This is a genomic window from Chryseobacterium sp. FR054 (assembly GCF_056844565.1).
Genome location: NZ_JBXDSA010000002.1, coordinates 145,451 through 203,121 on the forward strand (window position 1 = coordinate 145,451; position 57,671 = coordinate 203,121).

57 protein-coding genes and 5 tRNA genes (1 of these 62 cut by a window edge) are annotated in these 57,671 nt (G+C 39.3%); 44 read left to right on the forward strand and 18 right to left on the reverse strand.

The features are described from left to right. Window positions 1-20 precede the first annotated feature (20 nt). The 13 genes from AC106S_RS07975 (at window position 21) to AC106S_RS08035 (ending at window position 6,904) form a co-directional block, all read left to right on the forward strand. Window positions 21-94: transfer RNA gene (locus AC106S_RS07975), tRNA-Leu, on the forward strand. A gap of 91 nt (window positions 95-185) precedes the next feature. Next, window positions 186-258 (forward strand) — tRNA-Phe (locus AC106S_RS07980). 16 nt (window positions 259-274) lie between these two features. Further along, window positions 275-346, forward strand: a tRNA-Gln gene (locus tag AC106S_RS07985). A 7-nt stretch (window positions 347-353) separates the two neighbouring features. Then, a tRNA-Trp gene (locus AC106S_RS07990) sits at window positions 354-424 on the forward strand. Between the two features lie 76 nt (window positions 425-500). Further along, window positions 501-986, forward strand: coding sequence for a ribonuclease H-like YkuK family protein (locus AC106S_RS07995; protein ID WP_153398198.1), 486 nt, complete (start codon window positions 501-503; stop codon window positions 984-986). Between the two features lie 101 nt (window positions 987-1,087). Then, window positions 1,088-1,864: an ATP-grasp domain-containing protein gene (locus AC106S_RS08000; RefSeq protein WP_482438553.1), complete on the forward strand. Its 777-nt coding sequence runs from the start codon at window positions 1,088-1,090 to the stop codon at window positions 1,862-1,864. Between the two features lie 11 nt (window positions 1,865-1,875). Further along, on the forward strand, window positions 1,876-2,421 hold the full coding sequence (locus AC106S_RS08005) for a 3'-5' exonuclease (protein ID WP_482438554.1): 546 nt from the start codon (window positions 1,876-1,878) through the stop codon (window positions 2,419-2,421). A 4-nt stretch (window positions 2,422-2,425) separates the two neighbouring features. After that, a complete protein-coding gene (locus AC106S_RS08010) occupies window positions 2,426-2,797 on the forward strand; it encodes a cyclic-phosphate processing receiver domain-containing protein (RefSeq protein WP_482438555.1) in 372 nt (123 codons plus the stop codon). After that, on the forward strand, window positions 2,797-3,360 hold the full coding sequence (locus AC106S_RS08015; RefSeq protein WP_482438556.1) for a DinB family protein: 564 nt from the start codon (window positions 2,797-2,799) through the stop codon (window positions 3,358-3,360). The genes AC106S_RS08010 and AC106S_RS08015 overlap by 1 nt, the downstream gene beginning before the upstream one ends. Before the next feature lie 12 nt (window positions 3,361-3,372). Next, a complete protein-coding gene (locus AC106S_RS08020) occupies window positions 3,373-4,389 on the forward strand; it encodes an RNA ligase, Rnl2 family (RefSeq protein WP_482438557.1) in 1,017 nt (338 codons plus the stop codon). Window positions 4,390-4,490: 101 nt separating this feature from the next. Next, window positions 4,491-5,444: an MBL fold metallo-hydrolase gene (locus tag AC106S_RS08025; protein ID WP_482438558.1), complete on the forward strand. Its 954-nt coding sequence runs from the start codon at window positions 4,491-4,493 to the stop codon at window positions 5,442-5,444. 72 nt (window positions 5,445-5,516) lie between these two features. Continuing rightward, window positions 5,517-6,080: a metallophosphoesterase family protein gene (locus tag AC106S_RS08030; protein ID WP_482438559.1), complete on the forward strand. Its 564-nt coding sequence runs from the start codon at window positions 5,517-5,519 to the stop codon at window positions 6,078-6,080. Window positions 6,081-6,352: 272 nt separating this feature from the next. Beyond that, a complete protein-coding gene (locus AC106S_RS08035) occupies window positions 6,353-6,904 on the forward strand; it encodes a 3'-5' exonuclease (RefSeq protein ID WP_482438560.1) in 552 nt (183 codons plus the stop codon). Window positions 6,905-7,290: 386 nt separating this feature from the next. Here AC106S_RS08035 and AC106S_RS08040 read toward each other — a convergent pair whose 3' ends face one another. The 8 genes from AC106S_RS08040 to AC106S_RS08075 form a co-directional block, all read right to left on the reverse strand. Continuing rightward, window positions 7,291-8,199 carry an alpha/beta fold hydrolase gene (locus tag AC106S_RS08040; protein WP_482438561.1) on the reverse strand — a complete coding sequence of 303 codons (909 nt, stop codon included), beginning with the start codon at window positions 8,197-8,199 and terminating at the stop codon, window positions 7,291-7,293. A gap of 9 nt (window positions 8,200-8,208) precedes the next feature. Further along, window positions 8,209-8,547, reverse strand: coding sequence for a GIY-YIG nuclease family protein (locus AC106S_RS08045; protein WP_482438562.1), 339 nt, complete (start codon window positions 8,545-8,547; stop codon window positions 8,209-8,211). A gap of 21 nt (window positions 8,548-8,568) precedes the next feature. After that, window positions 8,569-8,973, reverse strand: a complete 405-nt coding sequence (locus AC106S_RS08050; RefSeq protein WP_482438563.1) for a MarR family winged helix-turn-helix transcriptional regulator — start codon at window positions 8,971-8,973, stop codon at window positions 8,569-8,571. Window positions 8,974-9,308: 335 nt separating this feature from the next. Further along, entirely contained in the window at window positions 9,309-9,995 is a 687-nt protein-coding gene (locus tag AC106S_RS08055) for a hypothetical protein (protein WP_482438564.1), read from the reverse strand. A 116-nt stretch (window positions 9,996-10,111) separates the two neighbouring features. Then, the gene (locus AC106S_RS08060; protein WP_482438565.1) at window positions 10,112-10,849 is read right to left on the reverse strand and encodes a hypothetical protein; all 738 of its coding nucleotides are present in this window, start codon (window positions 10,847-10,849) and stop codon (window positions 10,112-10,114) included. 42 nt (window positions 10,850-10,891) lie between these two features. Beyond that, window positions 10,892-11,476, reverse strand: coding sequence for a hypothetical protein (locus AC106S_RS08065; RefSeq protein WP_482438566.1), 585 nt, complete (start codon window positions 11,474-11,476; stop codon window positions 10,892-10,894). A gap of 34 nt (window positions 11,477-11,510) precedes the next feature. Further along, complete coding sequence (locus tag AC106S_RS08070; RefSeq protein WP_482438567.1) at window positions 11,511-12,230, reverse strand: hypothetical protein; 720 nt, start codon at window positions 12,228-12,230, stop codon at window positions 11,511-11,513. A gap of 104 nt (window positions 12,231-12,334) precedes the next feature. Continuing rightward, entirely contained in the window at window positions 12,335-13,006 is a 672-nt protein-coding gene (locus tag AC106S_RS08075; RefSeq protein ID WP_482438568.1) for an AraC family transcriptional regulator, read from the reverse strand. Between the two features lie 910 nt (window positions 13,007-13,916). On the opposite strand from AC106S_RS08075, the gene AC106S_RS08080 reads away from it, so the two are divergent. The 6 genes from AC106S_RS08080 to AC106S_RS08105 all read left to right on the forward strand — a co-directional run bounded on the left by AC106S_RS08080 (window position 13,917) and on the right by AC106S_RS08105 (window position 22,975). Continuing rightward, a tRNA-OTHER gene (locus AC106S_RS08080) sits at window positions 13,917-13,977 on the forward strand. A gap of 430 nt (window positions 13,978-14,407) precedes the next feature. Beyond that, the gene (locus tag AC106S_RS08085; RefSeq protein ID WP_482438569.1) at window positions 14,408-15,505 is read left to right on the forward strand and encodes a slipin family protein; all 1,098 of its coding nucleotides are present in this window, start codon (window positions 14,408-14,410) and stop codon (window positions 15,503-15,505) included. A 70-nt stretch (window positions 15,506-15,575) separates the two neighbouring features. Then, a complete protein-coding gene (locus AC106S_RS08090) occupies window positions 15,576-16,157 on the forward strand; it encodes a hypothetical protein (protein ID WP_482438570.1) in 582 nt (193 codons plus the stop codon). 244 nt (window positions 16,158-16,401) lie between these two features. Further along, window positions 16,402-18,948, forward strand: a complete 2,547-nt coding sequence (locus AC106S_RS08095) for a DUF6493 family protein (RefSeq protein ID WP_482438571.1) — start codon at window positions 16,402-16,404, stop codon at window positions 18,946-18,948. After that, a complete protein-coding gene (locus tag AC106S_RS08100; RefSeq protein ID WP_482438572.1) occupies window positions 18,929-21,625 on the forward strand; it encodes a DUF6493 family protein in 2,697 nt (898 codons plus the stop codon). The genes AC106S_RS08095 and AC106S_RS08100 overlap by 20 nt, the downstream gene beginning before the upstream one ends. A gap of 3 nt (window positions 21,626-21,628) precedes the next feature. Further along, window positions 21,629-22,975 carry an SWIM zinc finger family protein gene (locus AC106S_RS08105; RefSeq protein WP_482438573.1) on the forward strand — a complete coding sequence of 449 codons (1,347 nt, stop codon included), beginning with the start codon at window positions 21,629-21,631 and terminating at the stop codon, window positions 22,973-22,975. An 81-nt stretch (window positions 22,976-23,056) separates the two neighbouring features. On the opposite strand, the gene AC106S_RS08110 is transcribed toward AC106S_RS08105, so the two are convergent. Next, the gene (locus AC106S_RS08110; RefSeq protein WP_482438574.1) at window positions 23,057-23,506 is read right to left on the reverse strand and encodes a VOC family protein; all 450 of its coding nucleotides are present in this window, start codon (window positions 23,504-23,506) and stop codon (window positions 23,057-23,059) included. A gap of 714 nt (window positions 23,507-24,220) precedes the next feature. On the opposite strand from AC106S_RS08110, the gene AC106S_RS08115 reads away from it, so the two are divergent. The 4 genes from AC106S_RS08115 (at window position 24,221) to AC106S_RS08130 (ending at window position 27,559) form a co-directional block, all read left to right on the forward strand. Next, window positions 24,221-25,738, forward strand: coding sequence for a TROVE domain-containing protein (locus tag AC106S_RS08115; RefSeq protein WP_482438575.1), 1,518 nt, complete (start codon window positions 24,221-24,223; stop codon window positions 25,736-25,738). Between the two features lie 75 nt (window positions 25,739-25,813). Next, window positions 25,814-26,275 carry a hypothetical protein gene (locus tag AC106S_RS08120; protein WP_482438576.1) on the forward strand — a complete coding sequence of 154 codons (462 nt, stop codon included), beginning with the start codon at window positions 25,814-25,816 and terminating at the stop codon, window positions 26,273-26,275. 139 nt (window positions 26,276-26,414) lie between these two features. Next, on the forward strand, window positions 26,415-26,651 hold the full coding sequence (locus AC106S_RS08125; RefSeq protein ID WP_482438577.1) for a phosphate ABC transporter substrate-binding protein: 237 nt from the start codon (window positions 26,415-26,417) through the stop codon (window positions 26,649-26,651). Window positions 26,652-27,421: 770 nt separating this feature from the next. Beyond that, window positions 27,422-27,559: a hypothetical protein gene (locus AC106S_RS08130; RefSeq protein ID WP_482438578.1), complete on the forward strand. Its 138-nt coding sequence runs from the start codon at window positions 27,422-27,424 to the stop codon at window positions 27,557-27,559. Between the two features lie 197 nt (window positions 27,560-27,756). On the opposite strand, the gene AC106S_RS08135 is transcribed toward AC106S_RS08130, so the two are convergent. Both AC106S_RS08135 and AC106S_RS08140 read right to left on the reverse strand, forming a co-directional pair. After that, entirely contained in the window at window positions 27,757-28,104 is a 348-nt protein-coding gene (locus AC106S_RS08135) for a helix-turn-helix domain-containing protein (protein WP_482438579.1), read from the reverse strand. A gap of 12 nt (window positions 28,105-28,116) precedes the next feature. Next, on the reverse strand, window positions 28,117-28,548 hold the full coding sequence (locus tag AC106S_RS08140; RefSeq protein WP_482438580.1) for a helix-turn-helix domain-containing protein: 432 nt from the start codon (window positions 28,546-28,548) through the stop codon (window positions 28,117-28,119). Between the two features lie 585 nt (window positions 28,549-29,133). On the opposite strand from AC106S_RS08140, the gene AC106S_RS08145 reads away from it, so the two are divergent. Further along, entirely contained in the window at window positions 29,134-30,672 is a 1,539-nt protein-coding gene (locus AC106S_RS08145) for a SulP family inorganic anion transporter (protein ID WP_482438581.1), read from the forward strand. Between the two features lie 237 nt (window positions 30,673-30,909). On the opposite strand, the gene fusA is transcribed toward AC106S_RS08145, so the two are convergent. Next, on the reverse strand, window positions 30,910-32,976 hold the full coding sequence (gene fusA / locus AC106S_RS08150) for an elongation factor G (RefSeq protein ID WP_482438582.1): 2,067 nt from the start codon (window positions 32,974-32,976) through the stop codon (window positions 30,910-30,912). Between the two features lie 697 nt (window positions 32,977-33,673). Between fusA and AC106S_RS08155 the strand changes: the two genes are divergently transcribed. From AC106S_RS08155 to AC106S_RS08195, 9 genes are all read left to right on the forward strand, one after another. Then, the gene (locus tag AC106S_RS08155; protein WP_482438583.1) at window positions 33,674-34,342 is read left to right on the forward strand and encodes an HAD family hydrolase; all 669 of its coding nucleotides are present in this window, start codon (window positions 33,674-33,676) and stop codon (window positions 34,340-34,342) included. Window positions 34,343-34,348: 6 nt separating this feature from the next. Beyond that, window positions 34,349-35,173, forward strand: a complete 825-nt coding sequence (locus AC106S_RS08160; protein WP_482438584.1) for a phosphoribosyltransferase family protein — start codon at window positions 34,349-34,351, stop codon at window positions 35,171-35,173. After that, on the forward strand, window positions 35,163-35,720 hold the full coding sequence (locus tag AC106S_RS08165) for a TerD family protein (RefSeq protein WP_482438585.1): 558 nt from the start codon (window positions 35,163-35,165) through the stop codon (window positions 35,718-35,720). The genes AC106S_RS08160 and AC106S_RS08165 overlap by 11 nt, the downstream gene beginning before the upstream one ends. A 2-nt stretch (window positions 35,721-35,722) precedes the next feature. Further along, window positions 35,723-36,892: a toxic anion resistance protein gene (locus tag AC106S_RS08170; RefSeq protein WP_482438586.1), complete on the forward strand. Its 1,170-nt coding sequence runs from the start codon at window positions 35,723-35,725 to the stop codon at window positions 36,890-36,892. 41 nt (window positions 36,893-36,933) lie between these two features. After that, window positions 36,934-37,857: a hypothetical protein gene (locus AC106S_RS08175; protein ID WP_482438587.1), complete on the forward strand. Its 924-nt coding sequence runs from the start codon at window positions 36,934-36,936 to the stop codon at window positions 37,855-37,857. Window positions 37,858-37,925: 68 nt separating this feature from the next. Continuing rightward, the gene (locus tag AC106S_RS08180) at window positions 37,926-38,534 is read left to right on the forward strand and encodes a TerD family protein (protein WP_482438588.1); all 609 of its coding nucleotides are present in this window, start codon (window positions 37,926-37,928) and stop codon (window positions 38,532-38,534) included. An 88-nt stretch (window positions 38,535-38,622) separates the two neighbouring features. Continuing rightward, entirely contained in the window at window positions 38,623-39,681 is a 1,059-nt protein-coding gene (locus AC106S_RS08185; protein WP_482438589.1) for a TerC/Alx family metal homeostasis membrane protein, read from the forward strand. A gap of 238 nt (window positions 39,682-39,919) precedes the next feature. Further along, on the forward strand, window positions 39,920-40,447 hold the full coding sequence (locus AC106S_RS08190) for a TetR/AcrR family transcriptional regulator (protein WP_482438590.1): 528 nt from the start codon (window positions 39,920-39,922) through the stop codon (window positions 40,445-40,447). 2 nt (window positions 40,448-40,449) lie between these two features. Next, window positions 40,450-40,863 (forward strand): nuclear transport factor 2 family protein, encoded by a 414-nt coding sequence (locus tag AC106S_RS08195; protein ID WP_482438591.1) that lies wholly within the window; start codon window positions 40,450-40,452, stop codon window positions 40,861-40,863. A 394-nt stretch (window positions 40,864-41,257) separates the two neighbouring features. Here AC106S_RS08195 and AC106S_RS08200 read toward each other — a convergent pair whose 3' ends face one another. Beyond that, entirely contained in the window at window positions 41,258-42,259 is a 1,002-nt protein-coding gene (locus AC106S_RS08200) for a catalase family protein (RefSeq protein WP_482438592.1), read from the reverse strand. A 136-nt stretch (window positions 42,260-42,395) separates the two neighbouring features. Between AC106S_RS08200 and bamJ the strand changes: the two genes are divergently transcribed. The 5 genes from bamJ (at window position 42,396) to AC106S_RS08225 (ending at window position 46,336) form a co-directional block, all read left to right on the forward strand. Then, a complete protein-coding gene (gene bamJ, locus AC106S_RS08205; RefSeq protein WP_482438593.1) occupies window positions 42,396-42,830 on the forward strand; it encodes a BamJ family beta-barrel-assembly machinery protein in 435 nt (144 codons plus the stop codon). Window positions 42,831-43,003: 173 nt separating this feature from the next. Then, entirely contained in the window at window positions 43,004-43,954 is a 951-nt protein-coding gene (locus AC106S_RS08210; RefSeq protein WP_482438594.1) for a hypothetical protein, read from the forward strand. 66 nt (window positions 43,955-44,020) lie between these two features. Beyond that, entirely contained in the window at window positions 44,021-44,431 is a 411-nt protein-coding gene (locus AC106S_RS08215; RefSeq protein ID WP_482438595.1) for an Rrf2 family transcriptional regulator, read from the forward strand. Window positions 44,432-44,467: 36 nt separating this feature from the next. Continuing rightward, window positions 44,468-45,142 carry an NAD(P)-dependent oxidoreductase gene (locus AC106S_RS08220; RefSeq protein WP_482439564.1) on the forward strand — a complete coding sequence of 225 codons (675 nt, stop codon included), beginning with the start codon at window positions 44,468-44,470 and terminating at the stop codon, window positions 45,140-45,142. A gap of 18 nt (window positions 45,143-45,160) precedes the next feature. Beyond that, entirely contained in the window at window positions 45,161-46,336 is a 1,176-nt protein-coding gene (locus tag AC106S_RS08225; RefSeq protein ID WP_482438596.1) for a MoaF-related domain-containing protein, read from the forward strand. Window positions 46,337-46,688: 352 nt separating this feature from the next. Here AC106S_RS08225 and AC106S_RS08230 read toward each other — a convergent pair whose 3' ends face one another. Continuing rightward, window positions 46,689-47,717: a M23 family metallopeptidase gene (locus tag AC106S_RS08230; protein ID WP_482438597.1), complete on the reverse strand. Its 1,029-nt coding sequence runs from the start codon at window positions 47,715-47,717 to the stop codon at window positions 46,689-46,691. Between the two features lie 224 nt (window positions 47,718-47,941). On the opposite strand from AC106S_RS08230, the gene AC106S_RS08235 reads away from it, so the two are divergent. Beyond that, complete coding sequence (locus tag AC106S_RS08235; protein WP_482438598.1) at window positions 47,942-48,982, forward strand: NAD(P)H-dependent glycerol-3-phosphate dehydrogenase; 1,041 nt, start codon at window positions 47,942-47,944, stop codon at window positions 48,980-48,982. 74 nt (window positions 48,983-49,056) lie between these two features. On the opposite strand, the gene AC106S_RS08240 is transcribed toward AC106S_RS08235, so the two are convergent. The 3 genes from AC106S_RS08240 to AC106S_RS08250 are packed head-to-tail and all read right to left on the reverse strand — an operon-like array spanning window position 49,057 to window position 51,782. Further along, on the reverse strand, window positions 49,057-49,830 hold the full coding sequence (locus AC106S_RS08240) for a hypothetical protein (RefSeq protein WP_482438599.1): 774 nt from the start codon (window positions 49,828-49,830) through the stop codon (window positions 49,057-49,059). A gap of 12 nt (window positions 49,831-49,842) precedes the next feature. Beyond that, entirely contained in the window at window positions 49,843-50,664 is an 822-nt protein-coding gene (locus AC106S_RS08245; protein WP_482438600.1) for a hypothetical protein, read from the reverse strand. A gap of 11 nt (window positions 50,665-50,675) precedes the next feature. Further along, window positions 50,676-51,782 carry a hypothetical protein gene (locus tag AC106S_RS08250; RefSeq protein WP_482438601.1) on the reverse strand — a complete coding sequence of 369 codons (1,107 nt, stop codon included), beginning with the start codon at window positions 51,780-51,782 and terminating at the stop codon, window positions 50,676-50,678. 533 nt (window positions 51,783-52,315) lie between these two features. Here AC106S_RS08250 and mqo point away from each other — a divergent pair. From mqo to AC106S_RS08265, 3 genes are all read left to right on the forward strand, one after another. Further along, window positions 52,316-53,821 (forward strand): malate dehydrogenase (quinone), encoded by a 1,506-nt coding sequence (mqo, locus tag AC106S_RS08255; protein ID WP_482438602.1) that lies wholly within the window; start codon window positions 52,316-52,318, stop codon window positions 53,819-53,821. An 82-nt stretch (window positions 53,822-53,903) separates the two neighbouring features. Continuing rightward, a complete protein-coding gene (locus AC106S_RS08260) occupies window positions 53,904-54,305 on the forward strand; it encodes a hypothetical protein (RefSeq protein WP_482438603.1) in 402 nt (133 codons plus the stop codon). A 4-nt stretch (window positions 54,306-54,309) separates the two neighbouring features. Beyond that, window positions 54,310-55,176: an AadS family aminoglycoside 6-adenylyltransferase gene (locus AC106S_RS08265; RefSeq protein ID WP_482438604.1), complete on the forward strand. Its 867-nt coding sequence runs from the start codon at window positions 54,310-54,312 to the stop codon at window positions 55,174-55,176. Window positions 55,177-55,179: 3 nt separating this feature from the next. Here AC106S_RS08265 and AC106S_RS08270 read toward each other — a convergent pair whose 3' ends face one another. Further along, window positions 55,180-56,754 carry a GMC family oxidoreductase N-terminal domain-containing protein gene (locus AC106S_RS08270; RefSeq protein ID WP_482438605.1) on the reverse strand — a complete coding sequence of 525 codons (1,575 nt, stop codon included), beginning with the start codon at window positions 56,752-56,754 and terminating at the stop codon, window positions 55,180-55,182. Between the two features lie 134 nt (window positions 56,755-56,888). Here AC106S_RS08270 and AC106S_RS08275 point away from each other — a divergent pair, with 134 nt between their 5' ends. After that, window positions 56,889-57,506: a DUF1684 domain-containing protein gene (locus AC106S_RS08275; protein WP_482438606.1), complete on the forward strand. Its 618-nt coding sequence runs from the start codon at window positions 56,889-56,891 to the stop codon at window positions 57,504-57,506. A gap of 2 nt (window positions 57,507-57,508) precedes the next feature. Beyond that, on the forward strand, window positions 57,509-57,671 hold the 5' end (the start) of the coding sequence (locus AC106S_RS08280; RefSeq protein ID WP_482438607.1) for a GNAT family N-acetyltransferase. Its footprint extends 311 nt past the window's final position; the window shows 163 of its 474 coding nt (coding positions 1-163); it begins with the start codon at window positions 57,509-57,511; its stop codon lies off the right edge, out of view.

Consider the following 57,671-nt stretch of genomic DNA (forward strand, 5'->3'; position numbering starts at 1 on the left):
ATTACCCATCATATAATTACGCGGGAATGGCGGAACTGGCAGACGCACTTGATTTAGGCTCAAGGTATTGGGGGTTCGACTCCCTCTTCCCGTACAGAATGATCAGTAATGAGCAATGAGTAATAAGTAATGAGTACTTTCAAACATTACCAATTACTCATTACCAATTACCCATCAAAAAACCCGGAAGAGTGGTGTACAGGGTGTGCACGTTAGTCTGAAAAACTAAAGGTACAGGTTCAATTCCTGTCTGTTCCGCAAAACATCATAACACTGATCCATAGTGTAACTGGCAGCACCCAAGATTCTGGCTCTTGGAGTTCAGGTTCGAATCCTGATGGATTAACAGAAATACTCCGATAGTGTAATGGCAGCATCCCGGTCTCCAAAACCGTTGGTACTGGTTCGAATCCGGTTCGGAGTGCAAAAAGAATGATTAACAGCATTCAAAAAAAATTATGAACTGTAAAATTGAAACGTAGAATTTAAAATGTAAAAAAATGGAAACGCAACACGAAACATGGCAGAACATGAATGGAAAAATTTTCCGTAACTCTATCACACAGCTGGTAGAAGAAGCCATCATCCGCGAACTGGCAGCCGGACACCGTCTGAAAGTATGTGTAGGATCTGATTCCCACGTATACGGAGAAGCCATCAATTATGCTACGGCAGTAGTATTCGTTCGTGAAGGAAAAGGAGCGTTTACCTTTATCAGAAAAGAAAGAGAAATACAGACAATCAGCATCAAAGAAAGAATGCTGAATGAGGTGAACAGATCCGTAGCGACCGCTTACGCCATCTGTGCCGTTCTGGATGCTTATGGTGTAGAAATGGAGGTACACGCAGACATCAATACCGACCCGGAATTCAAATCCAATACGGCATTAAAAGATGCGATGGGATACATTCTCGGAATGGGGTATGTCTTTAAAGCAAAACCCTTTGCCTTTGCAAGCTCCAACTGTGCCGATATGATGGTTTAATCTTTTGATCTGAAATAAAAATAACAGTACAGGAAAAGCAAGACTGGAACTGTCAGAAACCGTGAAAAACAAATAAAAGAGAACCTTAAAAACTGGTAACCATGTATTTTTTAATTCAGGCTAATGTCTATTTAGATCCCGATCATTACAAAATTTTTGATGCCCTGGAAGAACTGGATATTGATTATGAAGTAATTAATATTCCCCCAACAGCAGAAAAAATCGATTTCAAAACGGACAGAAAGGACGTCTTTGTGTACGGTTCGGTTACGATTGCAAGACTGGCCAGACAAAATCCAGACTGGTATCCCGGTTCTTTTTACGGAGGAAATCATTTATACGGGGTTTATTCCCGATATTATGGTGAAAATCTCCTGAATCATACCATTTCCGTACATAAAATCTCAGAAGCTTTACTCTGGAAAAAGGATGAAATGAAATTCATTAAACCTTACACGGAAGCGAAGATTTTTACAGGAAAAGTATTCACAGAAGCAGAATGGAACGATTTCGTTTTTGAATCGCTGGAAAACCCATCCAACAGGATTACCGAAAATTCTCTGGTACAGGTTTCCGAAGCTAAGCGGACGGTAAAAGAAGCAAGACTTTGGATTGTGGGCGGGCAGATTATTGATGGAGGCTATTATAAATTCAATGATCATGCTCCTTTTGAAGAAAAAGTTTCAGAAGACGGATTAGCTTTTGCCCGTGACATGATTCAGCTTTTCAATCTTGAAGAAGCCTTTGTGATGGATATTTGTTGTACAGATGAAGGATGGAAAATTGTAGAGATCAACTGCATCAACAGTTCCGGATTTTATCCCAATACCAACGTGAAAAGTGTTATCAAAGCTTTGAATATTTACTTTTCCCAATAAAAAATACAGAAATGTTTTTATATGATAAAGTCATAGTCATTGATATTGAAGCAGCCTGCTGGGCAAAAGGAGAAGCTCCCGGGAATTCAAAAACAGAAATCATTGAAATCGGAGTCTGCAAACTGAATATGTCAGATGGAAGCATAGAAGATAAAAGAAGCTATCTGATCAGACCTTTATACTCAGAAATAAGCGAATACTGTACAAACCTTACTGGAATTACCGCTGAAAAACTGGAAAAAGAAGGAATGACCTTTAAGGAAGCCTGCGCCAATATCAAAAACAGATACAGTTCCCTGCACAGAACCTACGCCGGCTACGGTGGATTCGACAAATCGATCATGGAAAGCCAGTGCAGCGAAATGGGAGTGAAATTTCCTTTCAGTGAAACCTATCTCGATCTGAAAGTGATGATAAGTTTAATGAGCGGTGAAAAACCGGCCGGACTTCTGAAAGAACTGCAAGCAAGAAATATCAGTTTTGAAGGAAGTGCGCACAGTGGTGCAGACGATGCCTTTAATACGGCAAAACTCCTGTATCATGTTTTAAAAAAATAAAGCAATGCAAAGAACCAAAAGACTACTGTTTCTGGATGATGTAAGATACCCGGTTGAAGCATATCATTATACGAAACAGGACATTTTCCTCAGAAGAGACTGGCATATCGTCCGGAATTACGAACAGTTTGTCAGCAGGATTCTGGAAAAAGGACTTCCGGAAATGATTTCTTTTGACCACGACCTTGCTGATGAACATTATTTAAAAGCTGATGCACGGGATTTTGTTGAAAAAACAGGCTACGATTGTGCGAAATGGCTCATAGAATACTGTATGGATAACTATTTAGACCTGCCGGAATTCTACTGCCACTCCATGAATCCCGTAGGAAAAGAGAATATTGAAAGCCTTTTAAAAAACTTTAAAAAACTGTAATGGATATTTTTAGATTAATTCAGGATATAAAAGTGCACCTGAAGCTCACTTTCGATAGAGTTGACCAATGGTTTGACAAAGATAATAGAACATTGGATTATCAGCCTTCAAACGGAGGATGGACAGTCCGCCAGATTCTGGAGCATATTTATCTTACTAACTTTTATTTGTTGATTCTTATTGAAAAAGGTTCAAAAAAAGCATTGAAAAATTATCAGAATCTTGACTTAAATCTTGAAATAGAAAAGTATAGTTTAAACAAAGAAAAGTTTGAACAAATAGGAGCGTATGGTGCTTTTGAATGGATAAGACCGGAACATATGGAGCCTAAAGGAGAATTGAATCTGAATGAAATCAGAAATTTAATTTTTCAGCAGTATCATGAATGTTTAAATTATCTGGAGCTGATGAAAGGAGGTGAAGGTCTTTTATGCAGAACAACAATGACGGTAAATGAGTTAGGAAAAATCAACGTGTATGAATACATTTATTTCCTCTCACTTCATGCCCAAAGACATATTACTCAGATGAGGAATAATGAATTAGAAGCTATTAAAAACTAAAAACTAAAAAAAATGATTTTTAAAACATATAACAGTATAGAAAACGCTTACCAGACCCGCGTCATCGATCAGATCAGGATGCAGGGTTTCTGGGATGAGGTTTTCATCGTACAGGAGAAGGTTCACGGTGCCAATTTCTCTTTCTTTACCGATGGAAAGGAAATTAAAATCGGAAAAAGGACCGCTTTCATCGAAAAAGATGATAAATTTTATAACGCACATCAGATTTTGGAACGTTACAGAAACAACGTAACCGATTTGTTCCGTAAAGTTAAAACTATATTTCCGGATCTTGAAACCGTGGTTATCTATGGTGAACTGTTCGGCGGCGGCTACCGGCATAAAGAGGTTGCTCCCGTAAAAGATGCCGTAAAAGTACAGGCAGGGGTTGAATATGCTCCTTATAACGAATTTTATGCTTTCGACATTAAGCTGAACGGAACCACTTATCTGGATACAGACAAAGCCAATCAGATTTTTGAAGAAACCGGATTTTTCTATGCTAAAATTTTATTCCAGGGAACTCTGGAAGAAGCTTTGAAGTACCCGAATGCTTTCAATTCAAAAATTCCGGGATGGCTTGGCCTACCGGAAATAGAGGAGAATATCTGTGAGGGAACCATTGTCAAAACTTTAAAAACCCGTTATTTTGGAAACGGAGCCAGGATTATTCTTAAAAATAAGAATGAAAAATGGGTCGAAAAATCCAAAGTAGTGAGAAAAGAAAGGAAAACCATTCAAAAGCAGCTCATTTTCAGTGAAAAAGCTCAGGAAATCTGGAATGAAATTCAGAAATACGCGACCACCAACAGGCTGAATAACGTAATGAGCAAGATCGGCGAATTTGAACCTAAAATGATGGGGCAGGTAATTGGCCTGTTCTCACAGGATATCCTGACTGATCTTGAAAAGGATTTCCCCGGCATTTTTACAGCAATAGAAAAAGATGAGCAGAAAAGAATCAACAAAAAGCTGAATTCTTTAGCCATTGATGTGATAAAAGAAGAGTTGATGACTCTTAAAGTGTAGTTTCGGTAAATTTTTACCGGAACTTTTTTATGTATATAACCTTGCAGAAGAATCTTTAAAACGTTAAAAACAGAACTTCTGTAATAAAAAAACCAGAAAAAATGGTACAGGCAGAAATAAAAAGTCTTTTAAAAGAAGACATCAGCATATTGGTGAAAATTCCGAATTCAGCAAAACATTATTTATGTGATTGCGGGGAAGCAGGTTTACTCACGGTGAAGGAAGCACAGTCGGTTTCGGCTCTGTTCATCAGCCATACCCATATTGACCATTTCTCCAATTTCGACGGAATATTCAGGCATCAGATCGGAAGCGGAGAAAAAGTAGTGATCTGCGGCCCCGAAAATATTCACAGGCAGGTGGAAGCCAGATTAAAATCCTACACCTGGAATTTAATTGATGAAGGAGCCATAGCTTATGAAATCCGGGAAATTGTTTCAGAAGACAGGATCAATATCTACAACATTCATCCTCCATTCTGGAATGCAGATCCGGCAGGAACCCGGGATTCCCTTTTTAAAGATGAATCTGTGGAAGTTGATTTTGCAATTCTTGATCATAAGACCGCTTCAATAGCGTACTTGTTCAAAGAAAAAGATTCCGTGACATTCCATGAAAATGCCTCAGAATTTAAAAAAGGAAAATGGATCAGCGAACTGAAAACCGCTTTTGAAAATAATGAATCAGATAAAGAAATTGAAATTGAAGGAAAGTTGTATAAAGCTTCAGATCTCTTTTATCATTTAACCCGTACGGAAGGATATAAACTGGGCATTATCATGGATCATGCAGTGTCTGAAGACAACTATGAAAAGATAAAAACTGTTTTCAAAGGAGCGGATAAAGTATACATTGAAACCTTTTATAAAGACGAAGACCAGGAATTTGCAGCAGCGAATTATCACAGTTTTGCTTCAGCATCGGGAAAGATCATGAATGAGTGCGGAGTAAAAGATGCCGTTCCGGTTCACTTTTCAAGAAGATACACCGAAAGTGATGTACAGGAAATTGAAACCGCTTTTTATCAAGCATTTCAGACCGTTAAAAACTATTAGTAATTAAACTTTACAATCATAAAGCTGAATCAACAGAGCATTTTATGGTTGAACAAAAAACAATTAAAAAAAATGAAACCTCATATTTTTTTCACGGCAGACCATCATTTCGGTCATGCCAATATTATAAAATTCTCAGAAAGGCCCTTTGAATCATTGGAACAAATGAATGAAGAGCTGATCAAAAGATGGAACGAGAAGGTTGGTGCCAATGATACCGTCTACCATTTGGGCGATGTCAGCCTCGGTAAACCTGATTTTACCAAAGAAGTCCTCGACAGGCTGAACGGTAAAATCCACCTGATAAAAGGAAACCATGAAGGCGCAGCCCTTACGTATCCCAAACGTTTCGAATCCATCAGGGATTATCACGAACTGAGAGTTGATGAACCGGAAAACAGCAACAGCAACCAGAAAATTATTCTTCTGCATTACGCCATGCGCAGCTGGAACGGGTCTCACCGCGGAGTTTGGCAGCTCTACGGCCATTCACACGGAACATTACAGGACGATGAAATGGCCCTGAGCTTTGACGTAGGAGTAGACTGTCATAATTTTTACCCGATTTCTTACAAAGAAGTCAAAGAAATTATGAAACGAAAAAAGTGGACACCCCCGTTTGCCCCAAGAAACTGATAAAAAAGAAATGATCGTCTAAAGATTAGACAGGTTTAAGTAAACCATTAACCATTAATCTGGTAACCATAAAAGATCGAATCATTATGAGATCCACAGATTTTTGCAGCATATTTTTATTCGGAGAGGTTACAGTTAAGGCAGATTTATGCATTAACGGATAATAAGTATCGGAGGTTTTTAAAAACTAAAGTGAACTTCTCAGCATAAAGTTTGTCATTTACAACAACTAAAGTGTTAATCTTTTGTGGTTATCTTAAATATCTAAACCAATGAAAACAACAGAAAATATATTAATTATTGACCTTGAAGCCACGTGCTGGGACAGCCGCCCGCCCAGAGGTCAGGAAAGCGAGATCATTGAGATCGGAGTATGCATCATGAATGCAGCTACCGGCAGGATCTCCCAAAGTGAAGGACTCCTGGTAAAGCCAAGATATTCAACCGTAAGCCCGTTTTGTACGGAACTGACTTCCCTTACCCAGAAAATGCTGGATGAAGAAGGCGTGATGCTGGAAGATGCACTGGACATTCTGCGTGCAGAATATGACTCCGAAAACCTTACCTGGGCCAGCTACGGAAACTATGACCTGAATATGCTGCAAAGCCAGGCCAGAAGATTTAACGTGGATTATCCGCTGAGTTATGACCATATCAACGTGAAAACCCTGTTCGGCCAGCTGCACCCAACAGTCAGGAAAAGTGTCGGAATGGCCAGAGCTTTAGGAGAACTGAATATGAAACTCGAAGGGACTCATCACAGAGGAGTGGATGATGCAAAAAATATTGCGAAAATCCTTTACTGGTGCCTGAATCAGGCTTAAAATACAGAATGAATGTAAGGGTCGTACAACCGTATGATCCTTATTTTATTAACAAGCTGTTTAAATTTCTAAATCTAATGTTTTTAGATAACATTCAAATCTTGATCACATTCTTTAAAAATAATCTTGTGCTGAAAGAAATACTAAAGCTTTAAAAAATAAAAATTTCTACTATTCTTGCAGATACCGTAGATTAAACAGATTTTTTACCATAAGAATCTGCGGTCTTTGGGAATTACCAGATCAAACCTTATAGGTTTTTAATATGTATAATTTTTAAAACCTATAAGGTTTAGTCCCTTCATAAAATCTGCTCAATCTGCAAAATCAGCGAGAGAAAAAATACTCACAAACATTTTTGAAATCAGTTTATTCTGCGTGAAATATTAAGAAACTCGTGCATCCGTGGCAAATCGGCAATGCTTATACACTTTTTCAACGATAAAATCAAACAGCTCTCGTGGGATAGAATGTCCCATTCCTTCGATTAAAATCAGTTCAGCACCGGGAATAGACTTAGCAAGATCTTTTCCGCAGTCAGAATGAAATATAGGATCTTCTGTTCCATGAATAACCAGCGTAGGAACTTTAACTTTCCTGAAAATTTCCGGATTGTACTTCATTGTGCCCATCGCAATAACCTGCCTTAAAAAAACAGAACTGCCGGAAGAACGGCCGATTTCCCTTTCAATCAGTTGAGTTTCTGAATGAGGATCAACAGGGTAGAGACTTCCGGAAATCTTTTGGGCAAAAGCCAGCTTTTCACGGAAATACTCATTCCTGTCAGAAACAGGATCGGCGGAAGGCTGCATCATCATCTTCATCACTTCCGGATCAGAAGGCGGTAATGCAGGATGCAGCGAAGTTGACATGATCACCGTGAGAGACAGGATCCTTTCAGGAAAATGAGCTGCCAAAAGCTGTGCGATGATGCCACCCATTGAACGGCCTGCAATATGGGCTTTCTCAATATTCAGATGATCCATCAGCCCGGTTACATCCACCGCCATATCCATAAGCGAATAAGGAATATCTTCTTCCTGAAGAGAGGAAAATATTTCCCGGATATCCCGGTTGAAATCCAGTTCCTTTTCAGAATGGAAAACAGAACATCCGGAATCCCTGTTATCAAAACGGATCACTCTGAATCCTTTTTCAGATAATCCTTTACAGAAAGAATCTTCCCAGCGGATCATCTGGCTTCCCAATCCTGGGATCAGAAAAATATTCTCTTCATGTTCATGCCCGAAAACCTCATAACAAAGGGAGGTACGGTTAATTCTTACTGTTTTCATAGGATATTTTCAGTATAATTCAGCTGTCGATTCAGAAATAAGGATCTCCTCAGCCTTTGATATTTCCTGACGGTAATTGATATAAGGGTTTTCCTGAAGAGGAATCACAGCCGCAAATTCAAAAGTAAATGCTTCGCTTCCATATTCAGTCCAGTCCTTCTGAAGCTGCGGATGGGAAAACTGCCCGATATTCAGGGAAAATTTCAATTTATTAACAAGGGCTTCCAGATTTAATGCTCCCTTAATGTATTGCTTTCCGCTGAGAGTATTGGTCATCAGAAGAACACCCATAGTCGCCGGATGATTCTTTGCTTCTTCTCTGAGCTGCTGTCTTAATGTATTTTTCATAGATTCGGATCATTTAATTAATTATTGGATGCTTCCTCCCAGTTCGTTCAAAATACCGGAGGCTGCCTGCAGTTGTTTACTTTGCCTCGATGAAGCAGGAAAAAGGCCTTTTGTAACATATTCTGCTGTGATAACGGCTTCTTCAAAGATTCTTTTTCCGGTATCCGTGATCACAACATAGCTCACCCGGGCATCTCTTTCATTGGTTTCCCGTGATACCATTCCCGTTTTTTCCAGCGGATTGAGAAGTCTCGTAATTCCCGAAGCCGTAAGTCCGGTTTTTTCTGCCAGGTCTATCCTCCGCATTTTGCTTTCAGAAGAATGATAAAGGATATAAAGGATCATAAAATCATTGAAGCCAAGCCCGTGAGTACTCAGAGAATCAAACTTTCTTGAAATCACTGCCTGTACTTTTTGTAGGTTCATTAAAAATAATAATTCTGTACTTATCATTGAATTATATTTGAGTTGTCAAGTATTTTTATTTTGCAAATATATAAAATTTAATGAATTACAATTTGTTTTTGGAAGTATAATTAAATGATGAGTCCTTTTTTTAATAATAACAGTTTTCACAGACCGAAAAAATGATATTTTTTTTAAAGATTAAACCTATCTAATCCTTTTAACAACAAAGAAAGAAAAATAAAGAATATTGGGGAAATGTATAAAGTTGTTCTAACGGTATCGTTCTTTTAGTTTATTCCAGTGTTGAAAGAATAAAAACCATCACACTTTTTATTAATGTAATTCTAAAATCCTTATATATTTCTCACTAACAAGTGCCAGAATTTGGTTTCCGGTATGAAAATGAGCAATAGTATTTCGAATGCCCAGCAGCAGAAAAACAGAAAATACGGACTTCTCAAAATAGGTTTTTTATATTTAAATTTTTCGATAAGCAGAATACTGATTGAAACTATAAACGGAAAGAAAACAGCAGCAGGTAAACCCAAACCGGGCTTTAAATGGTTCAGTAATCTCGACATTCCGGGGTTAAGGATAATTAATGTTGCGGCAATGATAAATGCAACGTGCCACCGCAAATTCCGCCTGTTGAACATCGCGATAAGATAATAAGCTGAAAACGAAACTGCATCCAGCAAGCCGATGAAAGCAATAATAGCAGCATTATCTTCAGAGGTATTTATTTCCCTTTTGGTTTGGTTATGTACCAGTATAAGAATAGTAACCACCAATACCGGAGCAATGAAATAAGACAGTTTTCCAATTTTACGATGCAGCTGATACTTTTTCCGTTTTATTAAAATAGGTTGAATAATGAGCAATGCAAACCAGCACAAAAACGCCACAAAATGGATATGAATAACTATCGGAAATCGGTCTGTATCGGGTAAAAACCGAATGTAGGAATTAAAAAATCCTGCGAGCGAAACAGCTGCCACTGCAATGAAAAACTGGATTAACAGTTTGTTTTTTCTTTCCATAGTTGAAAGTATTATTCTGTTTGCTAAGAGATAATTCTTGTTATTATCTGCTTTAAGATATTATTGTAGTAAAATACCCTATTCATTATTTATTTTAAATCGGATAATTGTGAAATTTAATTTGGAAGTTTTGTTCCTGTAATTTCAAAAGGCATACTTAATGCTTGTCCACCGTCTTGCATAGTAATCCATGTAGAATTAGAGAAAAGGAATTGTTTTGCATTGTTCACTACATTGGGTTGGTGTGGAAGCTGTGGATAAAAATGAATTGTAGCGTTGGAAGTTTTCGACCCCCATTTTATCCAGTAAGTTCCTGAACTAAGATTGAGATCGCCTGCTTGAATTTTCATTTTATAGATTTTTCTCGAAAGATTATCTGCTTCTCCTTGTAAAATTCGGTACATTTTAGCATCTTCTGCAGATACGTATCGGTTAGTAGTAATATCCCCGTATACTTTTACAGCACCTGCAACAGACGGATCCGAAGAGTAAATCTCAAAATAAAATTCATTGACTGGGAATGTAGTACCTGAAAATTCGGTTTGGTAGGTATAAAAATAGAAATTATCAATTTTCCATTTTTCACCGGATGGAACTTGAAAATCTTCTGCGAGCATTCGATCGTCTATTGTTCCTCCATATCCCCAGTATATTTGAGGAGCTTTTATCTGGCTCCAGGTATAACCAGCTGGAGCATTAGTTCCTGTTATGGAAGTCGCTCCTGTGCTCATCGCAGAAGATGTTGTAAAGGTAAAAGCCTCGGGTTGCGGTATATTTACTTCATCATCGTTATTCTTACAGCTCAACATCAAAATAGTTGCTGAGATTGTGCTTAGAAAAAATTTTGTTTTCATTTTGTATGTTTTTATATTATGAAATTTTATTAGAAAAAAACATTACTGGGTTTGTTGAAAGACGAAACCTGCATCACCCCAGTATGACGACAGTCCTGGAAAATTTGGATAATACGGTGATTGTCCGTTTCCATAATTAAAACCTAATACCTCTATATTTCCGGCATCTATTGGATAAATGGCTTTTGAGTTATCTGATTTATTATGTGTATAGCTGTTTTTTTCATTAAAACTAATAAGATAGGTTGTTGTAGGCATCACTTCCAACGGCTCAATTTCCTGCCGTTTTTCTGTATGTGCCACCGCATTTGGAATAATAACTGTTCTGATAATACCTTTGGTATCTGCATTCCAAATGGTAACACGGACGTTATTTGAATTAGCGGGAACTTTAAGTGTTACGGCCTTTATTATTCCTTTTACTTTTGGCTTAAACCTAAATCCTTGCTCTGAATAACTGTCGCCAATGTAAAGGCTTGTTTCTTGGTTAAATCCCGATTTTTCAAGGTACAGCGCCAGTGGATTTTCTTCTGGATAATTTGTTTTTTCTGTTGGAGTATCATCGTCTTTGCTGCAAGCTGTAAAGGCAAATATTGCAACAAACAGTATAATAATTCTTGCTTTCATCTGTCCTTTTTTTAAGTTTTTAATTGACATTACATTACTTCACTTCCTCAAAAATGCCATGGTAAATTTTAGTAGAATTAGAAACATTGTCCCGATAGTTCACCTGTAATTTACCATCTACCAATATCATTATTTCGTGATCGTTAGTGGTTCCTGATACTTTGTTTACCAATGCCCCTATATTGCCAACGTTCGTGTAGGTTTCCGTTCGCGTTTTAGTGGGGAACTGCACACCAACGTCCACAGTTTTGCCGTCAGGTGAAAATTTATAGAAGCCATCTTGCAGCTCCGTTCCGTCTTTTTTCAGGTATTTACCTTTAAAGGTTTTTCCGGCAAGCTGGTTGCTTGCAGGCTTTTTAATCAGCGAATAGTCCGAAAAAGAATAATTATACGTATTAAAATAATTCGCTTGCACATTGGTAAGTTTACTGTTTTCAATGGTAAAGGTAAATTCTGCCCAACCACCGTAGGTATATTTGATTGTATTGTTATTGCTAAGAGTATATGCCGATGCATCGTAAATAGGATATGCCGTATGGCCACGCATCTTTCCTTCCGGAAGAAAATCTAACAAAAACGTAAAATTCTGTGAAATGAGATCGGGATGGCCACCTTTTGCATAAATCACATAACCCACAGGGTTATTGATGTCAAATTTATTTTCTGGTTCATTGATGACATCATCGTTTTTGCTACATGATGTGGCAAATATCATTAAAAATACTGCCGTTATGATTTTAAAGTAATTTTTCATTTTCCATTTTTTAATATTCAACATGTATGGCCTAAAAAGTGCATTTAGTGCTATTCAAAGATACTTTTGTATTCAGCTATGTTGTTTGTAAAAAATGGAAATTTTTAAGGCTTCAGAAAATCCAGTTCGCACCAGTTATTAACATCAGAATGGAAGTTCCCGAAATAATCTGAGGGAGAAGTTCCCATGTACTTCATGAAGTCTTTATTCAGGTGAGAAAGGTCATGATAGCCACATTGCAGAGCAATATCACAAAGAAGTTCGGGCTTTTGCCCATAGAAATTTACAAAGGTGTTAAAACGGATAATATCGGCATATTTTTTCGGTGAAAAACCGATATATTCCATAAAAAGATAATTAAGGTTCCTGTGGCTGGTAAACACCTGCTCACTCAAGGTCTTAACTGGGAAATGCCCGGAATTTTTACGGAGAATATCAATAGCTCTTGCAACAGCACCAAACTTATCGGGAAAATCTGTTATAAATTTTTTGATGAGATATTCCTGGATAAGTTGCCATTTTAGTGCAATGGAAGTAGCATAAGCCAGCTTCTCATTCAGATCTCTGATATCCTGGTCCGTATCGCTCATATCAAATCGTTGATTAGCCGAAATATGAGCATCATCATTGTGAAATAAACAGGAAATTCCCGGATGTAGTTGTACCAGTATCACTTCGATTTCAGATAATACGCAAAATGAGGCAGGAAGATTTCCAACGCCGAAAGCGTAGAGAGAATTGGGGCAAAAAGTGTAATTTCCTTTTCCGAATGACATTTCAAGGGACTGCTTTTTTTTAATTACAAAAAAGAGTGTTGAAAAAAGTCTCGGCACCATTTTAAATTCACAATAATTGTCTGCACTTTGCAGGAAATATGAAGCGTTGGCTATATATTGGCCAAGAGCAGGTGTTATAGGTAATAACTCATGGTGCATAATCTGATTTCTTTATTCAAACATATCCTTAACGATGTCTATAATTAGTATTGTTATCATTTAACATAGTTTAAAGTTACATTTTTTAGACATAGCGTCGCAATGAGTTTTGAAAATATTAGGATAAAATAAAAAATATTAAGTTTATAAAAGTAAAACAACACGTTATTTAAGTGGATCTTTTGCTTCCTGAATATCCCGTGCAATAAAGCCGGACCTGTTTGAATGCCGATTTTTTGTCTGTTCCATAACTCAAATGTTTAACATTTAAAAATTAATTTGCAGAGATGGGTACATAAAAACTGAAATATAATCATTTAAGTTATGCTGTTACTTTGTCAATCGGTAACGATTTAGTAACCCAACCTTGCCATTTTAAGCCTAAAGCCTATCATATACTGATTTCCGAACTAAGATTTATTTTTTATAAAATATTGTATATCAAAGGTCTTGGCCTGTTTGATTATTTTGGATTTTTACTGATTTATAAAAAAAAATACTGCGCAAAAAGATTGCGCAACAAGGTTTTTACTTTGCATCATCAAAATGAAATACTACTAAAATTTTGAAAAACAGATTTTAGTCAAAATATCAGACAGGCCATGTTGGAGTGTTTCTGTATAGCACCATTGCAGGAGATTTTATTGAGAAATATGATATTCTTCTGTTCAGCAGGTCTGAAGGTTAGGAGTTTTTCCATAAAATTCCATGCGCTATATAACGGAGGTTCGATTCCTCCTGTTCCCTTCAAGGGAATATAACTCAGTGGGAGAGTAATAGCTTATGATGTGTGGGTTCGAATCCCACTGCCAACTCGATTGGTAAGGCGGAATGGTTGACGCGCTGCACTACGACCGCAGTATCATTGAAATAGACTCAAAATCTATTTTTTATGCTGAGTTTTAAATGTTTCTCATTAAAAAACATCTTTTTGACAGGAAAATCTAAGGTTTTTTCAGCTGTTGGATCAGCATTTTGGAAAGACCTGCAGGAAAAGATTTTTCTGAAAATGAACCCGGTCTTAAGAGCAGACCTTATTGGATAGATAGTGTTAATGAAAAGCTTTTGTATGAGTTTCAGAAGAAGCAGTATACAGAATCATGAAATTAGCAATGCTATTCAAAAAGCTGTTCAAAGACAGAATGAATTTTCTGAAACCCTTTTCCTCCGTTGTTTTTGAAAGAAACAATCTTGGCTTTTCCCTTTTTTTAAATAAATAATAACCATAAAATACAATTAGAAATGTTGAAAAAAATTACAGTTAACGCATACCAGACAGGTCTTGTTTTTCAGAACGGAAACCTTATCCAGATCCTTAAAGAAGGTAATTACTGGATGTTCGGAAATAAAACCGTAACGGTTCATGACATGAAAACAGCATTTCGTGCCCCGGAAGATCTGAACCTTTTGCTTAAAAATGAACAACTGAACACCATGTTACAGGTAATTGATGTAAAAGACGGCGAAATTGTGCTGGTCTATGAAAACGGAATCTTCAAAGAAGTTCTTAAAGTAGGGCAGTACGCCTTCTGGAAAGATATCCTGAAAAGAGAATTCCAGAAAATTGACCTTACCAAAGTGGAAATCACAGAAAATATATCCGGAACCGTTCTGGAAAATCCGATGCTGAGAAATTTCGTAAGAAAATTCCCGGTAGCCAATCAATATAAAGGATTACTGCTGATCGACGGGAAACTGACGAGAGTTCTTGAACCGGGAACATACAGCTTCTGGATCAATGAAATCCCGATTGAAGTAAAATATGCCGATATCCGTATGCAGCAGATGGAAATTGCCGGACAGGAACTTTTAACAAAAGATAAAGCCATGCTCCGTATCAATTTCTATGTAAGCTTTCAGATCACCGATATTGAAAAGGCTTTAATGCAGAATAAGGAATATGATAAGCAATTGTACGTGCTGATGCAGCTGGCTCTGCGTGAATTCGTAGGAGCACTGACCCTTGACGAACTGTTGCTGAAAAAAGATGCGGTAGGAAAAGAAATCCTGGAAAACTTCGGAAATAAAGGAGAAGATCTGGGACTGAAAGTGTCAGATGCAGGAATCAGAGATGTAATCCTGACCGGTGAAATGAAAGAAATCATCAACCAGGTCCTGATCGCAGAGAAAAAAGCTCAGGCCAACAGCATCATGAGACGTGAAGAAACAGCCTCCACAAGAAGCCTTCTGAACACCGCGAAGCTGATGGAGGAAAACGAGGTTCTGTGGAAACTGAAAGAAATGGAATATATGGAGAAGATCGCAGAAAAGATCGGCGATATCACCGTGTCCGGAAACAGCAATATCGTTTCCCAGCTGAAAGAAATTTTCGCTAAATAGAAACTAATAACTATCACCATAGGGGCAGACTTGTGAATAAGCAGGTTGGCCCCGTTTTTATTTACTTACAATGCCCAATAATTATAATACCATCCGGAATAAACTTTTAAAAGCTTTTCCTCAACAGTACGCAGAAGATGCAGAAAAGGTAATTGATCTTATGTATGCATACATCAGTACTGATATGATCCATGGAGAAAACGTCTGCTATAAGGGAGAAATGCTTACAATACCTTACAGAATCTATATTGATGCTGATATACTTTTGAAAATCAGCAGCCTTTCAGAAATGCAGAGATTTATTCTGTATTGTATAGGAACAAGGAACAATAATGGACGGGTGAGGGAGAAATATCTGAAGAAATTATCAGGCTGCTCTATGGGTTTTGAAGTTCCTTTTATTTTTCAGCTTTTAGGAGAATATGTAACTGAAATTTTTCCGGAGATTGATAGTATAATCAAAAACAGACTTGTTGATTATATAGACTTTATTGCAGAAAATCAGTATTATTTTAAAAAGACGGAAGACAGAATGATAAGTTACTGGAATTGTTATGAAAAAAGAAAGTGCTATGACAGGAAAAAATATTTAGGATATATCATTTTTGAAGAGCTAAAGCAAAAATTGAAAATAAGAAATTCGCTAAAATAGAATGTTAAAATTTTTAATAAAAAGTTGAAATCTCATAAATATTTCTTCTGCAAACCTACATTTTCAAAACAATGAAAAATGTGGATTTATTTTAATAAAATATCGGCAATTTTGTTTTTTCGTACTGAAATTCAGACGAAGTAGCAGATGAAAGTATAAAGTTTTGTTAAAAAACTCACTTTAAAGGGATAATTTATTATTAGTCTTTCAATTTTTGTTATTTTAGTCCCCCAAGATTGGAATTATGCTTATTGAAGATGAATTTAAGAGGATTTATTTGAACTTTAAAATCAAAGAAATTATTCCTTTTCTTACAAAACTTACTTCAAAGGAAAAGACAGAAACGGCAGCTGTTTTAAAGAAATCTTTAAACAAAAACTGGGGGCACAATCCTATTTCTGTGCTCGCTGCTCTGGCGTGCAGTAAAACAAAGGAAGAATATGAAAAACTTTCTCCGGGCTATTATGCTGTTCCTGTAAATCTTGTTGATGAACTTTTTGAATCCTATGTTCCGGGCTGGATAGGTAGAAGCTCTGCCTTTCTTAGAAACGCAGGTTATCTTAAAGCAATGGAGTGGCAGCAGAAAGGCTATTGCGTTCTGAATAATGAAATTCTGGCTGAACTGCTTGCAGAATCGCTTGTTTCCGGCCATAGCGGAAAAGAACTCTTTTCAACATATCCGGCCACACTGGAAACGCACATTTGGCTGCTTTTTGAATATAATTCTGATATTACGTACCATTATAATCAAAGGAACTGGAAAGAGATTCTGGAACAGCTTATTGTTGAAAATCAGATAAGCCGTTCAAAAGTCCTGAAATCCAGCCTTCATGCAGTGAACCGTAACTTTTCCAAAGAACATAATACATGGTTTCTGGAGCTGTTTTCTTACCTGAAACCCTCTGCAGGCGAAATTCTGGATCTTCAGGATGATCTGTTCCTTATTTTACAGTCATCTCAACAGCCGCTTTTTGTTCCTGCATTGAAAATGATTAACCGGGTGAGCACAGAACCGGGCTTTAAAACTGCGGATTTCCTGAAATCAGCAGAAGTACCTGCCAGTGCTGCAGGGAAAAATATTTTGAATACCTTACTTCAGACCGTAGAAAAAATAGTCAGAAACAATGCAGAATTCCATCAGGAAATCTGTTTGCTTATATTGCCGGTATTTCTGAACAAAGATGCTGCTGTACAGACTAAGGCGGCTAAAATAATTTCGAAATACGGAGATTTAAGGTCAGATGAACTTCAGAAGGCAGTCAGCGCCTATTCAGGATCCATTCTTACAGACGCGGCAACCTTATTGGAGAAATTCCTGACTGTAAAAAATATCGGCATTACCTCCGGTGATGATCATTATAAAATAACAGAATGGCATGTACCGGAACCTGTTTCTCCCGTGAAAACGATCAGTGATTTTATCTTTTTTGCTCCACAGGTGTTCCTTCATAATGAACCCCTGTATTTTGACCTGTTTTTGGATGCATTGATGAGGTTCAATACAGAAATTAATGAAGAACACTGGAATCAGCTGGAGCCCGCTTTCAAAGCCGCTTTAAAAAGGAAAAACGGAGAAGGCATGCACCATTTACTGGCGACTTTTTTCATCAGTTATGCGCTGATGAAACAACAAAAGGTATCTCCGGTATTGCATGAAGCAAAGAAAGAATTTCCGGTCTTGGAAGATTGGGGAGGAAAACGGACTCCGTTGGTTTTTAAAGCCTATCACCGTTTTCTTCTGGATATTTTTGAATTATTGAAACAAGGCAAGAAGCTTCCCCTGCTTTCCGTTCCTGATCATACCCCATGCTGGGTTAACATCCGTGTACTTACCGACCAGCTGAAAATCTACCAGGACCGGAAAGAAAAACCTATGCCTGTCGATCTGCAGATGGCAGTACTGAGAACAAAAAAAGAAAACCTTGAGGAAGCAGTACAATATGCGGAAAAACAGTTGGATAAAAACTATTTCCAGCTGCTGAAACCTGTTTTTGATCCTGACTACTATAAAAAAATATACGATAGCAACTATCTGGAAGGCCGTTTTACATGGGAAACCGGAACCAGAAAATTTTATAGATGGAACCAGACAGAAGAAGTTCCTGAACTGACCGTCAATATCCGGAATCAGGCAGAAATTCCGGAAAATGCTCCACTGCTGGATTTTCTGTTCAATTCCTATCATGGGATATATCAGGATGATCTGATCCGTATTCTGTATATGGCACCCGGCTTTTCGGGGGCTGTTTTTGCAAAAAAATATAACGAAACACTCTCCAATGCGGTCTATCATTATGATATCAGAGGAAATACCGAATTACTGGATGCATGGATGAAACTGAACCTGCCTTTTCAGCCCGTCCATTATCTGTATCTCTCGGCGGCACTTCTTAATAAGGATAAAACCCTTTGTGGTACGGCTTTTGAAGCACTTATTTACAGAATAGTTTCCGGGGATTTTGATGCCTCTGCTTTGGGAGCGCTTACCGGAGAAATGCTCAGATCCGGACTGGCTCCGGTGAAAAGACTGACAGACCGGCTTAGTGATTATATTAATCTGAGTATCAGTCATAACCAGGCCTTCGAGAAACTGTTGATATCTGTTCTTACCGTTATAGATCAGCCGGTTTTCAACCTTAAAAAACTGCTTGAACTCTATGCTGAACTGCTGCAGCTCAATCAGTCGGAAACCGATAAAGAAGTGAATAAAAGGCTGGAAGAATGGAAAAACGAAAATAACCTGAAAAAAATTATTATCAAATTAAAAACAAATGAAAGAAAGACTTTATGAGATTCTTAACAAAGAAAAAAAACATGAGATCATTCCTTTTTTGAAGGAGCTTACCGCTGAAGAAAGAAAAATACTGGTTCCTACCATCAGAAAACTGAACAGGGAGATCAATAAAATCGTAATGACGAAAAACTCCTACCATACCTCCGGTTCCGCAGAACAGCATTCCATAATAGATATAGCATCATTTGTCTGCATGGATCAGAAACATTACGGTAAAAATTACTGGAGTTTTTTCAATGATAAAGAACAGACAGATAAAATACTCGAATGGGGCTGCCCAAGCTGGTTCTCAGATTTTATCAACGATTCCGTAGATGCCGAATTTACAGCATTTAATTATCAGGATATTCTGGGATGGACGAAAAAAGGCTATGTGAAGCCTAGCCCTGAACTGTTGGGATATCATCTGAGCAATCAGCCGTCAGACCTGGAAAAATCTCCGGAAACCCTGGAAACCCATTTCTGGTATCTGTGTGAATTTCCTTCCAAGTCTCTCCCTTTTTATAAAGAGTGGCTTCCTTTGGTTCAGAAACTGATAGCCAGAAATAAAATAGACAGAACAAGATTTCTGAAAGAATGTCTTCTGGCAGCAAACAGAAATTTCAATAAAAATGTGACAGGATGGTTTATGGAGGCATTCAACAGCCTGAAACCTACTCACGAAGAGCTGATCCTGCTTCAGGATGAATTGCTGGCAGGCCTTGCGTCTCTCCAGTCAAAAGCAGTTAATACCATGCTTGTTCATCTGAAAAAAATAGTAGCTGATCCCGAATTTAAAACGGCTGAATTTACCCACTTCCTTCCGAATTTACTGAGCTCGGAAATCAAAACCGTGGTTATTTCCAGTCTTTCCGTTACAGAGAAAATCCTTCAGAGAAAAAAAGATGAAGCAGAAGATCTGGGAATGGCATTAAGTGCAGCATTTGTAAGCAAAGATGAAAGCATACAGTCCAAAGCAGCTAAAATTATTCATAAATATATCCCCGTTACTGACGGAATAAAAGATACTCTGACACATTATTCAGACAATATTCTGGCAAATGTTAAACCTGTATTGGCCGAATTTATAGAAGAGAGCTATCAGGAGCTGGATGAAGTGGAGGTTGAATCATTGGAACTCATCAGTGAAGAAGCTGAACTTCAGGGGCCTGAAAACTTCGAAGACCTGATGTTTTTCCTCCCGCAGGCAATGGAAAACCCCGGAACTTATCATTATGACCTCGCAATAGCCGGAATGATCCGTTTTGCCGGAGATGCAGATGCAGAATCCGTAAAACTGTTTGAGCCTGTTTTTCAAAAAGCATGTAAAACCATTTCCAACAAATGGGAAGTACCTTATTTCAATGTTATATTATGCAATATGATCATTCATTACGGGCTTTCCTTATTGGAGAAATATCCGGTGCAGCTTAAAAATCTGGAAAAAATTTATGCAAGGACCTGCGAGGATGAAGCAACAAGAGAAGCTTATACAGGCTATCATAAAAAATTAGGTCCGCTTGAAGATATTTTTGTAGGAGGATTGGCTATGGAGCCTCTGAGACAGATTGCAGTGTATGCATTCCGTAAGATCATGGCCGGGGATAAGACACCGTTACTTTCCACTACAACGCATGCTCCATGCTGGATCGCTCCTGTAACGCTGGTGGAGAGATTTGAAATCTACCAGAAAGAAGGTGTAGATCCTGATCCTATGGATGTGCAACTGGCATTGCAGCGCTGTTCACTGGAAAGAACCACGGAAGCATTGCAGCTTGCCGGTAGATTAAAAGGGGAATATAAAGATTTGCTGCTTTTCTTCTTAGATAAGAAAGCAGTTCCCCAGGGAACATTTGAGCATCCTTCATGGTGGATGACAGCAGGAATTACACGTTCTCCGCAAACTGTCTTTAAAGAATTTAAGGACTTTGGATATAATAACATTCCCGATGAGTTTCTTTCCGGCACTTACAATTGGAAAACCGTAGACAGCGGGAAAAATTCATATTATCCGGTAGAGCTTGATATAAAAATTCCGAAATACCATCTTGAAAAAAGAAAACATCCGCTTTTTTTAGAATATTTCATCGCAGAACAGACACTGTTTTCTGAAATTCCGTTCTTTATGTGGAGCTTTCCCAATACACCGGGAAACGTACTGGCCAAAATAATTAAAACCGGGCTGTATTATTCCGGGCTGGCAGAAGTATATGAAAAAGGATTGGTGCTGAATACGGTACAGGCTCTCTATGAACTGAAAAAACCTCTGGATGAAATGGGGCGGCTGTTTCTGGGAACCGTTTTACTCAACGGAGATAAGGTGATCCGCGGAACTGCTGCGGAAATCTGGCTGGAACAGGTTTCTTATGAAGTGATGAATAATAAACGTCTTGGAGAAATAATCGGTCTCCATGAAAAACTGGAATGGGCTCCTGTAAAAAGATTTACAGATGTGGTACAGCACCAGATGCTGAACGTCAGCAGGGAACACAATCAGGCCCTTGAAGAACTGATCGTCTATATTCTGCTGCAGATGGAAACTCCGGTTACCAACCTTAAAAGAATATTAGACATCTATTATGAAATTCTGTCTTTAAATCAGTCAGAAGTCAATGAAAACTTAAAAAACAAACTTGATAGCTGGAAAGAAAATTCCAGTCTGAAAAAAATCTGCAATCTTCTTCTAAAAAAATAAACTATGGAAGATATGCTCATTTACAACTATCAGAGACCGTCGTCCCTGATAAAGAAAGATATTTCTGAAGAACTGTTTCTGGCCAGATACAGTGAGATTCAGAAAAAAACAGACGCGCCCTGCTTTTTCTGGGGAAATGTCAGCCAGCCTTTTATACTGGCAAGATGCCTGATTGCGTTGTCTAATATTGTAAAGTCAAGCTTTAATCTGTCACCGTTTCAGATGGCAATGCTTAAAGACCCTATCGTTACTGCCGGGAACGGTCGTCTCCGTTTTGAAGGATTTTCCCATTGTGCAGGAGTGTATGCAAGAGTAGATGTACTGCCGGACGGCCTGGATGGAGAATTTCCGGAAAACGGAACAACCAATGTAGATTTTAATCAGGCAATGATCACCGCTTTAGGCAGTATCCGTCCCAATGAAAAGATCATGCTTTCAGTTGGCGAAAAAGAAGTGGGGCTTTACAGAGAAGAAGAAAAAATAATAGAGAGAAAAGTACCGTTACCTGCTAAATGGATCAAAGGATTGAGTACCGTTCAGATCTATCTCTCAGAATCAGAAAAGCAGTATACATTTAATAAGATCCAAACCCAGCAGCTGTTCAGGGGAATACCCAAAGGCCCTGTGAAATCGGATTATTATCTGATCGTAAGGGGAAATAAACCAATGTTCTCGCCTGTAAGATCACTGGATGCCGTATGTGTAGGCGGACTTCACAGGCTTAGACTGCTTGAGCCGCTTCTGCCTTATATTGATCAGATGCAGGTATTTCCGCATGCAGAAATGCATTCAACGACATGGCAGCTGTATATGGGGAATATCCGGTTCAGCTTTTCATTGTCGAGAGAATGCTGGCGGGGATTTTCAGGAGAAGGAGCGGTACTGGACAGCCTGATTAATGAGGTATCTGATGAATGGATCGATGCCCTGGATAAATATGCTTATGCCAATCAATCTTTCAATCCTTCGGCCTTTGCTCTGAATGAGAATATCAGTCTTAAAAAGACAGAAAACCTTACGGGAAGATTGGCTGCAATGGGATTATTGGGGTACGACCTTGACGATAACGGATTTTTCTACCGCAGATTGCCTTTCAGACTCAGCCGCATTATAAGCCTGAATCCGAGGATGAAAAATGCACAAAAGCTGATTGATGAAGGCAAAGTGGAAATCCTGAACACCGGTGCAGCCAGAACCGAAGCCCGGGTACAGGGGAGCGGTGTACATCATACCGTTATTCTGGAAGAAGAAAAAGAAAGATGTACCTGTGAGTGGTTCAGCAAATACCAGGGAGAACGCGGGCCGTGCAAACATGTTCTTGCTGTAAAGAAAATTATACAGACCTTTTAAAATACAGGACAGATTGAACAGCAGTCTGTCCTTTCTGTTGGATGATTGCTCTTCCTGTTTTTTATCTTTAAAGTTTCCTGATTAATTCCCTTTTTTCAGCCATTCCTCATAAGAAATCACACCCAGTTCGGGCTTTCCTTCACCTTCCAGTATCGAAATAAACTCAAGCTGATTTCCGTCCGGATCTTTGAAATATATCGCCAGTGCCGGCATCCAGGCAAAAACCATAGGCTGATCACTCCCGTCTTTCAGAAAATTATAGGGTTCCAGATCTTTTCTCTTTAAAAACTCCACCGAGTAATTCAGAATATCTTCCGTACTGCCGGAAAAAGCAAAATGTCTTGTCTGAAGATTTTCTTTCTGCTCCCAAAGCCCCAGCATAGACTTTTTTCCTTCCCCAATCCATAAAAAGGCGATCGGTCTGGTTTCATCTCTATGAGCCAGTGTCAATCCCAGTACCTCCGTATAAAACCTTATGGCATTTTCCAGATCACTCACCTGGATATGAGTTTCATATAATCCTTTAATCATTACGACTGATTTTAATCAATACAAAACTAGACAATGCGCCCAGGAAAAACGGAAATTAGCCATTCTTTTAGGTAAAACGAATCATAGATGAATTGTATATCATTAAAGGTAAAAATCGCAACCAGATAAAAATCAAACTTTAAAATATGCCCAATCTTTAAAATACAAACACTTATAAAGATCTGCGTATCTGTGCAATGATTTTTTTTACCGCAAACCGAAGGTTCGATGCAGTCAAAAGGTACAAAAGGTTTTATGCATAAAAGCACACATGAGCCTTATCGCAGAATAAAAAATCTGCTCAATCTGCAAAATCTGCGAGAGAAAAAACACCCGCAAAAATCTGTGGAATTCGTGTGATCTATGGGAAATCTCAAAGAAAGATCAGTGTATCTGTGCAATGAATTTTTTTACCGCAAACCGAAGGTTCAATGCAGTCAAAAGGTACAAAAGGTTTTATGCATAAAAGCACACATGAGTCTTATCGCAGAATAAAAAATCTGCTCGATCTGCAAAATCTGCGAGCGATTTAAAAATAAAAAATCGTGTATCTGTGGCAATTATACTTCCCCTTAACAACTTCATTTCAGAAAAACAAAAAAAAGTTCAAAAAAGCATACTACGCAAAAACATTGCGCAATAAGAGTTTTACTTTGCACCAGAAATCAGAAGCCAATTTTGATCTCCCTATGTTTAACAATAAAAACAGTAACCATGAAATTTAATTTTTTAAGAAAAGAAAACGGAACAGTAATGAACCATGAAGGGGCAAAAGCTTATTCCATGACTCCTGCAGAAGAATTATACAGTGCTGTTGTTACAACAGGACTGTCAAACGGAGCTTACGAGAAAGGGAATGAAAGATTAACGAGGATCCAGTCGCTGATCAGGAAAAATGATCCCGAATTTGTAGCAAAGCTGGCCGTATATGCAAGAAAAGAAATGCATCTGCGTTCCGTTCCTATGGTTTTAACCGCAGAACTGGCAAAGAGAGTATCCGGTACAGACCTTGTAAGCAGGACGGTGGACGGAGTTATTCAGAGAGCCGATGAAATCACCGAACTGCTGGCCTGTTACCAGATTACGAATGAAAGAACTGAACTCAAAAAACTCAACAGACTTTCAAAGCAGATTCAGAAAGGTCTTGCAAAATCCTTCAATAAATTTGATGAATATCAGTTTGCCAAATACAACCGGAAAGCAGACATTACTTTAAAAGATGCCTTGTTTCTGGTTCATCCAAAGGCAAAAGATGAAAACCAGCAGGTTATTTTTAACAAAATTGCCAATGATCATTTGGCTGCTCCCTATACCTGGAAAGTGGAACTTTCCGTACTGGGACAGACAAAATTTGCCGGTGAAGCAGAAAAAAGATCAGCATTCAGAAATAAATGGGAAGAGCTTATTTTCAGTAATAAACTCGGCTATATGGCTACTTTGCGTAATCTGAGAAATATTTTGGAAGCCGATGTGTCAGCGGAGGCTATGGGAAAAGTATGTCATTACCTTTCCGATGAAAAAGCCGTAAGAAACTCAAAGCAGCTTCCGTTCAGGTTTCTGGCGGCCTATCGGGAAATAAAAAACACAAAATCAAAATATTGGCCGTCTGTTTTGGCAGCACTGGAAAATGCAGTGGCAGTAAGCGCAGAAAACATCAGAGGTTTCGGTCCCGGTACTTCTGTGGTCATTGCGGCGGATGTTTCCGGCTCTATGCTGATCCCTGTTTCACCAAAAAGCAAGGTGCTGCTTTGCGATATTGGCTTATTAATGTCCATGATCCTGCAGTCACGGTGTAAAAATGTTATTACAGGGATGTTTGGAGACATCTGGAAGAGAATTCAGGTGCCTGAAAACGGTATTCTGGAAAATGTGGGTGAATTCTACAAGCGTGCAGGAGAGGTAGGTTATTCTACGAATGGTCATCTGGTGATTGAAGATCTTATCAATACCGGGGAAATCGTGGATAAGGTGATGCTGTTTACCGATACCCAGCTGTGGAACAGTAACGGGTCCCAGTACTCCTTTGAAAGTTTATGGAACCGGTATAAAGAAATTGCTCCCGATGCCAGACTGTATATTTTCGATCTGGGAGGATACGGTATACAGCCAATTGATGTGAGAGAAAATGATGTACATCTTATTGCAGGCTGGTCTGATAAAGTTTTTGATGTGCTGAATGCTTTGGAGGATCACAAATCCGCCATTCAGATGATTCAGAAGGTGGTGCTGTAAAAGGCACTGCTTTTCAGAAAACAGTAACCATGATTCCCGGCCTATTTTTGATAACAATAAATAATACCGATTCTTATGTCCGGAACCTGTCAATATCAGAAAACCGGAAATACAGATCCTTTTATAAAGGAAGATTTAACACATCTTTGCCTGTGTCCATGCTGCGGAGCTCCCGACTGTGGTGAAGAATATATGCTTCTTACAGAATCTGAAGGCAGATGGGAAGCTGTACTTTTTGGGGGCGGAACTTTCAGAGGGTATTTAAACTATTGGTTTTTTGAAGGTATTACTCAGGAAGAATATCACAGACTTCCTGAATTGGTGAGACAAAACAATGAATGCACCGGCTGGCAGGACGTTAGTGCCCAATGTACCGAGATCAATGCGGATGATTTCCTGCAAACCCTGGAGTCCATTAAAAATTGCAGCCGTAAAGAATATCTGTATGACGATTTTGAAAACTTCTATTATCCCGTTTTTAAAAAATTTGCAGTGCAGGTTATGGCAAAAGGACAAAAATTATATATCAGTATTTAAAAAATGTAAATAAAAATTAAACTGCGTAAAAAGAATGCGCAGCAGCATTATAAATTTGCAGCATACAAAACTAATAACCATGAATCATTATAAAACATGTCTGAAAGATGCAGTGTATTGAGGTAAATACTCAATACTTGTGAAAAAAATCAAAGCTTTAAGACAAACCTTCGGGATCAGTGAATACGGATGGATCGATTTCCCGGGGAAGATTTCAGGCGTGCAGATTTCCAGAATTTTATACGGAGATGAAATGGGATGTTCCCGCTGTTTTCCACACGGTTTCGAAGTGGTGAATGCAAAGCACAGAAAATTTCAGCGAAACTGGAAAAGATACAGGAAAGTACAATGGAAAATAAAAAAACAGGTGCCGTAAAACAGAATTGCTTCGTTGGGGTAACAGTGATGCAGGTTCGAATCCTGCTCTGCATAGCGGATGGTGTAAAAAAGGGAACACGCTGTTGTGAACGTCTGTTTGTGCTGTTGCCCTGATAAAAAAATCAAGTGTCGTTTCGGGATCATACTTCGGGAATATGAACATTGGGTCGCAGGTTCGATTCCTGCCCACTCCCTCGAAAAGGAGAGGTAGCTCAGACGGTAGAGCAGATGCACGGAAGATCCTGATGCTGTTACCTTGATTAAAATAATAATGATATTGTTAAAAAACTGTATTGTAGAAAAAAAATAAACATCAGATGTAGTTTCAGAATCGTACTTCGATTTAAACCATCAGATGCAGGTTCAATTCCTGTCATTCCTGTTGTAAACGGAATGTAGCTCAGAAGGCAGAGCAGGTGGCAAAGAAAGATTCAGATATTTTACTCTGATACAAAAAAGAGTGCCGTAGAAAAAACGTACTTCGGTTAATCTTATGATTTTGGTTCAACTCCATAATAAACCTCAGGGTTTATATAGCCGTTTTTTTGCTTTTTTGCCTCTTTTTATAAAAATAAAACAGATAAGTGCCGTAGAAAAAGGTTCCTTCGTAACTATAACGGTCCTAAGGTAGCGAAATCCGGGTGACCGGACCAGCGAAGCCGGGTTGAAATCCGGCAGGGTAAAAGTTTTCTGTAAGAAAATGCAAGTCTCACGCAGATGTAGAATTACCGGTTCACTGCCCATAACGGGTAAGAACGGCGCTCTTCAATGAGCATACCTTTTTCGCTTTTTGCCTTATCTGTACTTATAACAGGTGCCGTAGAACGGTGTTACTTCGCTCATTACGACGGGGACGCGGGTTCGAATCCCATCTCTTCCACAAAATACGATGTAAAGGAAGAGTAGCTCAGCTGGTAGAGCACGATATTACACATTCATTGGTCGCCCTGTTTTACATTAAAGTGTCGTCAGGAAAAAGTTCCATCGCGTCATCCCTTTGGGGGAATAGCGAAGCCGGTTTTCCGGCAGAGCTGTCCGGTTCGAGTCCGGTATGAATACTGGTTTTTTACGGGAGTAACCTTTAATAAAAAAATGCCGGGGAATTATTCTCCGGCATTTAATACTTCTTTAATCTCTTCCTCGAAGGTTTTTTTCCAGTTGGAGATAGTCGTTCGGCTTATTTTATATTTTCTGGACATATAGCTGGTAGAAAAACCATGCTTCTGCTGATACTGTAAAAGCTTGAACATCGTCTTTTTATCATAGGTCTTCAGCCTCTGATTATTTTTCTCGCTCTCTTTGGACTGTTCAAAGATCTTTTCATTAAAGTTCAGGACATCTTCTGTCGTATGAAGTTTATCAAGAAGCTCTCTGATTTTGGGATCCTTCAATTTTTCGGGATGTTCCAGCTTGAGCATATCATGGTAAATTTTCTTGTAATTGGGACGCATAATATTTTCTGTTTATCCGTTAGTATTGTCATTGCTTTTCTGGAACCAGCGGTGAAGCGTACTTTTGGGAATAGAATATTCTTTGATTGCTTCGCTGTGGGTCATTTCTCCTGAAGAGATCCTTCTCATAATAAAATCTTTGATCTCCTGAGTGTAGATGTTTTTTCTGAAATAAGGGATCTTTTCAGACTTTTTGTGATTTTTGTTGACTGCTGAGGGCGGTGCATACAGAATAAGGTGAGAACTGTAAAGCCTGAAAAAATCATATTCAAGCAGTTTGCTCCATCGCAGAAGAAGATCCGTATCTATTGAAGCGCTGGAGTATACTTTTTCAATAAATTCTTCATCTTTATTGAGAAAATTGCAGATCCTTTCCATCGGTACTTCATTCTCTTTAACCATCTCTTTAATAAACTTTCCGATATGAATTTCTTTATATAACATGTATCAAATAATATTTTAGATTAAAGCATTAAGAAAAATAAATTATTATACCTGATACAGGGACAATCGGCAGAGAAAGTTTGTTGAGAAAGTTCAGGCTGCTGCACAGTAACAATTCTTCCCTGTGTTTGTGCTCATGTGGGAATAGGGGTACAATCAGCTAAACGGCCTTCCGTTAGTTTTCAGGTTAGTTTATCTGTGGATGACTTACTTTAAATAAAGCAAGTCCTTCTCATATAATTTACTTAGCAGACCTCTGGTTCAAACTTCTTTTTCACAGTCCGGTATGAATCAAATATAACCTTTAAAGATCAATTATGCAATTCTGTTCGTAATTTCTATAAATATAAAAAACAGACCGGTTTTGCTTTACAATTTTTAATTGTGGGCAAATAATCTATTTGTTATTCTCCAAATTTAAATAAAAATTATAAAAAACTTTATAAAATTCAAATTTTAATGAAAATTAACATATCTATTGTGCTTATTGATGAAATAATTAAATATGCAATAAAGATGAACCTGAAACGATAATTATGAATAATAATTGTAAAAGCCCCAACGAGTACTTACCTTTGTCCCTCAATGAAAAATACCATAAGCTTATTCGATTTTTCGAAAAAAATAAATTATAAAAATGAACTCCTGGCAGGTTTTACGGTAGCAATGACCATGATCCCTGAATCGCTTTCATTTGCCATATTGGCGGGATTATCTCCATTAACAGGGCTTTATGCGGCATTTATGATGGGACTTGTCACCGCGGTTTTGGGTGGCCGCCCCGGAATGGTATCCGGTGGGGCAGGAGCTACCATCGTTGTCTTAATTGCCCTCATAAAATCTCACGGTATAGAATATCTCTTTGCAGCAGTTGCCCTGGCCGGAATCTTTCAGATGCTGGTAGGTATTTTTAAACTGGGAAAATTTGTAAGACTCATTCCTCAGCCTGTTATGTATGGGTTTTTAAACGGGCTGGCAGTGATTATTTTTATGGCTCAGGTTGAACAGTTTAAGATCACAGACAGCAGTGGTACAGTCAGCTGGCTGCACGGAACATCTCTATATATTATGGCAGGTCTTACAGCGCTTACCATCGCAGTGGTTTACTTCTTTCCGAAGATCACAAAAACAGTTCCTGCTTCCCTGGCAGCTATCATTGTAGTTTTTGCACTGGTTCTCGGATTCGGGATACAGACAAAAACGGTAGCGGATATTGCCCATATCAGCGGCAGTCTTCCTGCTTTTCATATTCCGGCGCTGCCTTTTACCCTGGAAACCCTGCAGATTATTTTTCCTTATGCACTGATCATGGCAGGGGTTGGTTTGATTGAGTCATTACTTACTTTGTCAATGGTAGATGAGATCACCAATTCAAAGGGAAATGCCAATAAAGAATCGGTAGCACAGGGACTTGCCAATATCACCAACGGATTCTTCGGAGGAATGGGCGGATGCGCGATGGTAGCACAGACCTTAGTGAATCTGAATGCCGGATCAAGAGCCAGATTATCCGGAATCATAGCCTCACTGATGATTTTACTGATTATATTATTCGGTGCACCGGTTATTGAAAAAATTCCGATGGCTGCATTGGTGGGCGTAATGATGATGGTTTCTGTAAGTACTTTTCAGTGGGTCTCCATCCGTATCGTCAATAAAATGCCGAAGTCGGATATATTTGTAGGAATTACCGTGGCCCTTATTACCATTATTCTTCATAATCTTGCGCTGGCGGTTTTGGTAGGGGTTGTAATTTCTGCACTGGTTTTTGCCTGGGATAATGCCCAAAGGATCCGTGCCAAAAAATATACAGATCAAAACGGAGTCAAAAACTATGAAATATACGGACCGCTGTTCTTTGGCTCCGTAACTGCATTTACAGATAAATTTGATCCTGCCGGAGATCCGGATGAAGTAGTCATAGACTTTAAAGAAAGCCGGGTTGTAGATATGAGTGCCATCGATGCTTTAAATAAACTGTCAAAGCGATACAGCCGGCTGAATAAAAAGGTATACCTCCGCCACCTCAGTGAAGACTGCCGCAAAATGCTGGGAAATGCAGAAGCCGTCATCGAAATCAATATTCAGGACGATCCTACCTATAAAGTAATGCCGGAAAAATAAGAGAATTCAACCTGAAAGATTGAAAAATCTGTGTTATCTCCGTATTCTGTGGAAATAGAAATCATTTAAACTTCGGAAATCATTTGATAATTCATAAAATATATTCAATAGCAATGGGCTTCAGCCTGTTGTAAAAAAGAAACAAATTCCATCTGGCTTTAGCCGAAACTTATACCCGGTAAAAAATGTCCCTATAACCGTACAGGGACCGTAAAATCATTTTACAGTCCCTGTTGTTTAGGTTATTAATGTTTCAGCAATGAAATCCGGAACTAAAGCATAGTGTGATAATTTCATACTGATAGAGGCTCTTCCGCTGGATAATGTTCTCAGATCAGAAATATATCCGAATGTGGAAGCCAGGGGGATTTCCGCGGTGAAGACCTTCCTTCCTGAACGTTCATCAATGGAAGTGATGATTCCTCTTCTGCGGTTGATATCCGCTGTTATCGCTCCCGTATATTCCTCAGTACTCTGGATCTCCACCTGCATGATGGGTTCCATAAGTTTAGGAGAACATTTCACAGCGGCATTTCTGAAACCGTCTCTTGCGGCAATTTCAAAATCCAGAGCAGCCGAGTCATTGGGATGGAAAGATCCGTCCAGAAGCCTGATGCTCATACTTTCCAGTGGATACCCTTTTAAAGGTCCGTTTTCCATGGCTTCTCTGAAACCCTTTTCAACGGAAGGGATAAATTCACCGGGAACCGCACCGCCTTTAATCAGACTTACGAATTCCAGACCGGGTTCATTATTTTCTCTGGGGCCGATCTCAAACGTGATATCCGCAAACTGCCCGCTTCCTCCGTTCTGTTTAGAAAACTTTTCCCTGAAAGTATGCCCTTTCGTTAAGATCTCACGGTATGAAACTTTGGGTTTCCCCTGATTCACTTCAATTCCGTGATTCAGACGGATCTTTTCCAGCGTTACCTCAAGATGAAGTTCACCGAGGCCGCTTAACAGAGTTTCTCCCGTCTGAGGATCTCTTTCCACAACCAGGGAAGGGTCTTCTTCCTGGATTTTAGCCAGAACCAGCCCGAAAGATTTCTCATCACTGTTCGTTTTAGGTTCTATGGCAACCCTTATCACAGGAGCAGGAATCGTAATGGCTTCCAGAAGGACAGGTCTTTCAGGTGCAGACAGGGAATCTCCGGTTTTGGCATCTTTTATCCCTGTTAATGCAACAATATCCCCGGCTTTTCCTTCCTCAGCCGATAACGTTTTATCCGACTGCATCCGCAGAATTCTGGAAATCCTGAAACTTTCGCCTGTTCTTACATTCGTCACAGAATCCCCAGGCTGTATCGTTCCCGAATAAATACGGAGCATAGCCAGTCTTCCCATGTGTTTATCAATCACCACCTTGAAAACAAGCCCGGAAAAAGATACCTCCTTGTTTCTTTCTGTTTCAACGGTTTCTCCGGTTGAGGGATCTTTCCCCACAATGGGCGGAAGCTGTTCCGGTGCAGGAAGATAATCAACGATCGCATCCAGTAGCGGCTGAACTCCTTTGTTTTTAAATGCGGAACCGCACAGAACAGGAACAGCAGCTCCCGATATACATATTCTCTGTATACAATCTTTGATCATTTCTTCAGAAACCTCCTGATCAGATTCCATAAAGCTTTCAAAAAAGGCTTCATCATATTCTGCAAGAGTTTCCAGCAGCCTGGCTCTGTATTCATCAGCTTCCTGAATATAGCTTTCCGGAATTTCTTTTTCCACAATAGTTTCCCCGGTTTCGTCAGTCCAGTAAAGAGCTTTCTGTTTCACAAGATCGATCACGCCTTTAAACCGGTCTTCAGCACCAATCGGAATCTGTAACACCATAGGAACAGCATTGAGTTTGGTTTCTATTTCCTTTAAAACAGCAAAGAAATCTGCTCCCGTCTTGTCCATTTTATTGATGAAACAGATCTTCGGAATCCCATGTTTTTCAGCCTGGAACCATACGTTTTCAGTCTGTGGCTGTACTCCGGAAGAAGCGCAGAAAACAGCGACAACACTGTCCAGAACCCTTAGAGAACGTTCCACTTCCACGGCAAAATCAATGTGGCCGGGTGTATCGATGATATTAATGTTGAAAACGTTTCCTCCTTTTTTCCATTGTGTAGAAACGGCAGCCGATGAAATGGTGATTCCCCGGTTTTTCTCCTGGATGTCCTTATCCATCGTGGTATTACCGTCATCCACATTTCCTATTTTATGAATAAGTCCTGTATAATAAAGAAGTCTTTCCGATAAAGTGGTTTTTCCTGCATCTACATGGGCTATGATTCCTATATTTCGTGTATTATATTTCATTTTGTTTAAAATTATATGGGTTGAATGATGTTACTGAATATCAGCTTTCTGTATGTGCGGCGAAACAGGCCTTTTCTGAAAAAACGCATAGCATTGCCCGGACCGGGAAATTTCCGGTCTGAAGGATTTTTACCAGTTCTGTGATTCTGTCACAATGTTTTCAGAAACGGAACTGATGAATGAATGGTATGGAGTATTTCAGAGCATGGTATAACCGTACACCAGAAGTTTCTGATGGATTAAAGTCTGAAAAATTGGGCAGCAAAAAAGACCTGTCTGAACAGAGAGGTCTTTTAACATATTTTTAGTAAAAAAGATCTATGAAACTATTCAGATAAATATTCAGTGCTGCCAAAGTACACAGCTCTGACAGGATTGATTAAAGTTATAATATTTATCATTTTTGTTGACATTGTTGATTGTTAACCGGTTGCGAAATTATCATTTTTTTTCAATTGTCAAAAATTTTTTGCACATTTTTTTTAAAAATTGGGCTAAACAGATTTCTCAATGAGTCTTTTATAACTTTCCTGATCGATAAAGAATTCATAAAATATCTTAAAACAGAGAACTGAATAGATGCATTTATGATAAAAATTTTATCTTTGGGAAGAAATGAAAATTAAACACTTGTTGATGATTAAAAAATTTTAAATCTTTTTCAAGAAGCTAAATAAAAACTTTTAACTTAAAATTATTGAAAACAGATATCGACATTCATAACCACTGTCATTTTTCCTTTGACCTGTGGCTCACCTTAATCAAATCTCATCCTGAATTTAAAACAAAAAGAGTTGAGCTGTTCTCCTCGTATTTTAACATTGATAAACCCATTGATGAGGTTGCGAAAGCCGTAAAATATTATGATGATCTTTGTAATACCATCAATGAGGTGACCGGTGGGAATATAGACACTTTTGAAATCTATTTATTGATTTTGAATTCAATGGATGTTGATGTAAAACAGATCGATAAAGGAAAACTGGAGGGGTTTTATCTGAAAAGCGAAGAACTGTTTCTGGAATACAGACCCGTTGTGATATTTGAAAATATCCGCAGTTTTTTTGATGAAATTAAAAATCAGGGAAAGACCATCAATATTTTAAGCAATACAGGTTTTATTAAAGGAACAACCATGAGGAAATTTCTGAAAGGTGAGAATCTGGAGCAGTATATAGATTTTCATATTTATTCAGATGAAACGAACTGTTCCAAACCGAACCCGCTTATTTTTCAGGAAGTAAAGAATAAAATAGCTGATCAGGATCTGCCGCTTCACCGCATTCTGCACATCGGAGACAATCCGGTGGCCGATTACCGGGGAGCAAAAGATTTTGGCTTCAGTGCACACCTGCTTAAACACTAAATCAATATGAACAAGAGATACAGCTTACACCACATTCATTCGGCGGATGAATTCACTTTTTCGCCCGCAGAATACAGCTATTTCAAATATGGCGATAAGTCGTATGCTGAAAAATTTGCTAAAGAATTATTCGAGGGCTTTATTGCCGGATATGAATACCTTTTAGATACCGGTAAAGAAATTGTCGTGCTTCCCAGCCCGTATATGGCGATTCCTACGGCATCTAATTTTTTATGCTTTTATTTTAAAAAGTATCTGGATTATTTTCTTTTTCAGAAAGGGAAGAGATCCAGCATCCTGTCTAAGATCAACAGAAATCATACCTATATCACGGATTATGGAAATCTGAACTTTGAAGACCGTAAAAATCTCATCGCAAACGATACTTATTACATCGATAAAGATTTTTTAAGAGGAAAACTTTGTATTTTTATAGACGATATAAAAATTACGGGAAGCCACGAATACACGGTACACAAAATTCTGGACGAATATAAGGTAGAAGCAGATTTTATGTTTCTGTATTATGCAGAACTGATGAACTTTGATATTGACCCGAAAATTGAAAACTTTTTCAATTATTATGCAGTGAAAAACGTAGAACATATTGCAGAAGTAATGCTGAAACCGGATTTTCAGTTCAATACCAGGATTGTAAAATATATTTTAGGCCTGGATTCAAGTAATTTTGACTATCTTACGTCTAAAGTAAAGAAGGAGCAGATGGATCTTCTTCTGGAACTGGCGATCAGCAATAATTATCATTTAATAAAAGAATACGAAAATAACATCAATTTTTTAACACAAACGGAATTACACTATGGCTATTAACTTACAAAAAGGACAAAGAGAAAACATTAATGCACCTAAATTCACGGTAGGTTTAGGATGGGATATCAATAATACTTCTACCGGTACGGCATTCGACCTTGATGCATCTTTATTCCTGCTGGGTGAAGACAAGAAGCTGGTTTCAGACAACCACTTTATTTTCTATAACAACCTTGAGTCTCCGGATAAGGCGGTGGTTCACACAGGAGATAACCTTACAGGAGAAGGAACAGGAGATGATGAGCAGATCAAAATTGATCTTACAAAAATTGATTCTGCGATCAAGGAAATTACGGTTGTGGTAACAATCCACGAAGCAGAATCCAGAAAACAGAACTTTGGACAGGTAAGAAATTCTTTCATCAGAATTTTCAATACAGATACGAATGAGGAGATCTTAAAATATGAATTAGACGAAGATTTCTCAATCGAAACGGCAGTAGAATTCGGAAGAATCTACAACAGAAACGGAGAATGGAAATTTGAGGCGGTAGGCGCAGGACAGCGTGACGGCCTTGACAAGTTTGTATCAATTTATCAGAAGTAATTATGGACAATCAGGGAAATCAGCCAACAGATCCGTACGGATCTATTGAGCCTCTTAAAACATTTGAACCGGCTCCAATGACGCCGCCGGCTCAGCCTGCCCCTAATGCAGCACCTCCGGTTCTTGTAGACAGGGAAGGGAATGTGAACCTGGCGCAGATGCAGTCAGATGACCGTCAGAAATATGAAGTTCTCGCCAATTCAATCGATGAAACCAATCCGGGGTCTATCGTAAATTACGGAGCCGAACTTCAGAAAACGCTCTCCAATCAGAGTGACAGCTTTTTAGGAAACGTAAGAAGATCCAACTCGGGAGAAGTGGGCGTACTGATCAACGACCTTTTGGTGGAACTTAATTATGTAGACGTAGATGAACTGAACAGCAATAAAGTAAAAAGCTTTTTAAGCAAACTGCCGTTCATGAAAAAGGTTATTACACAGGTAGAAAACCTGTTTACCAAATACGATAAGATCATCAACAATATCGAGCAGATCTCTTACAAGGTAAACGCAGGGATCATTACTTCCACGAAAGACAATGCTGTTCTTCAGACCATCTTTGAAAGTAATGTAAACTCTATCAAGCAGATTGAAGATCTTGTGATTGCAGGAAGCCTGAGAATGGAACGAGCTGCAGCAGAACTGGCCCAGATGGAAGCTGCTCCGCAGAACTATCAGGATTATCAGATCGCGGATAAAAGAGATTTCATTGCAAGACTGGACCGCAGAATGGCGGATCTTAAAGTGGTACGTGTGATCATGATGCAGTCGCTTCCGCAGATCAGACTGGTGCAGAACAACAACGTTTCCATTGCGGAAAAAGCACAGACGATCCTTACGACAACACTTCCGGTATGGAAAAACCAGCTTTCACTGGCAGTAGCCATGTACAGACAGCAGCAGAATATCGAAATCCAGCAGAAAGTATCTTCTACAACAGAAGAAATCTTAAGAAAGAACGCCGAGCGTCTTGGTCAGAATTCAGTGAATGTGGCCAGAGCAAATGAGCAGACTATTGTATCTGTGGAAACATTGAGAGAAACAACTTCAATGCTTATCAATACGCTGAATGAAGTAAAACAGATCCAGAAGCAGGGAGCAGAAAGCAGAAGAAAACTGGATCAGGATCTTCAGACACTGGAACACGAATTAAAAGCAAACGTAAGAGGTTAAAATAACAGGATACTACGGTGGGGGATGATGCAGCAACCATAATGTCTCAGAGCAGAAGAAGATTAACCAAGCTTAAACTTCTTGCTAATTTTTTTGAACATATTGACATCATATCGATTTACATTAAAACCGATATTATCCATAATCTGTTCCAGGAAAATAAAGCGCTGGACTTTAACAAGCTGGAACTTTTCCACCTTCAGTATACCGACAGCCTGATTGAACTTCTCACAAAGATCAAACGGCAGAAGGAAAACGAAATGCTGGCTGTCATTAACGAAATTGGTGTCAACAGCAAATATATTGCAGGTTTTGAGGAAAAAAAAGCAGACAGTTTTGAGACTGACAGGAAAATGTACAGCGGTATATTTTCCCAGCATCTGAAAACAGTGTATAAAGACCTCACAGAAGATTCTTTTACGGCCAACTGGGATAATGTGATGTATTTTCATAAAAAATATGCACAGGAATTTTACCGGACCCAGGCAGACGAAACACTGCTGAAGCCGGATAATTTTCCCGCCTATCAGTACAGGGATTTTGCCATCGAAAGAAAACTTCTTGGAAGACTGAATATACAGGGATTTAAAGTCCGCTTTGTCTGCGGGTATCTTATCGGGATTCATGAGTATGAACTTTTTAAGATCTTTCAGTCTGATGATTATTTTATTTTCAGCATAGACGATAAAAAGCTCTATCTTTTTGAACATGAAACGGATAAACTGGATATCTCTGAAAATGAATCCAACCAGACTTCCATTATCAACCAGCTGAAAAATAAGAACGAACAGCTGGAAGGCTCTATGAACGAAAGAAAACGTACCCTCACACCGGAAGTGGAAAACGTATTGAAAGACTACCTCCGCAACCTGGAAAATATAGACATTATGAGCAAAATATTCGATTTTGATGAAGAAACGAATATCCTGCGCGCGATGCTTAATTTGAACTTGAATAATAATTAAACGAAATTTGAGAAGCAGACAAAACATTTGCTTTTCGTGAAAATAACAACAATTACAAACATAAAAAAATGGCTATCAACTTACAAAAAGGTCAGAGAATCAACCTGAAGAAAGAGAACGGCGCAACGCTTAACCAGGCGTGTGTAGGGATCAACTGGGGGGCGATTGAAAAAAAAGGATTATTCGGAACTAAAAAAGAAGCAGTAGACTTAGACGGAAGCTGCATTTTATATGACTCAAACAAAAACGTTACAGAAGTAATTTACTTCGGAAACCTGAAATCCAGAAACGGTTCTGTAAGACACAGCGGAGACGACCTTACAGGAGACGTAAACGGTGATGACGGACTGGATAACGAAGTAATCACGGTAGATTTCAGCCAGCTGGAACCTAACGTGGAGTATGTTGCTATGGTACTGAACAGCTACCAGGGGCAGGATTTTGCAACAATCCCTTTTGCTTCTATCCGTATTTACGAAGGAACTCCAACCAATGTAAAAGAAATTTTTGCTAAATATGATGTTGCTAACGATGCTTCTTTCGGCGGACACGTTGCAATGGTCATGGGAGTGTTCTACAAAAGAAACGGAGAATGGAAATTCAACGCTGTCGGAGACCCTACTTCAGACAGAAAACTGGAGCAGACCATTCAGACCGTACAAATGAACTATTTGTAATAGACTATCAATCAGAAAAATAAATAAAACAGCAATACTTGTACCCTGTACAGCTATTGCTTTTGTCATATAATAACATATAACTCAAGTGGAACATCAAAGTATTATAGATCTGCACCCGGGCCTGGTGTGGGGATTTGCGGTAACAGTCGTTATCATGCTGCTCCTGGACTTAGGAGTATTCAATAAAAAAAGTCACGAAGTATCATCCAAAGAAGCTACCATCTGGTCTATCGTATGGATCTCGCTGTCCATGGTATTCTCAGGAGTTGTTTACTGGGTGTTCAATACAGACGGAACCCCCGAAAGCCATGCGCTGGCCGTAGAAAAATTTACACAGTATCAGGCTGCCTACTGGATTGAGAAAGCCCTTTCCGTGGATAACTTATTCGTCTTCATTCTTGTTTTCGGATTCTTTAAAGTTCCGAAATACCTTCACCATAAAGTTCTTTTCTGGGGAATCATCGGTGCACTGGTATTCAGGGCGATATTTATCTTTGCCGGGGTAGGACTGATTAATCTGACGTACCTTCCTGAAATGAATATCTTCGGAGAAGCCGTAAAAATCAATGTAGTAATGACCTTATTCGGATTATTCCTTGTATATGCGGGAATCAAATCCTGGGGAGACGGTGATGACGATGACGACGAAGATTACAGCAACACTGCTGGAGCAAAACTCATCAAGAGTTTCTGGAAAGTTTCCGATAATTATGATGGAGATAAGTTCTTCACCATTCAGAACGGAATCAAAATGGCAACACCGCTTTTAGTCGTAGTAGGAGTAATTGAATTTACAGACGTTCTTTTCGCAGTAGATTCAATTCCGGCGATCTTTGCGATTTCCAATGACCCGTTCATCCTGTATACATCTAATATCTTTGCCATCTTAGGACTTAGATCACTCTATTTCCTTTTAGCGAACTTCATTCACATGTTCAGCAAACTTCCGTACGGACTGGCAATTATCCTGTCCTTTATCGGGGTGAAAATGCTGATCGCACCGTGGATTCATATTCCGTCTCCGATTTCCCTGGGAATCGTAGGAGGAGTATTGGTCATCTCAGTTCTTTTATCCATCATTTTCCCTGATAAGGAAGGAGAGGAGAAAGAAAAACTGGAAGAGAATGAAGAACAGATAAAATAATATAAGCTGCCCCGGGATTTTTATTCCGGGGATTTTTTTTCATTTGAATAGAGGTGAAGTACCCTTGTACAAATAAAAATCATTTTCAATCAACAATATCCGAAATAAGAAAAACATTTTCCATAGATCTGGAAAATTCCAGCCTTCAGCTTTATTTCTTTCATCTTACAGAAATAAACAGACCGGTTTGTCTATTCGTTCTTTTATCGTATATTTGTAACACACAAAACAAAATATTATGACATCTCCAAGAGAAAGAATTGTAGGAGTAACATTTGAACTGTTTGCCAGGCAGGGGTATAACTCTACGGGAATCAACCAGATCATTTCCGATGCCGGAGTGGCAAAAGCCAGCTTTTATCAGTACTTCAGGTCCAAAGAAGACCTGTGTGTAGAATTTCTTAAAGTAAGACATGCTTACTGGTTTGACGAGCTGAATCGGTTTTCTGCGAAATCTAAAGATAATAAGTCCAGGATTCTCGCTGCCTTTGATTTCCTGATGCATATGAATGAAAAAGAAAATTTCAGAGGATGCAGTTTCCTGAATATTCTGTCAGAGATTCCCACAGATAACGTGAAAATAATGAAAGTGATCACGGATCATAAGGCGGCACTCAGAAAATATTTCCTGGAATTACTGAATGATGAGGCTCTTTCCGATCATGTCTATATGCTTTTTGAAAGCAGTATCGTTGAAAGCCAGGTCTTCAGATCCAATGAACTGATAGAACGTTCAAAAAAAATAATCACCAGCCTAATCTCTTAAATATGGAACAGAAACATCCGCTTCCGCCTTTCACCCCTGAAACGGCGAAGCAAAAAATACAGATGGCAGAAGATGCATGGAACAGCCGGGACCCTGAAAAAGTTTCCAGGGCATATACTCAGGACAGTGAATGGAGAAATAGAGACACTTTTATCAACGGAAGGGAAGAGATCGTAAAATTTCTTCAGAATAAATGGGAAAAGGAACTTGATTACCAACTGAAAAAAGAATACTGGGCACATACAGATAACCGCATTGCAGTCCGTTTTGAATATGAATACCGTACGAAAGACGGAAACTGGTTCAGAGCCTACGGAAATGAAAACTGGGAATTTGATGAAAACGGTCTGATGAAGAAAAGGTTCGCAAGCATCAACGATCTGGCCATTAAAGAAGAAGACCGGAAATTTAAATAATCATTGAGACTGTTACCGCAACAGTCTTTTTTGTTCCAATGAATCATCCCCAAAGCAATCATAGATTTCTAAAAACTCATGTGTGCTTGTATGCATAAAGTTTTAAACTTATTTTCACTAAAGTGTAAAGTATATTGTGGTAAAAAAAACATTGTACAGATACACTGATCTTTCTTTCAAGTTTCCCATAGACCGCACGAATTCCACATATGTTTGTGGATATTTTTTCTCTCGCAGATTACACAGATTGAGCAGATTTTTATTCTGCGGTACATAGAAATCGTAGATTTCTAAGGACTTATGTGTACTTTTATGCATAAAGCATTAAACTTATTTGCACTAAAAAGTGTAAAGCCTTTGGTGTCTCTTGTGACTTATGCAGAGCATTCAGGATCTATTTCCCATGCAGAAGCTTATTAATCTTCCTTCTGGTCTGTACGGAAACCTTGTAAGCTTCATCCCTCAGTTTCTGGATCTTTCCCACCGGCTGAAGAGCAGTCACGCTTTCAAACGGATTAAAAGACAACAGTTCATGGGTACAGTCTCTTGGATCAAGCAAAGAGTTTTTAGGTATCACCACCTCTCCGATTTTAACGAAAGGAGAATTTTTCCATTCCGTATTCAGTTTGTTGACGGGTTGGTCTTTCAGATCATAACAGAACTGGATGAAAACATCAGCTTTAAAATCATGATCCTGTAAATAGGCTTTTATGGATTCTTTTGTTCCTGTTTTTTTTCCAAAATGAGAATCTGTGGATTTTGGACTTACCTTTATTTTGATAATCTGGTCACCAAGACGGTAAGTACCTACCGAATGGTAATCAAAAGACAGGATGAAATCATTTCTCTTACGGATCAGCTTCAGAATATTCCTGACGAATGATAAGGTAAAAAGCGAAGGAATGATTTTGACACTTTGAGCAATAATAGGAAAAACTGAACTCCGTTTTTTCATGTAAAACCTGTTGACAGCTGTAAAGAGCTTCAGAAATGTTGAAACCGAATTAACAGGAAACAGAGGGAAATTGACAAGAGGAAAATTAGCGATGAGTCCTCCGTTTTCATTCTTTATTTTTACCGCAAACCCATAAGCCGGAATATCTTTTTGGGATCTGCTGATCTTTAGCCGGGCATTGGATATCCGGATGGTAAGATTGAATTGCTCCTTGTCAAAAAACAGACGGAGTTCTTCAGGAATATTCTTATCCACGGAAAAAATCCCCTCTGCTATTGCGTAAGTTCTGGCATGGGCATTCCTGGTGGCATAATTGACATCGCTGATGGAAGAGGACTGTTCCACGAAATCGGCAATACTCTTTTTGGCGATTTCCAGAAGTTTTTTTTCCTCCTCACTCAGTTCATCAAATTTCTTATTATATTTTAGTGGATGTGGCATTTAGTTTTTAAATCCAATTATAACGCCAAGTTTCTGATTCTGTGTTAACATAATATTAAAGTTGTCTGAATTTTTTAGCAGCCCCTAAAACTATTTTCAACACCAAAAAGACCTATCTTTGTAAAAAATTAGAGTTATGGGAGTAGCAGACATGTTATTTAAACGTAAAAAAGAACAGGCCGAAAAAAACCTGAAAGACGGCCAGGAATATATGCTGGAATACGGCAAAAGAGAAAGTGTTGTACAGTTGCCAAGCGGGCTTCAGTATGAGATTATTACTGAAGGTGACGGAGCAAAACCGGGACCTAAATCTACGGTAAAATGCCATTATCACGGAACAACAATCTCAGGGAAAGTTTTTGACAGCTCTGTAAAAAGAGGTACTCCGGCATCTTTTCCTCTGAACAGAGTCATTGCAGGATGGACAGAAGCTCTTCAGCTGATGACTGTTGGAAGCAAATGGAGACTGATTATCCCGCCGCATTTAGCATATGGAGATCAGCAGATCAGCAAAGAGATCGGACCGAACAGCACCCTTGTTTTTGAAGTGGAACTGCTGGATATTAAGTAACGGCTTAAAAAAAATAGATTAAAAATTTACCTGGATACAGGTAAATTTTTTTATTTGTATTCCCTTAGAATGAACTAAAATTTAAGGTAAGTGTTTAAAAGCAACAAATTTTATCTTAAATTAGCTGTTTCAGACGGTTCTTACCAACTGATCCTACCTGAAAATCTGACTGAATGAAAAAAATTTTTTATCTACTGGCTGTTTCCCTGCTGATGGCTTCCTGTGTCTCTAAAAAAAATCAGGTCATCAGACAGAATATCCTCACCCTGAAGGACAGCTACTGCAAAGCACCTTTTAAATACAATTACAGTAATAAAGTTCCGTCTTATAATTCAGACTCCATACTGAGCGCAAATAAAGAACTGAAGACTACATTTTCAGATCAGAGTATCCTCATTCTGAATGCGCTGGATAATCTGGATGAAGTTCACCAGATCATGGATCTGAAAAAAGATTCTTCCCTTGCGTCCCAGGTTAAAGTACTCCAGCTGAAGAGTAAGATCAACAGCAAAATTACCATTGCGCTTACCGAACTGGATGCTGTTGCAGCAGAATTCGACTGTGAAGGAGAAAGGGTAGCCCAGATCGGGAATTATGTGGATAACCTGAATGATTCCAGAAACAACAAACTGATTCTCTATTCAATTGTTGCGGGAGCAGCGGCATCCATTGCAGGGGGGATTGTAAAAGACGAAGGCTGGAGCAATGCCATAGACATCGGGGGAGGGGTATTGGGAGCAGGTTTCGGTCTTGCCACCCTGAATCCTAAAGGAAAGAAAGTTGAATTTATTCACCAGAGAAACCTTTTGAGAGATATCTGGAAAGAAAAACTGGAGTCCCCGAATTTTCCGCCATTCATCTGGTATATGTATACCGAGAAAAAATTCTCCAACAGGGAAGGCCGTTCTATTATCGGAAACATGAAAGAGCGCTGGCTGCATTACCAGTTTGATGATAACCGGCAGAATGCGGATAAATCTGTGATATTCAGCGACGGAGGTTATTACCGGGCTAATGATCTCCATAACCGGGCGGCTATGCTTAACCAGATGCAGTCGGCCACCAGAACCATCAATCAGAATATCAATTATCTGCTGTTGGATTTAGATCGCTTAATCCTTTAAGAAAAATTTAACTGTAATAAAATTTGTTACATTTAAAAATTTGTCTATCTTTGCCCTGTAATTACAATGAACAATACAAGATTTGCTACGGCAATACATATTATGACCTTACTGGCGAAAAGTCCTCAGGATTGGCTTACATCCGATTGGATCGCCGGCAGCATCAATGTCAATCCGGTGATTGTCCGAAAGGAGATCAGTGTCTTGAGAGAAGCAGGTCTTATTGCCAGCAGACAGGGAAAAGACGGCGGAAGCCGGCTAGCGCGAAATGCTGAAGCCATCAGTATTTCTGAAATTTATAAAGCAGTGAAAAATACGGAAGTTTTGGGGAAGAAAAATCAGAATCCCAATCCGGCCTGCAGTGTTGGAAAAGAAATCAATGTACATCTGGATACCTTATTTGAAGAAACCGATAAGCTGGTTGCCGGTTTTCTGGGAAACAGATCTCTGAAAGAATTTTCCGAACAGTTTGAGTAAAATTTTTTACCCATAAATGTAACAAAAATTATTACAATTAATTTAAAACAGAACAATATGAAAAAAGTAGCCGTAATCGGAGCAACAGGATTTGTAGGAACACAGATCGTAAATGAACTGGCAGAAAGAGGATATGCCGTAGAAGCTTTAGTAAGAGATGCATCGAAGGTAAAAACACGGGCCAATGTAAGTGCAAAAAGTGTAGATGTAAATAATGTAAACGAACTGGCAGAAGCATTGAAAGGAAGTGATGCTGTGATCAGTGCATTCAATGCAGGGTGGACGAACCCTGATCTTTATAACGACTTTTTAACCGGATCCCGGAACATTGAAAAAGCAGTGGAAGAGTCCGGAGTGAAAAGACTGATCGTGGTAGGAGGGGCAGGAAGCCTGTATACACCGGATCACGTACAGATTGTAGATACCCCTGATTTTCCGGAAGCTTACAAACCGGGAGCCACCGCAGCAAGAGATTACCTGAACAGGATAAAGGAAAACAATACCCTGGACTGGACGTTCTTCAGCCCGGCTATTGAAATGAATCAGGCCAACACAGGAGAAAGAACAGGAAAATACCGAACTTCCCTGGAAACTCCGGTTTTTGATGAGAACGGAAGAAGCCGTCTTTCCGTAGAAGATGTGGCCGTAGCCCTTGTGGACGAACTGGAGCAGAACAATCATATCCGTGAACGTTTTACCGCAGCGTATTAACTGATCAGAAAAAAGCCAATGTTAAAAAAGAAATTATTACCTCTGATCATTTTGTTGTTTGCTGTCAATATGCTGTCAGCGGGGAATCTCAGGATCAAAGTATACAATCCGGGATCAAAAGCTATCTTTTCTGTTACTTCCACCATCATCTATGGAGATAAAGATGCCATGCTTATTGATGCTCAGTTTCAGAAGCAGTACGCCGAACAGTTGGTAAAGGAAATAAAGGCAACGGGTAAAAACCTTAAAACCGTTTTCATTTCCCACAGCGACCCGGATTTTTATTTCGGATTAGATGTGATCCGTAAAGCATTTCCCAGCGCGAAAATTATTTCTACCGCACAGACTGCTTACCTGATTTCAGCATCAAAGGATGATAAAATGGCCGTCTGGAAACCACAGCTCAAAGAAGATGCTCCCACAGAGATCATTATTCCGGAGGCGGTGAACAGCATTCCTGATCTGGAAGGAAATAAGATTGAAATAAAACAGAATCCCGAGGATCCGGCTCATAGCTTTTTATGGATTCCCTCTTTAAAAACAGTTGCAGGAGGCATCTCAGTATCCACGGGGTCCCATGTCTGGATGGCAGATACCCAGGATCTAAAGGCTGTTGACCATTGGATTTCCGTGATTGATGCTATGAAAGCCCTGAAACCAGAGCAGGTTGTACCCTCGCACTTTTCAGAAAATTCCCTGTTGCCCCAATCTCTTGATTTTATGAAAAACTATCTTGAGAATTATAAAAAAGCAGTGACTGAGAACAAAACAGCGGAAACTATCGTCAGTTTTATGCTCAAAAAATACCCTGAACTTCCCGGAAAAGAAGAATTGGAAATGGGTGTGAAAGTTTTTCTGGGGGAAATGACCTGGGATTTAAAATCTCCATATCCGGCCATCGGCCACAAAGTAGAGGCCAATCTCGGAACATTCAGCTTTACGCTTGATTTCAAAGACAATAAGAATATGTCTTTCACAGGAACAGACGGAAAAGTGAAAGGAGCTGCTGATACGGTACAGTATACAGCGGTGGAAGTGGCAAAGAATGTTTTTATGGTGTACTGGCACGAACCGAAGCTGGGTTCCAATATTACCCATATTCAGGATTATAACAAAAATATAGTGTATACGAATATTGCAGATCCGGATGGTTCATTCAGGCACCTGAAAGGAACACTCAGGATTCTGGACTGAATAATACAGCTGCTGTCTATCCGGGCAGCAGTTTTTTTAAACTGACAGGTTTCCGGAACCTGTTAGGTTTTAATTATATTACACACAAACATTTACAAATTTGCTTTATGCTCGCAGATCGCATAATTTCATACTGCATAATTAAGGCGTAATGATTTTCTCTCCGATAAAATTTAGCTCCATATCATTTTACCAATCATGCAACAACAGATAAAGCAGATTTTAAGATTGAAACCTATTTTTCCAGTACCTTAAAACAGTTAAAAATGAAAATATTAGCGCCTTATCATACCAACAAAAACTCCGAGTATAAAATAAAAAAACAGCTGCCTGAAAAGACAGCCGCCGGTTGTTATAAATTCATAAACAATTTCGGATTGACCGGTGTATTGTTCTTGTGTACTTCATAATGAAGATGCGGGCCGGTAGAACGTCCTGAATTTCCGGATTTGGCGATAACCTGTCCTACTTTCACTTTATCATTAACCTTTGAAACAAGCTGTGATAAGTGGCCGTAAAGGGTAGCCAGCCCATTTCCGTGAGAAACGATCACGCAGTTTCCGTAACCGCCTTTCTGACCGGAAAAAATTACAGTTCCTGCAGCAGCGGCTCTTACATCCGAGCCATAGGCAACAGCAATATCAAGTCCTTTGTGAAACTGCATCTGATCTGCTTCTGCCGGAGGGTTATTTTTTTCCATCGTAACTTTGGAATTGGTATTTCCTGCAACAGATTTTGCTGAAGCAGCAGCAGGTGCCGGAGTGGGGGCGGCCGGAGCAACCTTCGGAGTAACCATTACCTTAATTTCCCTTTTGTTTCCATAGCTGTCCGTAACTTCCACGATTTTTTCAACCGGTACAGGTTTTACTTCAGGCTTTGGAGCAGCAGCTACCGGTTTAGGTTCTGCTGAAGCAGTTGGCTTTACAGAGGCAAATACGGTTTTGAAAGGAATAGGATTTTTTCTGACTCCGAAATTGGATGAGATATAGCCGTCAGCAGGCATTCCCAGTGGAACCTGCATCAGCTTGTTCTGCAGGTCCATCAGATACTGGCTGTATCGGTTGGATTGTTTTGCCAGATATACAGAATTCGAAATACTGTCTTTGCTCAGGGTCATCAGTTTTTCACTCGAAATATCTTTGGATTTAAGAAATGAATTAAGCTGTGCCACAGTCTGATCTACTAAAGTAAGATCTGTTTTCATTTTTAAGTAATCTACACTGTCTTTTTCAGTGTTTATTTTTACAAGGTTGATCTCGTAGGTTTTGTCATCTTTTTGAGAAAACAGCCTTGCAATCACAACACCTTGTGCAAAAACTACCAGTAAAAGTCCTCCAAGAAGAATATTTACGTTCTTTTTGCTGCTTAGAAATTTCTTCATATTTCTCTCTTAGTATATTATAAAACAGTTTTAAGCGTGCAAATTTAATTAAAAATAAGTTTTGAGGGATATTCTTAAATTAAAAATATATTTTTCTGTATTTAACGTTTAATTAAGCATTTAATTGTGTGGGAATGTTAATTTTTTCAGAATATGGGTTTTATCATCCTTTCAAAAGCCCTGTTACATCTTGTTTTAATATATTTGCAGTTCACATTCCAATTATGGCTAAAAAGAAAATAATTTCAGAATCTTCAAATCCAAAAAAGAATAATAAAGAGATTTCTGTAGGGGTGGTAGGAAGTGGAAGTTTTGCCACTGCCATCGTGAAAATGCTTGTTGAAAACTGTAAAGTAGTGCACTGGTGTGTAAGAAGTGAGTTTGTGAAAGGAGCTATTGAGCTTCGCGGACATAATCCAACCTATCTTACCGCTGCCCATTTTAATCTGAAGAGCTTAAAGCTGACAACGGATATCAATGAACTGGTTTCTGCCTGTGATGTGGTCGTTCTGGCTACACCATCCATTTATCTGTATGATACATTGGATAAAATGAGTTGCGATTATTCAGATAAGATCTTTGTTTCAGCAATCAAAGGGATCATTCCTAAAGTAAATGATGTGGTCGCGCATTACCTGCGTGATGAATTTAAAATCGGATTCAGAAACCAGGCGGTGATTGCAGGCCCGTGCCATGCAGAGGAAGTAGCGATGGAAAGACTTTCCTACCTTACTATTGCAGCGGTGGAAGACGAAACATCTGAAAAACTGGATGGAATTTTCAGTTCAGATTTTATTAAAGTACACTCCAGTAAAGATATTTTAGGAAATGAATACAGTGCGATTCTTAAAAATATTTTTGCGATTGGAGCAGGAATAGCAAGCGGACTGGGATACGGGGATAACTTTACAGCCGTTTTTGTTTCCAATGCAATCCGTGAGATGGAGACTTTCCTTGAAGCAGTATACGAAGCACCGAGAGATGTAAATGAAAGTGCCTATCTCGGAGATCTGCTGGTAACCGCCTATTCTCTTTTCTCAAGAAACCGTAATCTCGGAAATCTTATCGGAAAAGGATATACCGTGAAATCTGCCATCCAGTCTATGAATATGGTGGCGGAAGGATATTATGCAGCAGACTCTATCTATAAAACAGCAAAGCAGAAAAATCTTAAACTGCCCATTATCGATACCGTATATGCTATTCTTTACGAAGGTAAAAATGCAGAAAAACAGTTTAAAAAATTAACGGCAAAATTAAATTAAAAAAAACAAGGCTTTATCCTTTAAAGCCCTGTTTTGATGATATAAAACTTAAACCTCCCGGGGTTTAAGTTTTTTTATTCGCTCATTTTTGTAATAACCAGTACAAATGAAGACCTTGCATTAAGATTGCTGCTGGTAAATCCGTTCCCGGTATCAAACTCAAACTTTTGCTTAAACGTAAGAGGGGCTGCTATGGTCAGAAAATAGGAGCCCTGAAAAAAAGTAAAGGAACTGGATAATTCACACATCCTGTTTTGTTCCGTAATGGCAGCGGTTCCCGCAGAGTTCGTCAGATAAGAACGTGTACAGGTAAAATTCTGGGACAGATACTGTGTATTGGCAGGCCCTGAGTTATTATTGGCGTTGCTGGTATCTACGGAATACCGGATGATATATGTTCCGGCTGGCAGCGTGATAGAAGACGTATCGGAGCCTAATGAAGCCCCGGTAATTTTATTGGAGGCCACTGTAAAACCACTAAGGGTATGATTGCTGCTGTTGGCCGGAATCAGGGTACCGGAGCCTATCGTCAGGGACATACTCTGTGGCTCTGATCCTGAAAGAATAGCCCGCTGCCACTGATTTCTGATCCATACATAATAACCTTTTGGATGCACAGATACTCCTCCTTTGTTGTAGATCATCAATCCGTCCGCAGGATTGGAGACCGGGCTGGAAGTACTGTTCAGGGTGATAAGATCATACTGTGGAAAAAGAACGCCTTTATTGGATGAATTAATATCCAGTACACTGCCGGAGCCGGGAGTATTGGTGTTAATGCCAACCTGCGCCCTTCCTGTTGCGCTGAAAAATACAGCCATACAGATCGTATAAATAAGTTTTTTCATTTTTCTGGTCGTTTATTGGTTAAGTGCAGACCGCTGAATATCAATCTTCGCATTGGTAATGATGATCTCGCCGTTGTTGGGAGTAGTACCCCCGGATCCCATCTGGTAAGTACCTCCTGCATCATGTGCTATGGAAGGCATCAGGCTGATAGGCCCCGTTGAGGTAGTTACAAAAGAAAAGCTCAGATTAAGCGTATGCGTTTTGTTGCTGGCAATGGACTGGGCGTTGATGCTTATCGTTTTGCCGTACTGTGTGTTCGTTGCAGGATCCCAGAGCCTTACAAGATACTGGTGCAGGTGTACCGGTGTGTTGCCGATACCGGCAGAACTGCTTTCCAGAGTTGTTTTGATGTTCAGGCATACATTCACAAGATAGCCGCTGTTGCCGGGAAGAGTAATAGCCCCGGTAGCAGTGTTGTATGAAGCTCCGATATCATTGGATACGACTGTAAACGATGCATCAGAGAAATCTTTATAAGTACCGTTGTTAAGATTTCCCAATACAGCATAATCCGTGTTTCTCTGAAGCATCATATAGCTTACCAGATTATAGGTGTCCGCAATCTGGCTCCAGCGGTTGTTTTTCCATAAATATAACCCGGGACTGATGGAATTCCCTTTATTGTATACCAGAAGCCCTTCAGCAGGATTATTGACCGGGGTAGTGTTATTTAAAATATCCACAATGTCCACTCTTGGAAGAAGTACTCCTTTATTGGTAGATTCGGATACTTCCAGAACAGCAGAAGTATTGACGCTTGTTTTACCAATAGCAACCTGCGCACAGAAAGTGTGAGCTAACCATAAAAATAGCATGATATAATTCCTTTTCATGTTTAAAGTGTTTAAATTTTAGATATTTTGATGTAAGATCCGGTTGGGATTACATTAACAAGGTCATAAAACGTACTGTTCTGCATTCTTCCGAATCTCAGTCTCAAACCTCCGATGATATTGGCATTCGCGTTAGCCGGAATACTGTAATAGTAGGACCACGAAGCAAGATGATTTGTGTTGGTTTTGGAAACAATCGGAATTTCCTTCCGGGTGTTGACCCCTGCAGTAAATGTGTTGGTAGCATTATTATAGGTATCCCCATAGAAATCTATAAAATACCCCATCAGGTAATAGGAGCTTCCCGACAGAGGAGCGGTTCCGCCCTGTCCGGAAGGGCTTTCCGGTGGAGAATTAAGATTCAGGTTAACCTCTACCAGATAATTTCCCTGCGGAAGAACCAAAGAATAGCCACCTGACAAGGTATTCTGTACTACCTTGAAACCATTGATATTGGAAACCCCCGAAATAGCAGGAGGATTTACTATTAGCAGGGTATTGGCACCGGCAACAGCATTATCCAGGGCAGATAAAGATCCTGTAAAATCCAGATAAGCTACCTTAGGAGTATCTTCGGCATCGATGGTACTCTGCCACCGGTTTAGGGTACTGTTAAAGATATGCAGTGCCTTATTGTTGCTGTTGGTTCCTCCGTTAAAAGCAATAAGTCCGTTTACGGGGCCATTTACAGGAGTTGTGGTACTGGCAAGATTGGCAAGGTTAAGATTGGGAAAAAGAAGGCCTTTGTTTCCTCCGGATACTGTAACCGATGGAGCGGAAGTATAGCCGCTACCGCCATTATTAAGAGTAATTCCTGTCACGGAACCGTTCGAAATGACGGCTGTTGCACGGGCCTTATTTCCGCCGTTTACAATCGTTCCGCCTCCGTAGAAATTAATGGTTGGAGCTGTTGTATAGCCGCTTCCGCCATTTGTTACGGTAATACCTGTGACAGTTCCACCTGAAACAGTGGCCGTTGCTGTTGCCGGTATTCCGTTGAAATTTTCAATGTGCAGAATTGCACTGGGGTCCGGTGTGGACGTGTTGATTCCTACACTTCCGCTCTGGGCTAATGCCGCTGTTGCGAAAAATGTACTTACGAAATTAATAATTTTCATCTGTACTATGTTTAGAAAGAAATATTTTTAATTGAATTGTGTCTTAAGTTGTGTTTATTTTAATGCAAATTACACAAAATAAATAATATATTAATGGTTATTTCGCATTTTAAAATGTTAAATATTGTATTTTATTCAATGAAAAGTGAGATTTTTAATTTTATATTTAATGTTTTTCACGAAATATTGATAAATTGTTATTGTGTAAATATTTATTATTGAAGGATTCTTTGTGGTGAACTTAAAAAAACTTATGTTTTTATAATTTTTTTTAACGATTTAAGTCCTTCCGGTGAGAATTCTGCATCGTGAAATCAGACTGTAATTTTTATGAAAATAGAGGTTCCGATGATGAAAAAGCATGAAAAAGAGTCAGATCATTACTTCTTTCAATGAAAATCTATTGATACTTTCCATCGTATTTTTTTGCCGGAACCGAAAGAATTTTACCGGTAAAAAATAACATGTTAAAATCGTTAAACGCATTTTCAGTTATAAAACTTTTCCCGAAATTTGAAGTAAAATTTTAAATTATGTCACAATCGCTTACAAGCAGAACACCGAAACCAAAGTACGATGTTGTCCTGATAGGTGGCGGAATAATGAGCGCCACTTTAGCAACACTGCTGCACGAATTTGATCCCGAACTGGAAATCGCAATATTTGAAAGGCTGGGAAGATTTGCTAAGGAAAGTACCGCAGCCTGGAATAACGCAGGAACCGGGCATTCTGCTTTTTGTGAACTTAATTACACTCCGGAAAAACCGGATGGAACCATTGATATCAGCAAAGCAGAAAGCATTGCCGAGCAGTTTGAAATATCAAAACAGTTCTGGTCCTATCTGGTTACCAAAGGATATATTCAGGATCCTAAGGATTTTATCAATTCATGTCCCCATATGAGCCTGGTGTTTGGCGAAAAAGAAGCAGAATACCTCAGAAAACGCCATGAAAAAATGTCGGAATCTGTTCTGTTTTCCGGTATGGAGTATTCTACCGATCATGAACAGCTTAAAGAGTGGATTCCTCTTGTAATGAGCAAAAGAAACCAGTCTGAAGTAATGGCTGCCACCAAAATGGATATGGGAACTGATGTGAACTTCGGAACCCTCACCCGTAAAATGGGCAGACACCTGCTTGAAGATTCCAATGTGGAAGTCTTTCTGTATCATGAAGTGAAAGATATAGATCCGAGGGAAGACGGAAAGTGGGAGATGAAAGTAAAAGACAGAATTCATAACCACAGGCAGGAAGTCGTTGCCGATTTTGTATTCATCGGAGCGGGAGGATATGCGCTTCCGCTGCTGGACAGTTCAGATATTAAAGAAAGCGAAGGGTACGGAGGTTTTCCGGTTTCAGGACAGTGGCTGGTAAGCCATAATCAGGAACTGGTAGAAAAGCACCACGCCAAAGTCTATACACAGGCTACCGTAGATGCACCCCCAATGTCGGTTCCTCACCTTGATCTCAGAATTATTGATGGTAAAAAAGCCCTTTTATTCGGTCCATTTGCCGGATTTTCCACAAAATTCCTGAAAGAAGGAAGTTATCTTGATCTGCCGGAAAGCGTGAATACAAAAAATTTAAGATCATTATTCGGAGCCTGGTGGCATAATATTCCGCTTACGAAATACCTGATTCAGCAGGTGGCCATGACAAAATCCCAGAGAATGCAGCATTTGAGGGAATTTGTTAAAGACGCTAAAGAAGAGGACTGGGAGCTTAAAGTAGCCGGACAGCGGGTTCAGATCATTAAAAAAGATGAGCAGGAAGGCGGTAAGCTGGAATTCGGAACCGAAGTGGTTGTCAATAAAAAAGGAACGATTGCATCTCTTCTCGGAGCCTCTCCGGGAGCCTCCACCGCCGTATATGCTATGCTGAATGTGCTTGAAAAATGCTTCCCTGAAAAACTTCACGGAGAATGGAGAGAAAAGCTGCTGGAAATGGTGCCTTCTTACGGACAGAAACTGGCCGATCATCCGGAGCTTACCGTGAAGATGAGAAATTATACCAAAGAGAAATTAGAATTAGACTATTAATACAAGCAATGGGCAATGGATAATAAGTAATCTGGATACATTACCCATTACTCATTACCTATTACCCATTACTCATAAAAAAGTGGAAGAAGTTGTTGTAAAACCCATCATCGCAAAAGAGCTCCTGGAATCTCTTCAGGCAAAAACAGAAGAGGAAAAGCAGGTTATTGTACACTGCTGTTTTCCGGCTTCCCCGTTTTTGGGAAACCTGATCAGGATCTGGCATTCAACCTATCTTTTCGATAACCAGTCTGAGCATAAAAGCAGCCTCATTCATGCTGAAAATATTACCATATATCCCAACTGGACACCCGTTCCGTTTATGCAGGACTTTTGGTTTACCCTGATCTTTTCGGGGCTTCCACGCGACTGTAAGAGCTTTGACCTGAAAGAAGTAATTCCTGAAGAAGGCGGGTTTTTTGTGGAATCTATCAAAAGAAATTCACTGGATGTGTACCGGGTGAAAATTTCAGAATCTTATTAATGCTATGAAAACAAGAGAGGAAAAACTGAAACAGATCATCCGATGGGCCGAAGATAACCGGGATATCCGCGCAGTACTGCTCACCAGTTCACTGGTGAATCCTTATGCCCCCGTAGATGATTTCAGCGACCTTGATGTGGAACTTGTTTTTGAAAACAGGGAGCCTTACGAAATTCATCACGACTGGCTTTCTCTATTCGGAGTGCCGATTTCCATGATAGAAGAAGATGACAGCGTTTTTGAAGGAAAGCATGCCATGAAAATGGTACTGTACCGGGATCATGTAAAAGTTGATTTCAAGCTTTACGGCAAAAAAGATTTTCTGGCAGAAGTTCAGCAGGAATCTCTTCCCGAGGACTGGGATGTAGGATATAAAATACTGGTTGATAAAGAGGGGCTGACGAAAGGGCTAAAACCTCCAACCTATCAGTCTGTGATGATTCAAAAGCCGCAGGAAGAGGACTTTTCTAAACTGATCAATGATTTCTGGTGGGATACAACCTATGTGGCCAAATGTCTGAAGCGCGGTGATATTTTTTATGCAAAATTCATGGCCGAAAATGTCATAAGAACAGATTATCTGGTTCCCCTTATCGAATGGCATATTGCTGAATCGCAGGGCTGGACAGATATTACCACGAATAAACACGGAAGACTTTTCCGAAAATACCTTCCTGAAGATCTGTGGAAAAGAATTGAAGCTACCTTCTCTGGAAGCAGCATTGATGAAAACTGGCAGTCCTTAGCCGTTCTTATGGATCTGGTACATGAAACCGGATCATCTTTAGCCGCGAAACTTAATTTTTCCTATCCTGATAAGCTGGAAAAAGACATCAGAAAATATCTGGATGAGGTAAAATCGCTGCTTTAAATTTTAAGCAAATTCATTCTGCCTGATCAGGTTTTCCATGCAGTATTCTGCAATAGCCGTAATGGTAACGAACGGATTGACTCCAATGGTTCCGGGAATTAAAGATCCGTCCAGAATATACAGATTCTCATGCCCTTTCAGTTTTCCGTATTCATTGGTGGCTTCTCCCAAAACACAGCCGCCAAGCGGGTGATAACATATATCCGCACCGAATCCGTTCTTAAAAAGGAGATGGCTTCTTGTTCCCCCGTTGGCCCTGTTCATTTTTTTTATAAAATAATCTGCATTGGCCCTCATTTCAGCGGTATGCTGTTCATTCCAGTTCAGTACCAGTTCGCCTTTGTCAGGATCATAAGTCACTTCACCTTTTCTGTCAACCCTGTTGATGAGCAGATAAAGAGCCGTAGCCACGTCCATTCCCATTGGCAATGGGGCAATTTCTGTGAAAAACGGATGCTCGGGATCGTCCCAGTTATCAATTCCGCCTACGGGGATCGTAGACTGTCTGGCGCCCGTTCCGCCGGATAAAGGTTTTACCCAGTTTCTTCCCGTCATGAAATTTCCGTTATTACCCCAGCTTTTCCCGATACGTTCATGAACAGGAAATCCGTTTACAGCCCGGGAGTGAAGCAGCAGTTTCAGAGTTCCCATAGTTCCTGCTGCAAGAATCAGCTTTTTGCAGTTGAATATTTTATCAGAGACCAATGCTCCGGATGTATCGGTTTCCTGAACTTTTAAAGTGTACGTCTGGTCATCATTCAGTCTGATATAATCTACACGGTGGAGATCAAGGATTTCCAGATTTCCTGTTGCCATCGCTTTTTTCAGATAAGTTTTATCCAGGCTGTTTTTCCCGTGATTGTTGCCGTAGATCACCTCGGTGTTAAGAGCCGAACGGGGGACCTCATTTCTGTATTCCTTTTCCATGTATTGAAAATCGTAGACATTGGGAACCCGGATGGTTTTGAATCCTGCTTTGTGTGCTTCCGCTTCTCCCACTCTGGTAAATTTATAATAAGGACAGTCTTTCAGGAACTGTTCGTTAATGACATTTACTTTAAGCTCTTTATGGACGAGAGGAAAATAATGATGATAAAACTTTTCCGCATCAAGGTCAGGGAAAATCTCTTTAAAGTAGCTTTCTTTCGGGGTAACTGCCATACCGCCATTCACCAGGGATCCGCCTCCCACACCTCTGCCGGCCCAGATACTGATGTTTTCAAAATCCATACGGTCCAGAGTTCCGGTAAATGGAGTGATAGAGAATATATTCATGAACGGGGCAATCGTTTTATTTTTCAGCCAGGCAGCACTTTTTCCGGGCTTCAGAAGACTGGAGTAGGGAATTCCTGCTTTTTCCCAGTTAAGTCCCATTTCCAGAAGAATCACTTTTTTTCCGGCTTCACACAGACGTAATGCAGAAACAGCACCGCCATAACCGCTTCCTATGATGATAATGGGAGCATCAACCGTATATTTCTGAGGCTGAAGCCGGGCAGCCTGAAACAGGTTGGAATTAAGAAAATAAAACCCGGATACGGCCAGGATGCCAGTTTTAATGAATTGTTTTCTGTCCATAATCATTCCCTGTCAAAAAATATGCTGGAAAAAGAGGTTGGGGATATATTTAAAACAGATTATACTATTTTATCACAATTTTAACTTTTCATGCCACATAAAATTCATAGTTTTACTTATAATTCTGAAAATTTATGAAAAAATATATCATTTTATTTTTGTTATTTCCCTTGATGGTTTTCTCACAGAGAATTGTGTCAGGAGAAGTTATGGAAGTCAAAAAATTCCAGCGTGACCTTAATAGAGAATATAAAGATCCCAAGCGGACCCCTCTGCGTGGAGATGATTTTACCAATTTTAAAGGACATCCTTTTTTTCCGTTCAATCTTAAATACAGGATTACGGCAACACTGGTTAAAACTAAAGATGCAGAACCTTTTGAACTTCCAACTTCTTCAGGAAAAACAAAAAAGTACAGGGAATACGGTAAAGTAAACTTTATGCTGGATGAGAAACCGTATACCCTTACCCTGTATCAGAGTCTGGATCTTATGAAGCAAGATAAATATAAAGATTATCTTTTCCTTCCATTCCGGGATGAAACCAATGGCAGAGAAACCTACGGAGGAGGGAAGTATATGGACCTGAAAATACCGGAAGGAGATACCATTCTGCTTGATTTTAACCAGTCTTATCAGCCTTTCTGTGCCTATAACGCGTATGACTACAATTGTCCGGTCGTTCCGGAAGAAAATAAGCTTCCCGTGGAAATAAAGGCAGGAGTGATGTACAAAGATATTTATCATCATTGATTATGGTAGCGTTACGATTCTTTAAGCAGGAAGATCTTTCTGAAGTGAACTATGCTCTGGATGAAGACCAGTTACGTTTTACCTCCACAGCAGAACAGGCACTTCAGAGAATAAAAGAGAGGGATGATAATGATTCTTTTCCGGTGATCATTATGGAGGATGATG

Excerpts from the sequence above, each read along its gene's own strand:
- AC106S_RS07995 (WP_153398198.1), top strand. The coding sequence starts at position 501 with ATGGAAACGCAACACGAAACATGGCAGAACATGAATGGAAAAATTTTC.
- AC106S_RS08000 (WP_482438553.1), top strand. The coding sequence starts at position 1,088 with ATGTATTTTTTAATTCAGGCTAATGTCTATTTAGATCCCGATCATTAC.
- AC106S_RS08005 (WP_482438554.1), top strand. The coding sequence starts at position 1,876 with ATGTTTTTATATGATAAAGTCATAGTCATTGATATTGAAGCAGCCTGC.
- AC106S_RS08010 (WP_482438555.1), top strand. The coding sequence starts at position 2,426 with ATGCAAAGAACCAAAAGACTACTGTTTCTGGATGATGTAAGATACCCG.
- AC106S_RS08015 (WP_482438556.1), top strand. The coding sequence starts at position 2,797 with ATGGATATTTTTAGATTAATTCAGGATATAAAAGTGCACCTGAAGCTC.
- AC106S_RS08020 (WP_482438557.1), top strand. The coding sequence starts at position 3,373 with ATGATTTTTAAAACATATAACAGTATAGAAAACGCTTACCAGACCCGC.
- AC106S_RS08025 (WP_482438558.1), top strand. The coding sequence starts at position 4,491 with ATGGTACAGGCAGAAATAAAAAGTCTTTTAAAAGAAGACATCAGCATA.
- AC106S_RS08030 (WP_482438559.1), top strand. The coding sequence starts at position 5,517 with ATGAAACCTCATATTTTTTTCACGGCAGACCATCATTTCGGTCATGCC.
- AC106S_RS08035 (WP_482438560.1), top strand. The coding sequence starts at position 6,353 with ATGAAAACAACAGAAAATATATTAATTATTGACCTTGAAGCCACGTGC.
- AC106S_RS08040 (WP_482438561.1), bottom strand. The coding sequence starts at position 8,199 with ATGAAAACAGTAAGAATTAACCGTACCTCCCTTTGTTATGAGGTTTTC.
- AC106S_RS08045 (WP_482438562.1), bottom strand. The coding sequence starts at position 8,547 with ATGAAAAATACATTAAGACAGCAGCTCAGAGAAGAAGCAAAGAATCAT.
- AC106S_RS08050 (WP_482438563.1), bottom strand. The coding sequence starts at position 8,973 with ATGAACCTACAAAAAGTACAGGCAGTGATTTCAAGAAAGTTTGATTCT.
- AC106S_RS08055 (WP_482438564.1), bottom strand. The coding sequence starts at position 9,995 with ATGGAAAGAAAAAACAAACTGTTAATCCAGTTTTTCATTGCAGTGGCA.
- AC106S_RS08060 (WP_482438565.1), bottom strand. The coding sequence starts at position 10,849 with ATGAAAACAAAATTTTTTCTAAGCACAATCTCAGCAACTATTTTGATG.
- AC106S_RS08065 (WP_482438566.1), bottom strand. The coding sequence starts at position 11,476 with ATGAAAGCAAGAATTATTATACTGTTTGTTGCAATATTTGCCTTTACA.
- AC106S_RS08070 (WP_482438567.1), bottom strand. The coding sequence starts at position 12,230 with ATGAAAAATTACTTTAAAATCATAACGGCAGTATTTTTAATGATATTT.
- AC106S_RS08075 (WP_482438568.1), bottom strand. The coding sequence starts at position 13,006 with ATGTCATTCGGAAAAGGAAATTACACTTTTTGCCCCAATTCTCTCTAC.
- AC106S_RS08085 (WP_482438569.1), top strand. The coding sequence starts at position 14,408 with ATGTTGAAAAAAATTACAGTTAACGCATACCAGACAGGTCTTGTTTTT.
- AC106S_RS08090 (WP_482438570.1), top strand. The coding sequence starts at position 15,576 with ATGCCCAATAATTATAATACCATCCGGAATAAACTTTTAAAAGCTTTT.
- AC106S_RS08095 (WP_482438571.1), top strand. The coding sequence starts at position 16,402 with ATGCTTATTGAAGATGAATTTAAGAGGATTTATTTGAACTTTAAAATC.
- AC106S_RS08100 (WP_482438572.1), top strand. The coding sequence starts at position 18,929 with ATGAAAGAAAGACTTTATGAGATTCTTAACAAAGAAAAAAAACATGAG.
- AC106S_RS08105 (WP_482438573.1), top strand. The coding sequence starts at position 21,629 with ATGGAAGATATGCTCATTTACAACTATCAGAGACCGTCGTCCCTGATA.
- AC106S_RS08110 (WP_482438574.1), bottom strand. The coding sequence starts at position 23,506 with ATGATTAAAGGATTATATGAAACTCATATCCAGGTGAGTGATCTGGAA.
- AC106S_RS08115 (WP_482438575.1), top strand. The coding sequence starts at position 24,221 with ATGAAATTTAATTTTTTAAGAAAAGAAAACGGAACAGTAATGAACCAT.
- AC106S_RS08120 (WP_482438576.1), top strand. The coding sequence starts at position 25,814 with ATGTCCGGAACCTGTCAATATCAGAAAACCGGAAATACAGATCCTTTT.
- AC106S_RS08130 (WP_482438578.1), top strand. The coding sequence starts at position 27,422 with ATGAGCATACCTTTTTCGCTTTTTGCCTTATCTGTACTTATAACAGGT.
- AC106S_RS08135 (WP_482438579.1), bottom strand. The coding sequence starts at position 28,104 with ATGCGTCCCAATTACAAGAAAATTTACCATGATATGCTCAAGCTGGAA.
- AC106S_RS08140 (WP_482438580.1), bottom strand. The coding sequence starts at position 28,548 with ATGTTATATAAAGAAATTCATATCGGAAAGTTTATTAAAGAGATGGTT.
- AC106S_RS08145 (WP_482438581.1), top strand. The coding sequence starts at position 29,134 with ATGAAAAATACCATAAGCTTATTCGATTTTTCGAAAAAAATAAATTAT.
- fusA (WP_482438582.1), bottom strand. The coding sequence starts at position 32,976 with ATGAAATATAATACACGAAATATAGGAATCATAGCCCATGTAGATGCA.
- AC106S_RS08160 (WP_482438584.1), top strand. The coding sequence starts at position 34,349 with ATGAACAAGAGATACAGCTTACACCACATTCATTCGGCGGATGAATTC.
- AC106S_RS08165 (WP_482438585.1), top strand. The coding sequence starts at position 35,163 with ATGGCTATTAACTTACAAAAAGGACAAAGAGAAAACATTAATGCACCT.
- AC106S_RS08170 (WP_482438586.1), top strand. The coding sequence starts at position 35,723 with ATGGACAATCAGGGAAATCAGCCAACAGATCCGTACGGATCTATTGAG.
- AC106S_RS08175 (WP_482438587.1), top strand. The coding sequence starts at position 36,934 with ATGTCTCAGAGCAGAAGAAGATTAACCAAGCTTAAACTTCTTGCTAAT.
- AC106S_RS08180 (WP_482438588.1), top strand. The coding sequence starts at position 37,926 with ATGGCTATCAACTTACAAAAAGGTCAGAGAATCAACCTGAAGAAAGAG.
- AC106S_RS08190 (WP_482438590.1), top strand. The coding sequence starts at position 39,920 with ATGACATCTCCAAGAGAAAGAATTGTAGGAGTAACATTTGAACTGTTT.
- AC106S_RS08195 (WP_482438591.1), top strand. The coding sequence starts at position 40,450 with ATGGAACAGAAACATCCGCTTCCGCCTTTCACCCCTGAAACGGCGAAG.
- AC106S_RS08200 (WP_482438592.1), bottom strand. The coding sequence starts at position 42,259 with ATGCCACATCCACTAAAATATAATAAGAAATTTGATGAACTGAGTGAG.
- bamJ (WP_482438593.1), top strand. The coding sequence starts at position 42,396 with ATGGGAGTAGCAGACATGTTATTTAAACGTAAAAAAGAACAGGCCGAA.
- AC106S_RS08210 (WP_482438594.1), top strand. The coding sequence starts at position 43,004 with ATGAAAAAAATTTTTTATCTACTGGCTGTTTCCCTGCTGATGGCTTCC.
- AC106S_RS08215 (WP_482438595.1), top strand. The coding sequence starts at position 44,021 with ATGAACAATACAAGATTTGCTACGGCAATACATATTATGACCTTACTG.
- AC106S_RS08225 (WP_482438596.1), top strand. The coding sequence starts at position 45,161 with ATGTTAAAAAAGAAATTATTACCTCTGATCATTTTGTTGTTTGCTGTC.
- AC106S_RS08230 (WP_482438597.1), bottom strand. The coding sequence starts at position 47,717 with ATGAAGAAATTTCTAAGCAGCAAAAAGAACGTAAATATTCTTCTTGGA.
- AC106S_RS08235 (WP_482438598.1), top strand. The coding sequence starts at position 47,942 with ATGGCTAAAAAGAAAATAATTTCAGAATCTTCAAATCCAAAAAAGAAT.
- AC106S_RS08240 (WP_482438599.1), bottom strand. The coding sequence starts at position 49,830 with ATGAAAAAACTTATTTATACGATCTGTATGGCTGTATTTTTCAGCGCA.
- AC106S_RS08245 (WP_482438600.1), bottom strand. The coding sequence starts at position 50,664 with ATGAAAAGGAATTATATCATGCTATTTTTATGGTTAGCTCACACTTTC.
- AC106S_RS08250 (WP_482438601.1), bottom strand. The coding sequence starts at position 51,782 with ATGAAAATTATTAATTTCGTAAGTACATTTTTCGCAACAGCGGCATTA.
- mqo (WP_482438602.1), top strand. The coding sequence starts at position 52,316 with ATGTCACAATCGCTTACAAGCAGAACACCGAAACCAAAGTACGATGTT.
- AC106S_RS08265 (WP_482438604.1), top strand. The coding sequence starts at position 54,310 with ATGAAAACAAGAGAGGAAAAACTGAAACAGATCATCCGATGGGCCGAA.
- AC106S_RS08270 (WP_482438605.1), bottom strand. The coding sequence starts at position 56,754 with ATGGACAGAAAACAATTCATTAAAACTGGCATCCTGGCCGTATCCGGG.
- AC106S_RS08275 (WP_482438606.1), top strand. The coding sequence starts at position 56,889 with ATGAAAAAATATATCATTTTATTTTTGTTATTTCCCTTGATGGTTTTC.